This is a genomic window from Saccharothrix sp. CB00851, assembly GCF_001905065.1.
In the GTDB taxonomy this organism is placed as follows: Bacteria; Actinomycetota; Actinomycetes; order Mycobacteriales; family Pseudonocardiaceae; genus Actinosynnema.
In genome coordinates, this window is record NZ_LWLC01000032.1 from 1 (window position 1) to 56,702 (window position 56,702).

Annotated in this window: 54 protein-coding genes and 1 pseudogene (1 of these 55 running past the window's edge); 28 read left to right on the forward strand and 27 right to left on the reverse strand. The window is 71.2% G+C overall.

Features of this window, described 5'->3' with window-relative positions; genetic code table 11:
* Positions 1-416 precede the first annotated feature (416 nt).
* From A6A25_RS27890 to A6A25_RS27905, 4 genes are read right to left on the reverse strand one after another with little or no spacing between them, the layout of a single operon-like run.
* On the reverse strand, positions 417-2,468 hold the full coding sequence (locus A6A25_RS27890; protein WP_073895171.1) for an alpha/beta hydrolase family protein: 2,052 nt from the start codon (positions 2,466-2,468) through the stop codon (positions 417-419).
* On the reverse strand, positions 2,469-3,431 hold the full coding sequence (gene galE / locus A6A25_RS27895; RefSeq protein ID WP_073895173.1) for a UDP-glucose 4-epimerase GalE: 963 nt from the start codon (positions 3,429-3,431) through the stop codon (positions 2,469-2,471).
* A gap of 27 nt (positions 3,432-3,458) precedes the next feature.
* Entirely contained in the window at positions 3,459-4,619 is a 1,161-nt protein-coding gene (gene galK / locus A6A25_RS27900) for a galactokinase (RefSeq protein ID WP_073895175.1), read from the reverse strand.
* Complete coding sequence (locus tag A6A25_RS27905) at positions 4,616-5,308, reverse strand: metal-dependent transcriptional regulator (RefSeq protein WP_073895177.1); 693 nt, start codon at positions 5,306-5,308, stop codon at positions 4,616-4,618. The genes galK and A6A25_RS27905 overlap by 4 nt, the downstream gene beginning before the upstream one ends.
* Before the next feature lie 61 nt (positions 5,309-5,369).
* On the opposite strand from A6A25_RS27905, the gene A6A25_RS27910 reads away from it, so the two are divergent.
* Entirely contained in the window at positions 5,370-6,206 is an 837-nt protein-coding gene (locus tag A6A25_RS27910; protein WP_073895179.1) for a sulfurtransferase, read from the forward strand.
* A 49-nt stretch (positions 6,207-6,255) separates the two neighbouring features.
* Here the strand turns inward: A6A25_RS27910 and A6A25_RS27915 are convergent, their stop codons facing one another.
* Positions 6,256-6,876 (reverse strand): DUF3558 domain-containing protein, encoded by a 621-nt coding sequence (locus A6A25_RS27915; RefSeq protein WP_143193460.1) that lies wholly within the window; start codon positions 6,874-6,876, stop codon positions 6,256-6,258.
* 162 nt (positions 6,877-7,038) lie between these two features.
* Here A6A25_RS27915 and A6A25_RS27920 point away from each other — a divergent pair, with 162 nt between their 5' ends.
* The 5 genes from A6A25_RS27920 to A6A25_RS27940 all read left to right on the forward strand — a co-directional run bounded on the left by A6A25_RS27920 (position 7,039) and on the right by A6A25_RS27940 (position 13,247).
* Positions 7,039-8,214: an acetoin utilization protein AcuC gene (locus A6A25_RS27920; RefSeq protein WP_073895183.1), complete on the forward strand. Its 1,176-nt coding sequence runs from the start codon at positions 7,039-7,041 to the stop codon at positions 8,212-8,214.
* A gap of 4 nt (positions 8,215-8,218) precedes the next feature.
* On the forward strand, positions 8,219-10,882 hold the full coding sequence (locus A6A25_RS27925) for a bifunctional acetate--CoA ligase family protein/GNAT family N-acetyltransferase (protein ID WP_073895185.1): 2,664 nt from the start codon (positions 8,219-8,221) through the stop codon (positions 10,880-10,882).
* Positions 10,883-11,017: 135 nt separating this feature from the next.
* Positions 11,018-11,851 (forward strand): glutamate ABC transporter substrate-binding protein, encoded by an 834-nt coding sequence (locus tag A6A25_RS27930; RefSeq protein WP_073895187.1) that lies wholly within the window; start codon positions 11,018-11,020, stop codon positions 11,849-11,851.
* A 58-nt stretch (positions 11,852-11,909) separates the two neighbouring features.
* A complete protein-coding gene (locus A6A25_RS27935; protein ID WP_073895189.1) occupies positions 11,910-12,683 on the forward strand; it encodes a GntR family transcriptional regulator in 774 nt (257 codons plus the stop codon).
* 237 nt (positions 12,684-12,920) lie between these two features.
* Positions 12,921-13,247 carry a hypothetical protein gene (locus A6A25_RS27940; protein ID WP_073895190.1) on the forward strand — a complete coding sequence of 109 codons (327 nt, stop codon included), beginning with the start codon at positions 12,921-12,923 and terminating at the stop codon, positions 13,245-13,247.
* A 94-nt stretch (positions 13,248-13,341) separates the two neighbouring features.
* Here A6A25_RS27940 and A6A25_RS27945 read toward each other — a convergent pair whose 3' ends face one another.
* From A6A25_RS27945 to A6A25_RS27970, 6 genes are all read right to left on the reverse strand, one after another.
* Positions 13,342-13,722, reverse strand: coding sequence for a hypothetical protein (locus A6A25_RS27945; protein ID WP_143193461.1), 381 nt, complete (start codon positions 13,720-13,722; stop codon positions 13,342-13,344).
* Positions 13,722-14,285, reverse strand: coding sequence for a hypothetical protein (locus tag A6A25_RS27950; protein WP_073895192.1), 564 nt, complete (start codon positions 14,283-14,285; stop codon positions 13,722-13,724). The genes A6A25_RS27945 and A6A25_RS27950 overlap by 1 nt, the downstream gene beginning before the upstream one ends.
* Positions 14,286-14,392: 107 nt before the next feature.
* The gene (locus tag A6A25_RS27955; RefSeq protein ID WP_073895194.1) at positions 14,393-15,196 is read right to left on the reverse strand and encodes an ABC transporter permease; all 804 of its coding nucleotides are present in this window, start codon (positions 15,194-15,196) and stop codon (positions 14,393-14,395) included.
* Positions 15,193-16,185: an ATP-binding cassette domain-containing protein gene (locus A6A25_RS27960; RefSeq protein WP_073895333.1), complete on the reverse strand. Its 993-nt coding sequence runs from the start codon at positions 16,183-16,185 to the stop codon at positions 15,193-15,195. Before A6A25_RS27960 ends, A6A25_RS27955 begins: the two co-directional genes overlap by 4 nt.
* 81 nt (positions 16,186-16,266) lie before the next feature.
* A complete protein-coding gene (locus tag A6A25_RS27965) occupies positions 16,267-17,007 on the reverse strand; it encodes an HNH endonuclease (protein ID WP_073895196.1) in 741 nt (246 codons plus the stop codon).
* A complete protein-coding gene (locus A6A25_RS27970) occupies positions 17,004-18,338 on the reverse strand; it encodes an AAA family ATPase (RefSeq protein WP_073895198.1) in 1,335 nt (444 codons plus the stop codon). Before A6A25_RS27970 ends, A6A25_RS27965 begins: the two co-directional genes overlap by 4 nt.
* Positions 18,339-18,459: 121 nt before the next feature.
* Here A6A25_RS27970 and A6A25_RS27975 point away from each other — a divergent pair, with 121 nt between their 5' ends.
* Together A6A25_RS27975 and A6A25_RS27980 are read left to right on the forward strand one after the other, a co-directional pair.
* Positions 18,460-19,398: a helix-turn-helix domain-containing protein gene (locus A6A25_RS27975; protein WP_241828955.1), complete on the forward strand. Its 939-nt coding sequence runs from the start codon at positions 18,460-18,462 to the stop codon at positions 19,396-19,398.
* A complete protein-coding gene (locus A6A25_RS27980) occupies positions 19,395-19,571 on the forward strand; it encodes a DUF397 domain-containing protein (RefSeq protein ID WP_073895202.1) in 177 nt (58 codons plus the stop codon). Before A6A25_RS27975 ends, A6A25_RS27980 begins: the two co-directional genes overlap by 4 nt.
* On the opposite strand, the gene A6A25_RS42480 is transcribed toward A6A25_RS27980, so the two are convergent.
* The 6 genes from A6A25_RS42480 to A6A25_RS28010 are packed head-to-tail and all read right to left on the reverse strand — an operon-like array spanning position 19,549 to position 26,055.
* Positions 19,549-19,821 (reverse strand): ATP-binding protein, encoded by a 273-nt coding sequence (locus tag A6A25_RS42480; RefSeq protein WP_073895204.1) that lies wholly within the window; start codon positions 19,819-19,821, stop codon positions 19,549-19,551. The two genes, A6A25_RS27980 and A6A25_RS42480, sit on opposite strands and share 23 nt — an antisense overlap.
* An 11-nt stretch (positions 19,822-19,832) precedes the next feature.
* Positions 19,833-20,048: a formate dehydrogenase subunit delta gene (locus tag A6A25_RS43385; RefSeq protein WP_073895207.1), complete on the reverse strand. Its 216-nt coding sequence runs from the start codon at positions 20,046-20,048 to the stop codon at positions 19,833-19,835.
* A 2-nt stretch (positions 20,049-20,050) separates the two neighbouring features.
* Complete coding sequence (gene fdhF / locus A6A25_RS27995; protein WP_073895209.1) at positions 20,051-22,861, reverse strand: formate dehydrogenase subunit alpha; 2,811 nt, start codon at positions 22,859-22,861, stop codon at positions 20,051-20,053.
* Positions 22,858-24,405 (reverse strand): formate dehydrogenase beta subunit, encoded by a 1,548-nt coding sequence (locus A6A25_RS28000; protein ID WP_073895211.1) that lies wholly within the window; start codon positions 24,403-24,405, stop codon positions 22,858-22,860. The genes fdhF and A6A25_RS28000 overlap by 4 nt, the downstream gene beginning before the upstream one ends.
* Positions 24,402-24,860 carry a formate dehydrogenase subunit gamma gene (locus A6A25_RS28005; protein WP_073895213.1) on the reverse strand — a complete coding sequence of 153 codons (459 nt, stop codon included), beginning with the start codon at positions 24,858-24,860 and terminating at the stop codon, positions 24,402-24,404. The genes A6A25_RS28000 and A6A25_RS28005 overlap by 4 nt, the downstream gene beginning before the upstream one ends.
* Before the next feature lie 37 nt (positions 24,861-24,897).
* A complete protein-coding gene (locus A6A25_RS28010; protein WP_073895215.1) occupies positions 24,898-26,055 on the reverse strand; it encodes a molybdopterin molybdotransferase MoeA in 1,158 nt (385 codons plus the stop codon).
* A gap of 89 nt (positions 26,056-26,144) precedes the next feature.
* On the opposite strand from A6A25_RS28010, the gene A6A25_RS28015 reads away from it, so the two are divergent.
* From A6A25_RS28015 to sigJ, 5 genes are all read left to right on the forward strand, one after another.
* On the forward strand, positions 26,145-27,455 hold the full coding sequence (locus tag A6A25_RS28015; protein ID WP_073895217.1) for an MFS transporter: 1,311 nt from the start codon (positions 26,145-26,147) through the stop codon (positions 27,453-27,455).
* On the forward strand, positions 27,452-28,027 hold the full coding sequence (locus tag A6A25_RS45855; protein WP_241828956.1) for a hypothetical protein: 576 nt from the start codon (positions 27,452-27,454) through the stop codon (positions 28,025-28,027). The genes A6A25_RS28015 and A6A25_RS45855 overlap by 4 nt, the downstream gene beginning before the upstream one ends.
* Positions 27,930-28,703 (forward strand): formate dehydrogenase accessory sulfurtransferase FdhD, encoded by a 774-nt coding sequence (gene fdhD, locus A6A25_RS28025; RefSeq protein ID WP_241828960.1) that lies wholly within the window; start codon positions 27,930-27,932, stop codon positions 28,701-28,703. Before A6A25_RS45855 ends, fdhD begins: the two co-directional genes overlap by 98 nt.
* Before the next feature lie 102 nt (positions 28,704-28,805).
* Positions 28,806-29,996: an NAD(P)/FAD-dependent oxidoreductase gene (locus A6A25_RS28030; protein WP_073895223.1), complete on the forward strand. Its 1,191-nt coding sequence runs from the start codon at positions 28,806-28,808 to the stop codon at positions 29,994-29,996.
* A 9-nt stretch (positions 29,997-30,005) separates the two neighbouring features.
* On the forward strand, positions 30,006-30,941 hold the full coding sequence (sigJ, locus tag A6A25_RS28035; protein WP_073895225.1) for an RNA polymerase sigma factor SigJ: 936 nt from the start codon (positions 30,006-30,008) through the stop codon (positions 30,939-30,941).
* 6 nt (positions 30,942-30,947) lie between these two features.
* Here the strand turns inward: sigJ and sucD are convergent, their stop codons facing one another.
* Both sucD and sucC read right to left on the reverse strand, forming a co-directional pair.
* Positions 30,948-31,829, reverse strand: a complete 882-nt coding sequence (sucD, locus tag A6A25_RS28040; RefSeq protein ID WP_073895227.1) for a succinate--CoA ligase subunit alpha — start codon at positions 31,827-31,829, stop codon at positions 30,948-30,950.
* 1 nt (position 31,830) lies between these two features.
* Complete coding sequence (gene sucC, locus A6A25_RS28045; RefSeq protein ID WP_073895229.1) at positions 31,831-32,991, reverse strand: ADP-forming succinate--CoA ligase subunit beta; 1,161 nt, start codon at positions 32,989-32,991, stop codon at positions 31,831-31,833.
* 206 nt (positions 32,992-33,197) lie between these two features.
* Between sucC and A6A25_RS28050 the strand changes: the two genes are divergently transcribed.
* The 5 genes and pseudogenes from A6A25_RS28050 (at position 33,198) to A6A25_RS28070 (ending at position 40,468) form a co-directional block, all read left to right on the forward strand.
* On the forward strand, positions 33,198-34,934 hold the full coding sequence (locus tag A6A25_RS28050) for a thiamine pyrophosphate-binding protein (protein WP_083668750.1): 1,737 nt from the start codon (positions 33,198-33,200) through the stop codon (positions 34,932-34,934).
* Positions 34,935-34,995: 61 nt separating this feature from the next.
* Positions 34,996-36,213, forward strand: a pseudogene (gene frc, locus A6A25_RS28055) (formyl-CoA transferase).
* A gap of 30 nt (positions 36,214-36,243) precedes the next feature.
* Complete coding sequence (locus A6A25_RS28060) at positions 36,244-38,376, forward strand: acetate--CoA ligase family protein (RefSeq protein WP_073895231.1); 2,133 nt, start codon at positions 36,244-36,246, stop codon at positions 38,374-38,376.
* Positions 38,377-38,423: 47 nt separating this feature from the next.
* Positions 38,424-39,929 carry an Nramp family divalent metal transporter gene (locus A6A25_RS28065; protein ID WP_073895233.1) on the forward strand — a complete coding sequence of 502 codons (1,506 nt, stop codon included), beginning with the start codon at positions 38,424-38,426 and terminating at the stop codon, positions 39,927-39,929.
* Positions 39,929-40,468 carry a hypothetical protein gene (locus A6A25_RS28070; RefSeq protein WP_073895235.1) on the forward strand — a complete coding sequence of 180 codons (540 nt, stop codon included), beginning with the start codon at positions 39,929-39,931 and terminating at the stop codon, positions 40,466-40,468. Before A6A25_RS28065 ends, A6A25_RS28070 begins: the two co-directional genes overlap by 1 nt.
* 126 nt (positions 40,469-40,594) lie before the next feature.
* On the opposite strand, the gene A6A25_RS28075 is transcribed toward A6A25_RS28070, so the two are convergent.
* Positions 40,595-40,786 (reverse strand): hypothetical protein, encoded by a 192-nt coding sequence (locus A6A25_RS28075; RefSeq protein ID WP_073895237.1) that lies wholly within the window; start codon positions 40,784-40,786, stop codon positions 40,595-40,597.
* 246 nt (positions 40,787-41,032) lie between these two features.
* Complete coding sequence (locus A6A25_RS28080) at positions 41,033-41,770, reverse strand: GntR family transcriptional regulator (protein ID WP_073895337.1); 738 nt, start codon at positions 41,768-41,770, stop codon at positions 41,033-41,035.
* 226 nt (positions 41,771-41,996) lie between these two features.
* Between A6A25_RS28080 and A6A25_RS28085 the strand changes: the two genes are divergently transcribed.
* Both A6A25_RS28085 and A6A25_RS28090 read left to right on the forward strand, forming a co-directional pair.
* Positions 41,997-42,980, forward strand: a complete 984-nt coding sequence (locus A6A25_RS28085; protein ID WP_073895239.1) for a 2-dehydropantoate 2-reductase — start codon at positions 41,997-41,999, stop codon at positions 42,978-42,980.
* 10 nt (positions 42,981-42,990) lie between these two features.
* Positions 42,991-44,205 (forward strand): aldehyde dehydrogenase family protein, encoded by a 1,215-nt coding sequence (locus A6A25_RS28090; protein WP_073895241.1) that lies wholly within the window; start codon positions 42,991-42,993, stop codon positions 44,203-44,205.
* Between the two features lie 135 nt (positions 44,206-44,340).
* Here A6A25_RS28090 and A6A25_RS28095 read toward each other — a convergent pair whose 3' ends face one another.
* Genes A6A25_RS28095 through A6A25_RS28105 form a run of 3 tightly spaced genes read right to left on the reverse strand, consistent with a single transcriptional unit; the run spans position 44,341 to position 47,463 of the window.
* Positions 44,341-45,837 (reverse strand): aldehyde dehydrogenase (NADP(+)), encoded by a 1,497-nt coding sequence (locus A6A25_RS28095; protein ID WP_073895243.1) that lies wholly within the window; start codon positions 45,835-45,837, stop codon positions 44,341-44,343.
* Positions 45,834-46,655: an NAD-dependent epimerase/dehydratase family protein gene (locus tag A6A25_RS28100; RefSeq protein WP_073895245.1), complete on the reverse strand. Its 822-nt coding sequence runs from the start codon at positions 46,653-46,655 to the stop codon at positions 45,834-45,836. Before A6A25_RS28100 ends, A6A25_RS28095 begins: the two co-directional genes overlap by 4 nt.
* Positions 46,656-46,680: 25 nt before the next feature.
* Positions 46,681-47,463: an IclR family transcriptional regulator gene (locus tag A6A25_RS28105; protein WP_073895339.1), complete on the reverse strand. Its 783-nt coding sequence runs from the start codon at positions 47,461-47,463 to the stop codon at positions 46,681-46,683.
* 735 nt (positions 47,464-48,198) lie between these two features.
* On the opposite strand from A6A25_RS28105, the gene A6A25_RS28110 reads away from it, so the two are divergent.
* The 6 genes from A6A25_RS28110 to A6A25_RS28135 all read left to right on the forward strand — a co-directional run bounded on the left by A6A25_RS28110 (position 48,199) and on the right by A6A25_RS28135 (position 54,194).
* Positions 48,199-49,101 (forward strand): 5-dehydro-4-deoxyglucarate dehydratase, encoded by a 903-nt coding sequence (locus A6A25_RS28110; protein ID WP_073895247.1) that lies wholly within the window; start codon positions 48,199-48,201, stop codon positions 49,099-49,101.
* Positions 49,098-50,354, forward strand: coding sequence for a glucarate dehydratase family protein (locus tag A6A25_RS28115; protein WP_073895249.1), 1,257 nt, complete (start codon positions 49,098-49,100; stop codon positions 50,352-50,354). The genes A6A25_RS28110 and A6A25_RS28115 overlap by 4 nt, the downstream gene beginning before the upstream one ends.
* A gap of 14 nt (positions 50,355-50,368) precedes the next feature.
* Complete coding sequence (locus A6A25_RS28120) at positions 50,369-51,490, forward strand: hypothetical protein (protein ID WP_241828957.1); 1,122 nt, start codon at positions 50,369-50,371, stop codon at positions 51,488-51,490.
* Positions 51,491-51,706: 216 nt separating this feature from the next.
* Positions 51,707-52,183: a hypothetical protein gene (locus A6A25_RS28125; protein WP_073895253.1), complete on the forward strand. Its 477-nt coding sequence runs from the start codon at positions 51,707-51,709 to the stop codon at positions 52,181-52,183.
* A gap of 86 nt (positions 52,184-52,269) precedes the next feature.
* Positions 52,270-52,794: a hypothetical protein gene (locus A6A25_RS28130; protein WP_073895255.1), complete on the forward strand. Its 525-nt coding sequence runs from the start codon at positions 52,270-52,272 to the stop codon at positions 52,792-52,794.
* Between the two features lie 86 nt (positions 52,795-52,880).
* A complete protein-coding gene (locus A6A25_RS28135; protein ID WP_073895257.1) occupies positions 52,881-54,194 on the forward strand; it encodes a jacalin-like lectin in 1,314 nt (437 codons plus the stop codon).
* On the opposite strand, the gene A6A25_RS28140 is transcribed toward A6A25_RS28135, so the two are convergent.
* Both A6A25_RS28140 and A6A25_RS28145 read right to left on the reverse strand, forming a co-directional pair.
* Positions 54,179-54,568 carry a hypothetical protein gene (locus A6A25_RS28140; protein ID WP_073895259.1) on the reverse strand — a complete coding sequence of 130 codons (390 nt, stop codon included), beginning with the start codon at positions 54,566-54,568 and terminating at the stop codon, positions 54,179-54,181. The genes A6A25_RS28135 and A6A25_RS28140 overlap by 16 nt on opposite strands.
* Before the next feature lie 41 nt (positions 54,569-54,609).
* Positions 54,610-54,864: a hypothetical protein gene (locus A6A25_RS28145; protein ID WP_073895261.1), complete on the reverse strand. Its 255-nt coding sequence runs from the start codon at positions 54,862-54,864 to the stop codon at positions 54,610-54,612.
* Between the two features lie 107 nt (positions 54,865-54,971).
* Between A6A25_RS28145 and A6A25_RS28150 the strand changes: the two genes are divergently transcribed.
* Entirely contained in the window at positions 54,972-55,817 is an 846-nt protein-coding gene (locus A6A25_RS28150) for a helix-turn-helix domain-containing protein (RefSeq protein ID WP_073895263.1), read from the forward strand.
* Positions 55,817-56,005: a DUF397 domain-containing protein gene (locus A6A25_RS28155; protein WP_073895265.1), complete on the forward strand. Its 189-nt coding sequence runs from the start codon at positions 55,817-55,819 to the stop codon at positions 56,003-56,005. The genes A6A25_RS28150 and A6A25_RS28155 overlap by 1 nt, the downstream gene beginning before the upstream one ends.
* An 11-nt stretch (positions 56,006-56,016) precedes the next feature.
* Here the strand turns inward: A6A25_RS28155 and A6A25_RS28160 are convergent, their stop codons facing one another.
* Positions 56,017-56,702: the final stretch of a fumarate hydratase gene (locus A6A25_RS28160; protein WP_143193467.1), read on the reverse strand. Its footprint extends 973 nt past the window's final position; 686 of the gene's 1,659 nt are visible here — the last part of the coding sequence; the start codon falls outside the window, past its right edge — the gene reads right to left on this strand; it ends in the stop codon at positions 56,017-56,019.

A 56,702-nucleotide genomic window follows, 5' to 3' on the forward strand; every position in this document is an offset into this window, starting at 1 on the left:
TGGACCTCGAACCGGAACCACCGTAATGCTGGCCTTTCAAGATCTGTATGAGGGAGAAGGGCGCCGCCAGTGGCACGTGCAGGGGGTCGCCGACGAGCGCGGGGACGAACGGGCCCGGGGCGGGTGCGGCCGCTTTGCAGAAGTAGGGGTTCGTGTCATCCCGCCGACCTGGCGTAGCCCTACCGCACGGGTCAAGAGGGCGTCGTGCAAGCGCTGCCTGATACTCCAACTTCGGGCGCCCTCTTGACGCGTGTGGTAGCCCGGAGGGAGGTCGGTGGGATGACACGCACCCCGGGACCACGCTGGGTCAGCAGTTCCCAACGGAACAAGACGGACACGGAACCGGGGGATGTCATCCTGCTGATCTGCCCGTCCGGCGAGGACGCTTTTGATCTTTTGACTTATTACTCACTCGCCTACACAAGACCCGGCCGTTGCCAAGGCTCACCGAGCACGTGCTCCGCCAAGAAAGCGAACACGGTCTCGTACCAGACCTTGGCGTTACCGGGAGTCAGGATCCAGTGATTCTCGCTCGGGAAGTACAGGAACTTCGCCGGCACACCGTGCCGCACGAGGTCGAAGTAGAGCCGTTGCCCCTCACCGATCGGAACCCGGTAGTCCTTGTCACCGTGGATCACCAGCATGGGCGTCTTGATGTCCGCCACGCGCAGGTGCGGGGAGTTGGCCCGCACGGTGTCCTCCTGCCGCAGTGGGTCGCCCATCTCCCGGATCCAGTAGTACGAGTCGTCAGTGGTCCCGGTGAACGCGTCCAAGTGCCACAACGACGCGTGCGTCACGATCGCCTTGAACCGGTCGGTCTGCGTGGCGATCCAGTTCGCCATGTACCCGCCGAACGACCCGCCCATGGCGGCCGTCCGGGAGTCGTCGATGTCGTCCCGCCGCACCGCGACATCCGTGATCGCCATCAGGTCCGTGTACGGCTTCGCACCCCAAGAAGCCCATCCGGCCCGCACGAAGTCGTACCCGTACCCCGTCGACAGCGCGGGATCGGGCAGCAGCACCGCGTAGCCCCGCGCCGCCATCAGCCACGGGTTCCAGCGCCAGCTCCACCCACTCCAGCTCATCACCGGCCCGCCGTGCACCCACAGCAACAACGGCGCCGGCTGCTCCGCCGACGCACCCGACGGCAGCACCAGCCACGCCCGGACGGTCCGGCCGTCCTCGACCACCGTCTCGACCTCGGTCAGCGTCCCCGGCACCGACTCGACCGCACCGGGCGCGGGCAGCGGCACGGCCTGCTGGTCCACGCCGGACGCCGACAGCCGCACCGGCTGCGGCGGGTGGTCCCAGGCGTTGCGCAACGCGTACACCGACGCGCCGTCGGGGCTGACCCGCACGTCGGTGTACGCACCGGACGCGGTCAGCTTCACCACCGAACCGGACGCCAGGTCGAGCTTCCAGATCGGCTGGTGACCCCGGTGGCTGCTGGTGAAGTACACCGCGTCACCGGCCGGGCTCACCACCGGGTGGTCGGGTTCCTCGGCGAAGTCCGCCACCAGTTCCGCGACCGCGCCCGACTCCAGGTCGATGCGCACCAACGTGTTCGTCCACGGCAGGTCCGGCGTGGAGTCGAACGCGCGCACCGCTATCACGCCCGACGAGTCCGGCAGGAACACCGGCTGCAGGAACGAGTGCCCGTCCACGTCGGCCAGCACGCGGTCCGCGGCACCGTCGATCGAGGTCAGCCGCAGCCGGACCCGCTTGCCGTACGACGCGCTCACCGACACGCCCTCGGTGTGCACGACCCACCGCCCGTCCGGGCTGATCGCGGGCGAGTCGTCCAGCCGGGACGCGGCGTTGGGGGTCAGGTCCACCAGGTCCGACGACTGGTCGATGGGCGCGCGCTCCACGTCGACCGGTGCCGTGGTCGCCAGCAGCCGCGGGAAGCTGGGCCCGAGGTCGGCGTCCCAGTACCGCACCGGGTACGACTCGTGCAGGATCGCGGTCACCCCGGCGTCCTCGCGGGCCTTGCGGTGCTCCTCGTCCTGCTCGCCGAACTCCGCGGTCGGGTGCGCGCCCGCCGCGAGCAGCACCGTGCCCGCGTCCCGGGCCACCGCAAACTCCGACACCCCGCCGGCGGGCCGGTACAGCTCACGCGCCTCGCCGACGGGCGGCAGCAGCCACAGCGCGGTCTTGTCCTTCTTGTCCCGGTCGGCGGGCTTCGCCTCCTGGTCGGGCCGTGCCGAGAGGAACAGCAGCGCGCCGTCCGGCGTGAACGCGGGCGCCGACTCGCCCTTGGCACCCCGGGTCAACCGCCGCGCGGGACGCTCACCGGCCGGGTCGACCTCCCACAGCGCGCCCTGCCACGCCTTGCCGTCCGGCGAGAGCGTCGCCACCACGGTGACCAGCCGCGTCCCGTCCGGCGACAGCGCCAGCCCGGACAGCCTCGGCATCTCGGCGAACGAGGTCAGGTCCCCGAACGCGGCCTCGGTGATCTTGCCTGCCATTCACGCCCCCTGTTGTGACCGGGTGAAGTCCCACGCGTCGCGCACGATGCCGGCGAGGTCCACCCGCTCGGGCTTCCACCCCAGCTCGGTGCGGGCCTTCTCGCTGGAGGCCACGAGCACCGCCGGGTCACCGGCCCGGCGCGGCGCCACGTCGGCGGGGATCGGGTGGCCGGTCACCTCGCGGCACGCGTCGATGACCTGCTTGACCGAGAAGCCGAGCCCGTTGCCCAGGTTGTAGATGCGGTGCTCGCCCGCCGCGGCGTGCTCCAGCGCCCGCAGGTGGGCGTCGGCCAGGTCGACCACGTGGATGTAGTCGCGGACGCACGTGCCGTCCTCGGTGGGCCAGTCGTCGCCGTAGACCTGCACCCGCTCACGCCGGCCGGACGCGACCTGCAGCACGATCGGGATCAGGTGCGTCTCCACGCCGTGCCGCTCGCCGAACCGCCCGTACGCGCCCGCCACGTTGAAGTAGCGCAGCGACACCGCGGCCAAGCCGTGCGCGGCGGCGTAGGACGTGATGGCGTGGTCGATCGCGAGCTTGGTCGCGCCGTAGGTGTTGGTGGGCCGGGTCGGTGCGGTCTCCGCGATCGGCACCTGCTCCGGCTCGCCGTAGGTCGCGGCCGTGGACGAGAACACCAGCCGGGGCGTGCCGTGCTCGCGCATCGCGTCCAGCAGCCGCAACGACGTCACCACGTTGCCGTGCCAGTACTTCGCCGGGTCCTGCATGGACTCGCCGACCAGCGACTTGGCCGCGAAGTGCAGCACGCCGTCGTAGCCGTCCGCGAGCACGTCGCCGATCGCCTCGTCGATGCCCGCCTCGACCAGCCGCACGCCGTCGGGCACCGCGTCCGCGTGCCCGGTGGACAGGTCGTCCAGCACGACCACCTCGTGCCCGGACTCCACCAGCCTGGCCGCGCAGACGCTGCCCACGTACCCGGCACCGCCCGTGACGAGCAACTTCACCCTGCATCCCCGCTTTCGACTAGACCGTCATCGATCCTGGCCGGCACCCGCGGAGGGCACCGCCGTGAACGTCCTGGGCGTGGCCCAGCCGCGCTCCGCGAACGCGCCCAGCACCCGCCGCACCACCTCGTCGTGCCGCTGCACCGGCACGAGCGCGATCGCCGAGCCGCCGAACCCGCCACCCACCATCCGGGCACCCAACGCCCCGGCCGCCTTCGCCGCGTCCACCGCCACGTCCAACTCCGGCGCGGAGACCCTGTAGTCGTCGCGCAACGACGCGTGCGAGGCGTCCAACAACGGCCCCAGCTCCGCCAGCCGACCGTCGCGCAGCAGCTCCACCGCCGCCAGCACCCGCTCGTTCTCCGTCACCACGTGCCGCACCAGTGGCCGCAACTCCTCCGGCACCCGGTCCAGCGCCGCATCCAGCCCGGTCACGTCCACGTCCCGCAACGCGGGAACCCCCAGGACCGACGCCGCCTCCTCACAGCCCGCACGCCGCGCGCCATAGCCGCCATCGGTGTGCGAATGACTGGCCCGCGTGTCGATGACCAGCACTTCCAGCCCGTGCGCGGCGGCGTCGAACGGCACCTGCTCCGACTCGAACGACCGCACGTCCAAGAACAGCACGTGCGCCTCGGTGCAGCACAACGACGCCGTCTGGTCCAACAGACCCGTCGGCGCACCCACGAAGTCGTTCTCCGCCCGCTGCACCCACCGCGCCACCTGCGGCAGGTCGTCCACCGGACGCCCCGCCAGCCCCAACAACGCCAACGCCACCGCGCACTCCAACGCGTGCGACGACGACAACCCGGCGCCCGCCGGCACGTCACCGGCGATCACGAGGTTCGCGCCACCGGTGACACCCTGATCCCGCAGCACCCATGCGACCCCAGCCGGGTAGGCGGCCCAACCACCGACCGCACCCGGTTCCAGCTCGGCCACGGCCACGGGCGGGGCCTGCTGCACCGCGCCGTCGTCACCGAGCGTGGCCACGTGCAACCGGCCGTCGTCCCGCGGTGACGCGGCCACCGCGGTCCGGTACGGCAACGCGAACGGCAGCACGAAACCGTCGTTGTAGTCCGTGTGCTCCCCGATCAGGTTCACCCGACCGGGCGCGGACCACACACCGCTCGGCGCCGCGCCGTGCAGCCGGGTGAACGCGGCGACCGCGCGCCGCGCCGGACTCACCGGGCCTGCACCAGGACGGCGTGCGCGACCGCCGGGTCCAGCTCGGCGACCGTGCCGTTGCCGCGCACCTGGATGACCTTCGCACCACCCAGCGAGTCGATCTCGACCGTGCCGCCCGGCACCACGCCGGCCGCCTTCAGCTCGGCCATCAGGTCCGGGTCCAGCTGCACGTGCTCGGCGATCCGGCGCACCTCGACGCGACCGCCGCCGCGCCGGGCCACCTCGTCCACGCGCACGAGGTCCGACTCGGCCGCCGGCGCGGGCTCGCCGTCACCCAGCTTGTCCAAACCCGGGATCGGGTTCCCGTAGGGCGAGGTGGTCGGGTTGCCCAGGAGCTTGACCAGCTTGCGCTCGACGGCCTCGCTCATGACGTGCTCCCAGCGGCACGCCTCGCTGTGCACGTGCTCCCACTCCAGGCCGATGATGTCGACCAGGAGGCGCTCGGCGAGCCGGTGCTTGCGCATGACCGCGATGGCCAGGTTGCGACCCTGCTCGGTCAGTTCCAGGTGGCGGTCGTCGGCCACGACGACGAGGCCGTCGCGTTCCATCCGCCCGACCGTCTGGCTGACCGTCGGACCGCTCTGCGCCAGCCGCTCGGCGATCCGCGCACGCAGCGGCACTACGCCCTCTTCTTCGAGCTCGTAGATCGTGCGGAGGTACATCTCGGTAGTGTCGATGAGCTCGTTCACACCCGCTCCCCTTCGTATGGCGTCAATGCTAGTCGGCCGGTCACGGGTGCAGGATGGTGCCGTGCATCCACTGATCAGCACCGAAGCCCTGGCCTCCGCGCTGAACGGGGCCGAACCACCCGTCGTGCTCGACGTCCGCTGGCGACTGGGCGGACCACCGGGACGTCAAGACTACGAGGTCGCGCACGTTCCCGGTGCGGTCTACGTCGATCTCGACACCGAGCTGTCCTCGCCGCCCGGCGCCGGTGGCCGCCACCCGCTGCCCGACCCGGTCACCCTGCGGGCCGTGCTGCGGGCCGCCGGTGTCCGCCGCGGTCACCCGGTCGTGGCGTACGACGGTGGTGACGGTTCCGTCGCCGCCCGCGCGTGGTGGCTGTTGCGGTGGGCCGGCCACCCGGAGGTGGCGGTCCTGGACGGCGGCTTCGCCGCGTGGACCGCCGAGGGCCGTCCCGTCAACGCCGACACGCCGACGCCCGTTCCCGGTGACATCGTCGTGCGGCCCGGCGCCATGCCCATGCTGGACGCCGACGAGGCCGCCGCGTTCACCGCGTCCGGCGTCCTGCTCGACGCCCGCGCCCCCGAGCGGTACCGGGGCGAGACCGAACCGGTGGACCCGCGGGCCGGGCACATCCCGGGCGCGCTCAACGCGCCGACCTCGGGTCACACCTCCGAGGGCCGCTGGCTGCCCGCCGCGGCGCTCGCCGAGCGCTTCGAGGCCCTCGGCGTCACGTCCGACCGCCCGGTCGCCGCCTACTGCGGGTCGGGCGTCACGGCGTCCTCCGTGGTCCTGGCCCTGGAAGTGGCCGGCGTCACCACCCCGGACCGGCCCGCGCCGCTCTACGCGGGCTCGTGGTCGCAGTGGTCCTCGGACCCCGCCCGGCCCGTCGAGACCGGTTGAAACGCGGAACGGCCGGTCGGAGCACCCGACCGGCCGTTCCGGTGACCACTCAGGCGTTGGGGATCTTCTCGAAGGCCTTCGTGGCGAGCTTGAGCGCGATCTCGCACGGCTCGATCTCGTCGATCGGCGTCACGGTGGCCTGGAACGCGGGCGTGATCTCGTCCGGGTCGTCGGTCAGCATGACCAGCACCGTGCAGTCGCCGCCCTTCTCCTTCACCTCGTACGCGGTGTTGCCGCCGATCTCGATGATCCGCGCCTCACCCTCGTACTCGGCGAACGTGACCATGAACAGCACCACCGAGAACGGGTTCTCCGTGCTCTGCACGCAGCCCTTCTCGCCGCCCTTGGCCGCGCCGACGGCCGCCGCCACCTCCTCGGGCGTGAGGATGTCGCAGTCCTCGAAGCCCTCGGTCTTCTTCTTGGTGGTGATCTTGACGTCGCCGGACGGCTTCTCGGCCTCGGTCGTCTTCGGCGCGCTCACCTTCCCGGACGACGCCCTGGGGGAGGAGGCCTTGGTCGACGACGGCTTGCCGGAGGTGGTCTTCTCACCGGTCGACCCGCCCGCCGCGGCGACCGGGCTGCCGACGACCTTGGTGGCGCAGGCCGACAGGCCGAGCGTGAGCGCCAAGGCCAGCACAGTGGTCAGGGCGGGGACTCGTCGCAGGTGCATGTGTTCTCTGACCCCGTTCCGACGTGCGGGGTTCCATCCTCGATGGCCGCAATCTGGCCCGCCTCGTCACGGCAGACTCTAAGTCCACGCGGGAGGTCCGCACGCCGGGGTCGACCAAGCTGTGATCACGCCACCGCCCGCCGGTTGGGTTAGGTTGCGGACATGGGAAAGCCGGCCGCCGTCGTCTGGGACGAGTCCTTCCTCGGCTACGACCTGGGCGGGGACCACCCGCTCAACCCCGTCCGGCTGGACCTGACCGTCCGGCTGGCCGGCGCGCTCGGCGTGCTGGACGGCGTGGAGCTCATCGCCCCCGACCCGGCGACGGACGACGAGATCGAACGCGTGCACGAGCCGTCCTACCTCAACGCCGTGCGGGCCGCGCCGATGGCGGGCTGGGACGTCGGCCACGGCCTCGGCACCGCGGACAACCCGGTGTTCGCCCGCATGCACGAGGCGTCCGCGCTGGTCGTGGGCGGTTCGCTGGCCGCGGCGCGCAAGATCGCCTCCGGCGAGGCGGACCGGGCGGTGAGCATCGCGGGCGGGCTGCACCACGCCATGCGCGACCACGCGGCCGGGTTCTGCGTCTACAACGACTGCGCCGTGGCCATCTCGTGGCTGCTGGACCACGGCTTCGACCGGATCGCCTACCTCGACACCGACGTGCACCACGGCGACGGCGTGCAGGCCGCGTTCTACGACGACCCCCGCGTGCTCACCGTCTCGGTCCACCAGAACCCGCTCAGCCTCTGGCCGGGCACGGGCCGGTCCGCCGAGCTGGGTGGCGAGGGCGCGGAGGGCACGAGCGTGAACCTGGCCCTGCCGCCCGGCACCGGCGACCGGGACTGGCTGCGCGCGTTCGAGGCCACCGTGCCGTCCCTGCTGCGGGCGTTCGGGCCGCAAGTGCTGGTCACCCAGTGCGGCGTGGACACGCACCGCGAGGACCCGCTGGCCGACCTGGCGCTCACCGTGGACGGGCACCGCGCGATCTACCGCCGGCTGCGCGGACTGGCCGAGGAGACCGCGAACGGCCGGTGGCTGGCGCTGGGCGGCGGCGGGTACGAGCTGCTGCGGGTCGTGCCGCGCAGCTGGACGCACCTGCTGGCCACCGTGCTGGACCGCGACGTCGACCCGAACACCCCGCTGCCCGCCGACTGGGTCGCCCACGCCTCCACCATCGCGCCGAACTGGCCGCTGCCGACGTCGATGTCCGACGACGCGGACACCGCGTTCGAGCCGTGGGGCGGCCAGCTCGACACCCCCGTGGACGTGGCGGTCATGCAGACGCGGCGCGCGGTGTTCCCGCTGCACGGCCTGGACCCCGACGACCCGAGGGACTGACGGCGTGGACCCGTTCGACTACCCGAGGCACTGGGAGGCCGACGTCGTGCTCAGCGACGGCGGCACGGTCCACCTGCGCCCGATCACGCCCGACGACGCCGAGAAGCTGCTCGCGTTCCACGGCAGGCTGTCCGAGCGGACCCGCTACTACCGCTACTTCGGCCCCTACCCGCGGATGCCCAAGCGCGACCTCGAACGCTTCAGCACCGTCGACCACGTCGACCGGGTGGCGTTCACCGCGCTGCTCGGCGACGACATCGTGGCCGTCGGCCGCTACGACCGCCTCGGCGACGGAGGTTCGGCCGAGGTCGCGTTCGTGGTCGAGGACGCCCACCAGGGCCGCGGCCTCGGCTCGATCCTGCTCGAACACCTCGCCGCCGCCGCGCGCGAACGCGGGCTGAGCCGGTTCACCGCCGAGGTGCTCGCGGAGAACGGGCAGATGGTGCGCATCTTCCGGGACGCGGGCTACGGCGTGAGCCGCGCGTTCGAGGAGGGCGTGGTGCACCTGGAGTTCGACATCGACCCGACCGAGGAGTCGGTGGAGGTGGCGCGGGCCCGCGAGCAGGCCGCCGAGGCGCGCAGCGTGCACAACCTGCTGCACCCGAAGTCGGTCGCGGTGATCGGCGCGTCCACCGACCTGACCAAGATCGGGCACGCGGTGCTGACGAACCTGCTCGCCGCCGACTTCGCCGGGCCGGTGTACCCGGTGAACGCCGAGCACCGGTCCGTGCGGGGGGTGCGTGCCTACCCGTCGGTGCTGGAGATCCCGGACGACGTGGACCTCGCCGTGGTCGCGGTGCCCGCCGCGGGCGTGGACGAGGTGATGGACGCCTGCCTGGCCAAGGGTGTGAAAGCGCTGGTCGTGGTCACGTCCGGGTTCGGCGAGACCGGGCCGGGCGGGTTGAGCGCGGAGCGCAGGCTCGCCGCCGAGGCGCGGGCGCACGGCATGCGGGTGGTCGGCCCGAACGCGCTGGGCGTGCTGAACACCGACGCGGGCGTTCGCCTCAACGCCACCCTGGCGCCGCAGCTCCCGGCCCGCGGCCGCACCGGCTTCTTCTGCCAGTCCGGCGCGCTGGGCACGGCGATCCTGGCCACCGCCGCCGAACGCGGCCTCGGCCTGTCCACGTTCGTCTCCGCGGGCAACCGCTCGGACGTCTCCGGCAACGACCTGCTCCAGTACTGGGAGACCGACCCGGCGACCGACGTGGTGCTGCTGTACCTGGAGTCGTTCGGCAACCCGCGCAAGTTCGCCCGGCTGGCCCGGCGGCTCGGCCGCACCAAGCCGATCGTGGCGGTGAAGTCCGGTCGGCACGCCGTGACGCCCGCACTGGCGGCGACGTCGGTGCCGGTGGACGAGTCGAGCGTGCAGGCGCTGTTCGAGCAGGCCGGTGTGATCCGCGTGGAGTCGCTGGCGCAGCTGTTCGACACCGCGCTGCTGTTGGCGCACCAGCCGTTGCCGGCCGGGCCGCGGGTCGCCGTGGTGGGCAACTCGACCGCGATCGGGCTGCTGGCCGCGGACACCGCGCTGGCCCAGGGGCTGGAGCTGGCCGGCGAGCCCGTCGACGTGGGTGCGCAGGCCGGGCCGGAAGCGTTCGCGGCGGCGGTGAAGGAGGCGTTGGAGAACCCGGACGCGGACGCGCTCGTGGTCGTGTTCGTGCCGCCGCTGGCCGTGCCGGGCACGTCGTTCGCCCGCGCGTTGCGCGAGGTCGTGGAGCAGGGCGGGCGGACCAAGCCGATCGCGTCGACGTTCCTGGCCGTCGAGGGCGTGCCCGCCGAGCTGGCGGTGCCCGGTCCCGGTGGCGCGCCCGGCCGGGGTTCCGTGCCGTCGTACCCGAGTCCGGAGCGCGCTGTGCTGGCGTTGGCCCGTGCGACCCGGTATGCGCGCTGGCGGTCCGCGCCGCAGGGCACGTTCGTCCGGCCGGAGGGCATCGACCCCGTGGCCGCGCACGCCATCGTGGCGTCCATGGAGCTGGACGGCGAGCGGACGCTCGACGACGAGACCACCGTGCGGCTGCTGGCGTGCTACGGCGTGGAGGTCGTGCCGTTCCGCGTGGTGACGTCTGCGGACGACGCGGTGCGCGCGGCGGGGGAGTTGGGCTACCCGGTGGCGATGAAGTCCACCGACGACCGGCTGCGGCACCGCACCGACCTGGTCGGCGTGCGGCTGGACCTGTCCGGCGACGAGGCCGTGCGCACGGCGTACGCGATGCTCGCCGGGATGGCCGACCGGCCGGACGTGTACGTGCAGCGCATGGCGCCCAAGGGCATCTCGTGCGTGCTCGGCCTCCAGGACGACCCGTCGTTCGGCACGCTGGTGTCGTTCGGGCTGTCGGGACTGGTCAGCGACCTGCTGGGGGACCGGGCCTACCGCGCGGTCCCGCTGACCGACGCGGACGCGGCGGCGCTGGTGCGCGCGCCCAAGGCCGCGCCGCTGCTGGCCGGGTACCGGGGTGACGAGCCGGCGGACCTGCCCGCGTTGCAGGAACTGGTGCTGCGGCTGGCCGCGCTCGCCGAGGACCTGCCCGAGGTGCGGGAGCTGTCGCTGGAACCCGTGCTGGCCAGTGCCGCCGGCGCGTACGTCAGCAGCGCCCGGGTCACGCTGGGACCGCCACCGTCCCGACATGACACCGGTCCCAGGCGGCTGCGGTCACCCGGCGGTGTGCGTTAGCGCGATCACGGTCTCGATGCACAACCGTCACCCTTGACCGATCAGGTGTCCCCTATCTTCCCGCTGACCCTGGACCAGATCCGTTGAGCCGCTTAGGTTTCCGGCATCCCGAGGAAGCTCCCGAAAAGGGGAAGAATGGCTCTGGCACCGCTGCGCGCCCTTGTGGTCGCGTGTTCCGCCGCGCTTGTCCTCGCGTCGTGCTCCACCGGTGACGACACGACCGTCGCCGGCAAGGCGGACAGCTCCAACGAGTTGACCATCGCCGTGGCGTACGACCAACCGGGGCTCGGTGTGCGCCGATTGGACGGCACGTACCGCGGCTTCGACGTCGACGTGGCCCGTTATGTTGCGAAAGAACTGGGTGTCGAGGAATCCGGCATCAAATTCACCGAGGCGACGCCGTCGGAACGCGAGAAGCTGCTCACCAGCGGCGCCGCGGACCTCGTCGTGTCCAGCTACTCCATCACCGACAAGCGCAAGGAGGTCATCGACTTCGTCGGCCCGTACTTCGTGGCCGGGCAGGACCTGCTGGTCCGGTTGAGCGATGAGCGGATCACCGGGCCCGAATCGCTCAACTCCGGCAACCTGAAGCTGTGCTCGGTGGCCAACACCACGTCCGCGCAGTACGTGAAAGACCAGTTCGCGCAGTCCGTGCAGCTCGTGGAATATCCCAATTTCAGCGACTGCGTCACCGCGCTGCTGGCCGAGCAGGTGGACGCCATGACGACCGACGACGTGATCCTCGCCGGCTACGCCGCGCAGAACCCCGAGCTGCTGCGCGTGGTCAACCGGCCGTTCAGCAAGGAGGAGTACGGCATCGGGATGCGCAAGGGCGACCCGACCAGCAAGGCGGCGGTCACCGCCGCCGTCCGGAAGATGATCGACACCGGCGAATGGCGCAAGTCGCTGGAGGCCAACGTGGGTGCGTCCGGTTACGCCATCCCGGACCCGCCGGAGCTCGCGTCGTGACGTGGGACCCACCCCGTTAGCGGTCTGACCGGCCCGGACCGCCCCGTACGCTCGTCGCGTGCATGCCTCGCATTACGTGCCCCAGTACCGCGCGGACGGGCCGGTCCGCGCCGGTATCCCCGAACACGGCCGCATCCCCCGCTACTACGCGGTGAAGACCGAACTGCTGTGGCTCGTCGACGCCCTCGGCGAGGGCACGGCGCTGCCGTCGGAACGGGAACTGGCCGAGCGGTTCGCGGTGTCGCGGGTGACGCTGCGGCAGGCCGTCGGGGAACTGGTGCTCGAAGGCAAGCTGCAACGCCGCCAGGGCAGCGGCACCTACGTCGCGCCGCCGAAGCTGGTGCAGCCGCTGTCGCTGCTCAGCTACACCGAGGGCATGCGACGGCAGGGCGTCGACCCGGCACGCGGCGTGATCACGGTCGAGCACCTGCCCGCGGACGACGTGCTGGCGCGGGACCTGCGGATCCGGCGGGGCGACCCGGTCGTCCACCTGGAACGCGTGCTGCTGGCCGACGGCGAGCGGATCGGGCTGGAGTCGACCTACCTGTCCGAGGCGCGGTTCCCGACGCTGCTGGAGGTGTTCGACCCGACCACGTCGCTGTACGCGTGCCTCGCCGACCGGTTGGGCGTGGTGTTCGCCGAGGCCGAGGAACGGGTGGAGACGGTGCTGGCGACGCCGCGCGAGGCGTTGCTGATCGGCACGAACCCGGCGCTGCCGATGTTGCTGCTGCACCGCGTGTCCCATGGCAACGTTGGCGAGCCGATCGAGCGGGTCCGCTCGCTCTACCGGGGCGACCGGTTCAGCTTCATGGCGCGGCTGCGCGCGGAGTGAAGGTCACGTCACGGTAACCGTCGCGCGCGCCGGGCGACCGTCCACTGAGGACTGTCCGGGTCATCCGACGTCGGGCGGGTGTCCCGGTCACGGCGCGACCGCCCGACCGTTAGCGAATCTTTCCCTGGAACCGCCCATTGGCAGCAAGTTCTCCGCGCCCCGGCGGATGTACCGTTGGTGCCCTGGGACGTGAGTCCTCCTCACCCGCGACGCAGCGGGGGAAGCGGGGGTGGCGCCATGACGTTCAAAGAGGAGTTCCTGACGGAGCTCGAGGACTGCCTGCGCGGGTACGGCGCGGTACCGGTGATCGACCCGGACGCGCTCGCCAGGTTCATCGACTACGTCCGCCGACTGCCGGACGACGATTCGCGGCTGCGCTGCCTCGAAGGCGTCGACCAGGGTTCCGGTTCGTTCTGGAACAACCCGGCGGTGTGGTGGGAGCGGGTGCCCCGGTTCGGCCTCGGGTCGTCGGACTGCTCCGAGCTGCTCGACCGGATGCTGGACGAGGCGATCAGCGACGAGATCGACGTGCTGGAGATGGAGATCCGGGAACTGCCGGGCTGACCGGCTGCCGCGTCGACCGCCGGCGAGACGCGAATCACCCGTTGTGCACCTGGGTCGCCAGACGCACAACGGGGAGTCTTCGCCTCGCCGGCGGTCACACGGACAGCAGCCGGTCGAAGAACGCGCGGTACCGCTTGAGCGCCTGCCGCAGTTCCTCGGTCTGCACCTCGTCGCCGCGCCGCCACTGCTCTTCGAGCGCGTGCTTGTGCTCCGCGAACGTGTCCGTGAGCACCTGCATGACCTGGGTGACCAGTTCGTCGACCCGCTGCACGGCCTCGCGCGGGTCGTCCACGAACTCGGCCTGCAACGCGCGCCACTCGACCTGGAAGTTCTCCGCGTCGCCGGTGGCGAACAGCGGCGGGTCGCCCGGTGTCGTGGAGACCGGGTACAGCTCGACCGGCTCCCGGTACTCGACCGCGTCCTCGGTGGTTGTGTGCCCGACGGCGTCCTGGGTGGTGTCCTGGTGGAGGGCCATCACCGTGCTCCTTCCCGGCGTTGCCCGTCGCGCGGGTCGCCCAGCAGGTCCTCGAACAGGGTCCGGTAGTGGACCATCGCGACGCGGAGGTCCTCGGTCGTGGCCTCGCCGCGGTCCTGGCGTTCGGTGATCGCGTGCGCCTCGCGGTAGTGGTCGAGCGCGCGGGCGTGCTCGACCGACAGCATCGACGCCCGCCGCTCGTACCCCTCGGTGGGGTAGCCGCGTTCGGCCATGAGGTCGGTGACCAGGCGGTCCGCCTGGCCCACCGCCGTGGTCGGCGCGTCGACGAACTGCTCCTGCACCCGCGTCCAGTTCCGCGCGTAGCTCTCCCGCGAAGCGGGGCTCAGCGGGCGCAGTTCCAGCTTGGCGTGCTCGCGCTCGCGTTCCACGAGTTCCCGTTCGGCCGCCATCCTGCTGTCACTGCCCCGCACCACCCGCTCGTACTCGGGCCCGAACTTCGCGCGCAACCTCTTGCGCTGCACGGCGACCTTCAGCAACACCACGAGCGCGGCCAGTACGACCAGCGCGGTGACGATCACGCCGATGGTGGTCCCGGTGGACATCTCGGCCTCCCTGGCTCGGCTCCGTGCCTTCGGCTGGGATGCCACCGGACTACCCGTTCGGGTGACGGTCCGAAACCTGAAACCCTTGACACACCGGCGTCCGCCGGTTAGCGGGCCACCGCCTTGCGGTACTGCCGGATCGCCAGCGGCACGAAGACCATCAGGAACACGGCCACCCAGATCAACGTCATCAGCACCGGGTGCTGCAACGACCACACGTCCGCCGGCGGCGCCATCGGGTTGGTGTTGCCGAACAGTTCGCGGGCCGCGGCGGTCACCGCCGAGACGGGGTTCCACTCGGCGAACGTCTTCAGCGGTCCGGGCAGGTTGCTCTCCTGCACGAACGTGTTCGCGATGAACGTCAACGGGAAGATCACGATGAACGAGGCGTTGTTGAACACCTCTGGGCTGCGCACCATCAACCCGACGATCGCCATGCCCCACGACACCGCGTAGGCGAACAGCAGCAGCAGGGCGAACCCGGCCAGCGCCTCCAGCGGCGAGGAGTGGATCCGCCAGCCCACGATCAGGCCCGTCACCGACATCACCACGATGACGATCACGTTGTTCACCAGGTCGCTCGTGGTGCGCCCGATCAGCACCGCGGACCGCGCCATCGGCAGCGACCGGAACCGGTCGATCACGCCCTTCTTGATGTCGTCGGCCAGCCCGCTGCCGGTGATCGACGCGCCGAACACCACGGTCTGCGCGAAGATCCCCGCCATCAGGAACTCGCGGTAGTCCAGGCCGGGGATGGTGATCGAGCCGCCGAACACGTACGCGAACAACAGCACGAACATGATCGGCGCCAACGTGGAGCCCACGATCAGGTCCGGGACCCGCTTGACCTTGATGAGGTTGCGCTTGGCGACCACCGCGCCGTCGCTCAACGCCTCGGTGAACGCGCTCATTCGCCCTTCTCCCCCTGCTTGGTGTCGGCGTTGTCGTCGGTGCCGTCGTTCTCGGCCGCGTGCCCGGTCAGCGAGAGGAACACGTCGTCCAGCGTCGGCCGGCGCAGGCCGATGTCGAGCACCTTGACCGACTCGGCGTCCAGCCTGCGGATGCCGTCCACCAGCACCTCGGCGCCACCCGCCACCGGCACGGTCAGCCGGTGCCCGCGCTCGTCCCGGCTGATCCCGGCGATCGCCAGCGGCGTCAGCGCCGCCTTCGCCGTCTCCGCGTCCCGCGCGGAGCCCAGCGTCAGCTCCAGCCGTTCACCACCGACCTGGTCCTTCAGCTCGTTCGAGGTGCCCAGCGCGATGACCTTGCCGTGGTCGATGACCGCGATCTTGTCCGCGAGCCGGTCGGCCTCCTCCAGGTACTGCGTGGTGAGCAGCAGGGTCGTGCCGCCGGCCACGAGTTCGGAGATCACGTCCCACATGCCGAGCCGGCTGCGCGGGTCCAGGCCCGTGGTCGGCTCGTCGAGGAACAGCACCCTCGGCTTGGCCACCAGCGCGCCCGCCAGGTCCAGCCTGCGGCGCATGCCGCCCGAGTAACCCTTGACCTCCCGGTCACCCGCCTCCACCAGGTCGAACCGCTCCAGCAGCTCGCGCGCCCGCTCCCGGCTGCGCTTCTTGCCCAGGTGGTAGAGCCTGCCGACCATGTCCAGGTTCTCGAACCCGGTCAGGTTCTCGTCCACGGCCGCGTACTGGCCGGATAACCCGATCCGGCGGCGCAGCTCCTTGGCGTCGGCGACGACGTCCAGCCCGGTGACGGTGGCGGTGCCCTCGTCGTGCTCCAACAGCGTGGTGAGCACGCGAACCGTCGTGGTCTTGCCCGCGCCGTTCGGTCCGAGCAGGCCCATGACGGTCCCTTCGGGCACCACGAGGTCGAGGCCGTCGAGGGCGACCACCGACTTGTAGCGCTTGACCAGTCCCTCGGCCACGATTGCGTCTGCCATGCGCGCCATGATGTACCGGAGGCCCGACAAATTCCGGCGGATTTCCACACCGGCGCTGGAACTTTCCAGGTGGCGCGGCCTTCACGCCAGCAGCTGCGTCCGCAGTTCCTCGTCCCTCAGCACGGCCAAGGCCCAGGGCGTCTCCTCGAACACCAGGTCCGCGCCCGGTGACCGCGCCAGGCGCAGCATCGCCTGGCAGACGTCCGCGAACGGTTGCCCCCGCACGGTCAGCACGGCCTCGCGCATCTCGTCCGCCGCGTCCCGCGCCCGCCCGGCCGTCCACCGCGACAGGCACATCAGCACGACCCGCCTCGCGTGCACCCGCCCCTGGGTCAGCACCGGCCGGTTGAGGCCGCACACGTCGATCGTCGCCTCGCCCTTCTCCGTGCGCGCCACGTACACGCCCAGCGACAGCGTGAGCAGCAGGTGGTCGAACGGGTCCTCGGTGGTGGGGTCCACCAGCAGCGGCGTGCCGTCCTCGGCCACCGGGAACCGGTCCCGCTTGAGGTTGCTGTTGCACGTCGAGCAGGCCAGCAGGTGGTTGAGCCAGTCGAACGTGCGCAGCGGGTTGAGCGACAGCGGCTCGAAGTGGTCGATGTCGGTGCCCTGGCTGTCACCGCAGTACATGCACCGCTGGTAGCCCGGTGCCATGTCCTCCAACAACCGCCGCAACGGCGCGTGCACGTTCCGCCGCACCACGGCGCGTTTCCACAGCGCACGCGCGGTCCGGGTGCGGTGCGTGGCGTTGCCGATCTCCTCGGTCAGCTCGGGCAGCCGGGCGGCCAGTTCGGCGGGCAGCGCGGGCCGGACGAGCCGGATCACGTCCCGTCGCGTTCCAGCCGTGCGGTGACCTCGCGCGTGCGGGCCACCGGTGAGCTGGTCAGCAGCGCCCGCAGCTCCTCGTAGCGGCGCACAGCGCGGGCGTCGGCCGTGCCGCCGATCACCGCGACCTCCAGGTCCACCAGTTCGGCCCGCAGTTCCTGCGCGCGTTCGGAGTAGGGCGTGTCCAGGCCGAAGAGCTCCGAGAGCACCGCGTCGTCACCGCTGCCGTACACGATCCGCTCGTAGAGCTCCCGGTCGACCACCCGCGGCGGTTCCTGCTGGTCCGGTCCCGGCAGCCGGATCAGGCCGCCGGGGTCGGCGGCCTGGCACAGGTACGGGCTGTGCGTGGTGACGATGAACTGGATGTTCGGGAAGTGCTCCTTGAGCCAGCCGCCGATCCGCTTCTGCCACGACACGTGCAGGTGCGCGTCCACCTCGTCGATGATCACCACGCCGGGCGCGGTCAGGGCCAGGCCGTGCGCGGTGGGCGTGGTCTTCAGGTCGCCGTACGACTCGTGGATCTGCTTGATCAGGTCGACCACGAGCGCGGCGACGGTGCGGTAGCCGTCGCTCATCTCCCGCAGCGGGAACCGGTGCCCGCCGCTGACCACCCACAGGCCGTCGGAGTCGACGCCCTCGATCCGGTAGTCGTCGGGCAGCAGGCCGTCCGACAGCACGCCGAGCGCGACCGTCTTCAGCTCCTCCGCGCCCGGCCTGCGCTCCAGCGACCTCAGGTGCTGCTCGATGAGCCAGCCGACGCCCTCGGCCAGCGACGCGTCCTCGTGGAAGAGGCTCGCCAGCCGGGACACCGGGCCGTGGCTGAGCATCAGCCGCTGCGCGTCGCCCGCGCCGCCGACGAGCCGCCGGAACGGGCCGTAGGCCGCGCAGAACCACCCGGTCGGGTTGTCCTGCCACGGTCCGCGCGGGGCGGCGGTCTTGCTGCCCTCCAGCTTCTCCTTCAGCGACGGCTGCAGGCCCCGGTGCGCGGGGCGGCTCTCCTCGTCCGGCATCGTCCAGCCCAGGCCGGCCCACAGCCTGCCCTCCGGCGGGCGGCCCTTGCCGAACTTCTCCACCCGCCGGTCGTGGGTGAACTGGACCTGGACCACGCCCTCCCGCTGGCCCGCGGTGACCCAGTTCTCGAAGTCGGGTACCAGGTTGCGGGCCACCGCCGGGCCGCTGACGGCCAGCGCGATCGCCCTGAGCAGCGAGGTCTTGCCCGACCCGTTGCGGCCCGCGATCACCGTCCAGCCGGGTGCGGTGAGCTTGAGATCCACTTCGCGGGCGCCGTGGAACCCCTTGACGTTCCGCAGCCGGACCTGCGAGATGTACATGTGGCCAGACTTTAGTCGGCGCTGATCACTCGTCCAGCTCGTCGCACGTCCCGCGGGCGCCCGCCCCCGCCCGCGGGGCTGCCGACGGGGGGCGACGAGTGAGGAGGGCGAATATGCACCTTTGGCGCTCGATCGAGTGAATGAGAGCGGGCTGCGGAACCTCACTAGGGTGTTCGCAGTTCTTTTCCAGCGAGGAGCGATCCGCATGGCAGCCGTCCAAACCCGACGCAAGCGCAAGCTGGGGCAGTTCCTCAACGCTTTGCGCAAGCGAGCGGGCAAGACCGAGATCGACTACCACGCGCTGACGCGGAAGACGCAGTCGACGCTGTCGCGGATGGAGAACGGGTACATCAGTCCGAGTTGGACCGAACTGGGCGCGCTGCTCGGGCTCTACGGCGCGACCGATGCCGAACGGCGGGAGGCGGAAGCGTTGTGGGAGGACGCGAAGCAGGACGGCACCCGCCTGGTGTACGCGGCCGCGTTCACCCCGGAGGCGCGGACCTACGCGCGGCAGGAGGCGGATGCCACGGAGGTGCGCACCATCGAGATGATCGTCATCCCGGGACTGCTCCAGACACCCGCCTACGCGGCGGCGATCCGGCTCGCGGGTCAGCGTTTCATGGACTCGTCGGTCTCGGTGGAGCAGGTGGCCGCGGCACTGGCGAGCCGGCAGCGCAGGCTGCCCGGGTTACGGCTGCACGCGGTGATCGACGAGGCCGCGCTGCACCGAATCGTCGGCGGTCCCGCCGTCATGCGCGAGCAGTTGTCGCATTTGCTTGAGAAGGGCAAGCAGGACAACATCACCATCCAAGTGGTTCCGTTCGGCGCTGGTGCCCACGGAACCATGTCCGGTGGTGGCGCGACCGCACTCCGCTTCGAGGACAGTGATCCTTCGGCCGTGTACCTGGAGTACGCGGGCGGTGGCAAGTGGGTGGACAATCGCGCCGACGTGCAGAAGTACCTGTTGCACTTCGAGGAAATGGTGAGCGAGGTCGCCCTGTCGCCCAAGGAGTCGGCTTCGCTGATCAGAAAACTGGCAACCGCACTGAAGGACACATGAACAACGACAAAGCGTGGCGCAAGAGCACCTACTCCGGCGCGGGGAACAACTGCGTCGAGCTGGCCGTGGGACGGAGCACGACCAGCGTCAGGGACAGCAAACGGCCAGGACCCAGATTGACCTTTGGGGAGCGCCCGTTCCGGGCGTTCCTCACGGCACTTCGGCAAACCTGACCGTCACCGCCAACCCGCCGTCCGCCCCCGGTGTCGCGCTCACGGACGCACCGTGGGCGGCGGCGATGGCACGAACGATCGACAGTCCCGGGCCCAGGCCCCGTTCACCCGTCGTGGTGGTGTCCCGGTCCAGCCTGCGGAACGGCCGGAACAGCCCTTCCACCTCGTACCGCTCGACCTTCGGACCGGTGTTCGCCACGGCCAGGACACCCGGTCGGTTGATCAACACCTCGATGAGCGCCCGTTTCACCGCCAACGGGGTCAGGAGCCGATCAGCCGGGCCGCCGCCAGCGCCACCGGGTCCAGGGATTCCGGTGACGTGGCGACGTGGTGTCGCAGGTCGGTGCGCATCCGGGGGTCCCAGAAGCGCTCGATGTGGTGGGCGATGGCGGTGGCCGCCTGGTCCGGCGGTTGGTGGTGGAACTGGCGGGCGATCTCGTTCGCCAGGCGGACCGCGGGTGGGGTTGCGCCGCTCATGGTCAGTCGACCACCGCGCGGTCGCGCGCCACCGCGATCTCCGCCGACCCCGCACCCTCGGTGCGCAGGGCCACCTGGACCGCGGTCACCTTGTACTCCGGGCAGTTGGTCGCCCAGTCGGAGTTCTCCGTCGTCACCACGTTCGCACCGGTCACCGGGTGGTGGAACGTCGTGTACACGACACCGACCGGCATGCGGTCGGAGATGACCGCGTGCAGTGACGTCGCGCCGACCCGGCTCGCCAGCGTGACCGAATCGCCGTCACCGATCCCGCGCACCTCGGCGTCGTGCGGGTGGATCTCCAGCACGTCCTCCGGGTGCCAGGCGATGTTCGCCGTGCGCCTGGTCTGCGCGCCCACGTTGTACTGGCTCAGGATCCGCCCGGTCGTCAGGATCAACGGGAACTTGCGCGTCGTGCGCTCACTGGTCGGCACGAACGACGTGGTCACGAACTTGCCCTTGCCGCGGGTGAACGATTCGACGTGCATGGTCGGCGTGCCGGTCGGGGCCTCGTCGTCGCACGGCCACTGGATGCTGCCCAGCCGGTCGAGCTTGGCGAACGACACCCCGGCGAACGTCGGCGTCAGCGCCGCGATCTCGTCCATGATCTCGCGCGGGTGCGTGTACGGCATCTCGTAGCCCAGCGCCGCTGCCAGCTCGCACACGATCTGCCACTCGTGCTTGCCGGTCTTCGGCGCCATCACCGGGCGGACGCGGTTGATGCGGCGCTCGGCGTTGGTGAACGTGCCGTCCTTCTCCAGGAACGACGTGCCGGGCAGGAACACGTGCGCGAACTTCGACGTCTCGTTCAGGAACAGGTCCTGCACGACGACCAGGTCCATCGCGGTCAACGCCGCCGTCACGTGCGCGGTGTTCGGGTCGGACTGGGCGATGTCCTCGCCCTGCACGAACAGCCCGCGGAACGTGCCCGCGATCGCCGAGTCGAACATGTTCGGGATGCGCAGCCCGGGCGTCGGCAGGATGCTGCGGCCCCACACCCCCTCGAACACCGTGCGCACCGCGTCGTCGGACACGTGCCGGTAGCCGGGCAGTTCGTGCGGGAACGAGCCCATGTCGCACGACCCCTGCACGTTGTTCTGCCCGCGCAACGGGTTCACGCCCACGCCGTCACGGCCGACGTTGCCGGTCGCCATGGCCAGGTTCGCCATGCCCATCACCATGGTCGACCCCTGGCTGTGCTCGGTGACGCCCAGCCCGTAGTAGATCGCCGCGTTCCCGCCCGTCGCGTACAGCCGGGCCGCCGCACGGATCTCCACCGCGGGCACCCCGGTGATCGACTCGACCACCTCGGGGCTGTTCTCCGGCCGCGCGATGAACTCCGCCCACTCCTCGTACCCCTCGCAGCGCGCCGCCACGAAGTCCGCGTCCACCAGTCCTTCGGTGACGACGACGTGCGCGAACGCGTTCACCACGGCCACGTTCGTGCCGGGCCGCAGCTGCAGGTGGTGGGTGGCCTCGACGTGCGGCGAGCGCACCAGGTCGATCCGCCGCGGGTCGATCACGACGAGCTTCGCGCCCTCCCTCAGCCGCCGCTTCATCCGGGACGCGAACACCGGGTGCCCGTCGGTCGGGTTGGCGCCGATCACCACGATCACGTCCGCCGCCGCCACCGACCGGAAGTCCTGGGTGCCCGCGGACTCGCCGAACGTCTGCTTCAACCCGTACCCGGTGGGGGAGTGGCACACCCGCGCGCACGTGTCGACGTTGTTGTTCCCGAACGCCGCCCGCACGAGCTTCTGCACCACGTACACCTCTTCGTTGGTGCACCGCGACGACGTGATGCCGCCGATCGCGCCGACCCCGTGCGAGGCCTGGATCTCCCGCATCCGCGACGCCGTGTAGGAGATCGCCTCCTCCCACGACACCTCGCGCCACGGATCGGTGATCTTCTCCCGCACCATCGGCGAGAGAACCCGGTCCGGGTGCGTGGCGTAGCCGAACGCGAACCGCCCCTTCACGCACGAGTGACCCTCGTTCGCGCCACCGTCCTTGTACGGCACCATCCGCACCAGCTCGTCACCGCGCAGCTCGGCCTTGAACGAGCACCCGACACCGCAGTAAGCGCACGTGGTCAGCACCGTCCGGCTGGGCATCCCCAGCTGCACCACGGACTTCTCCTGCAACGTCGCCGTCGGGCACGCCTGCACGCACGCGCCGCACGACACGCAGTCGGACTCCATGAACGGCACACCGGCCGCGGACACCTGCGAGGAGAACCCGCGCCCCTCGATGGTCAACGCGAACGTGCCCTGCACCTCGCCGCACGCCCGCACGCACCGCGAGCACGAGATGCACTTGGACGGCTCGAAGTCGAAGTACGGGTTGCTGGTGTCCTTCTCCAGCGACAGGTGGTTCTCGCCCTCGTACCCGTACCGCACCTGCCGCAGCCCGACCGCGCCGGACATGTCCTGCAGCTCGCAGTCGCCGTTGGCCGAGCAGGTCAGGCAGTCCAGCGGGTGGTCGGAGATGTAGAGCTCCATCACGCCCTGCCGCAGCTTCGCCAGCTTCGGCGTCTGGGTGCGCACCTTCATCCCGTCGGCGACCGGCGTGGTGCACGACGCGGGCGTGCCGCGCCTGCCGTCGATCTCCACCAGGCACAGCCGGCACGACCCGAACGGCTCCAGGCTGTCGGTCGCGCACAGCTTGGGGATGTCGATGCCGCTGGTCGCGGCGGCGCGCATGACCGACGTGCCCTCGGGCACCGTCACCGGGATGCCGTCGACCTCCACCGTCACCGAGGTCGAGGACGTCGAGGCCGGTGTGCCGAAGTCCGGTTCCTTCAAGATCGTCACGGGGTGACCCTCCTTGGGGTGAAGTCGTCGGCGAAGTGCTGGAGCGCGCTCCGCACCGGGTTGGGCGTGAGGCCGCCCATCGCGCACAACGACCCGTCGGTCATCAGCTCGCAGAGATCGCCCAGCAGGGCGAGGTTGTCGTCGACGTCCTCGCCGCCGACGATCCGGTCGATCACCTCGACCCCGCGCACCGCGCCGACCCGGCACGGCGTGCACTTGCCACAGGACTCCTCCGCGCAGAACGCGAACGCGAACCGCGCCATCGACGCCATGTTCACCGTGTCGTCGAACACCACGATCCCGCCGTGGCCGAGCATCGCGCCCGCCTCGGCGAACGCCTCGTAGTCCATCGCCAGGTCCAGCCCGGACGCCGGCAGGTACGCCCCGAGCGGCCCGCCGACCTGCACCGCGCGCACCGGCCGGCCGGACAGCGTGCCGCCGCCGTGCACCTCGACCAGGTCCCGCAGCGAGATGCCGAACGCCGTCTCGAACACGCCGCCGCGCGCGATGTTCCCGGCGAGCTGGAACACCTGCGTGCCACGCGACCGCTGCACGCCCAGCGCCTGGTAGGTCGCGCCGCCGTCGGCCAGGATCGCGGGCACGGACGCCAGCGTGAGCACGTTGTTCACCACGGTCGGCTTGCCGAACAGGCCGGTGATCGCGGGGATCGGCGGTTTCGCCCGCACCACGCCCCGCTTGCCCTCCAGGCTCTCCAGCATGGAGGTCTCCTCGCCGCAGATGTACGCGCCCGCGCCGACCCGCACCATCAGGTCGAACTTCAGCCCGGACCCGAGCACGTCGTCCCCGAGCCAGCCCTGCGCGTACGCGATGTCGATCGCCCGGCGGAACGTCCGCACCGCTTCCGGGTACTCCGACCGCAGGTAGATGTAGCCCTCGGTGGCGCCGACCGCGAAAGCGGCGATGGCCATTCCCTCGATCAGGCAGAACGGGTCGCCCTCGATGAGCATCCGGTCGGCGAACGTGCCGCTGTCGCCCTCGTCGGCGTTGCAGCACACGAACTTCAGCTCTCCGGGCGTGTCCGCGACGGTCTTCCACTTGATGCCCGCCGGGAACCCCGCGCCGCCGCGCCCGCGCAACCCGGAATCGGTCACCTCGGCGACCGTGGCCGCGGGCCCGATCTCCAGCGCCCGCCGCAGGCCCGTCAGGCCGCCGTGCGCGAGGTAGTCGTCAGGCGACAGCGGGTCGGTGACGCCGACGCGCGCGAAGCACAGCCGGTGCTGCGCGCGGAACCACGGCAGCTGTTCGACCACGCCGACGCGCAGCTCGTGGTCGGCACCGTCCAGCATCCCGGCTGCCACCAGGCCCGGCACGGCGTCGGCGGTCACCGGCCCGTACCCGATCCGGCCCGCGTCGGTGACCACCTCGACCAGCGTTTCCAGCCACAGCATGCCGCGCGAGCCGTTGCGCACGACCCGGACGGCCCGGCCGGCGAGCGCGGCTTCCCGGGTGATCGCGGCGGCGACCGCGTCCGCGCCCACGGAGAGGGCGGCGGCGTCGCGCGGGACGTACACGGTGGTCGTCATCGCAGCTCCCTGTTGATCACGCCGTCCAGGCGGGCCGGGTCCAGCCGTCCGTGCAGCCGCCCGATGACCTGGGCGGCGGGTCCGAGGGCGCAGTTGCCCAGGCAGAACACCTGGTCGAGGGTGACCGCGCCGTCCGCGCCGGTCTGGCCGACCTTCACGCCGTACGCGGCCTCGGCGTGCTCGACCAGGCGCTCGGACCCGACCGCCTGGCACGCCTCGGCACGGCACAGGCGCACGGTGACGCGGCCCGCGGGCTCGCTGCGGAAGTCGCTGTAGAAGGTGACGACGCCGTGCACGTCCGCTCGCGACAGGTTCAGCTCCTTGGCGACCAGCGGGATGACGGACTGGTCGACGTAGCCGAACTCGGCCTGGATGCCGTGCAGGATCGGGAGCAGCGCGCCCCGGTCGCCGCGGTGCGCCTCGATCACGGCGAGCACCCGTTCCACCACGGTCATGTGGCCTCCACTGTCGCTCGCAGACTGTATACCGTATTCAAAACTGTACGCCTCCGCTCCCGCCCGCGACAGGCAGCACTTCCACCTCGCCACCGCCGAACCCCGGCGGCACCACCGCCAGCGCGTCCGCCAGCGCCGCACCCCACAACGTCCCGGGCTGGTCGTGCCCCACCGCGACCCCGACCGATCCGGACACCACCACCGGCACCAATCGCGTGTCGTGCCCGTGCGACCGCACTGCCGCCAACCCGACCGTCCACGGCCGACCCGGCTCGCGCCCGGACAACGTCTCCAGCAGCGGCGCCAGCAACGTCACCCCGGCGGCCAGCGCGGCGAACGGGTTGCCGGGCAACCCGACCACGCACCGCCCGTCCGGCAGCACGGCCAACACCTGCGGGTGACCCGGTCGGCACGCGACACCGTCCACCCGCACGTCCGCGTGCAGCACCCGCAACGCCTCGCGCAAGTGGTCGGCCGGGCCGACGGACGTCGCGCCACCGACCACGACCACGTCCGCGTCGACCTCCCACAACGCCTCGACCAGCGCGCCGGGGTGGTCGACGAGGTAGGTGACGCCCGCGAGCTCACCGCCCGCCGCACCCACCAGCCCCGGCAGCACGGGCCCGATCGCGTCGCGCACCCGACCCGGTCCCGGCACGCCCGCGGTCACCACCTGGTCACCGGTCAGCACCGCCGCCACGCGGGGACGTCGGTGCACGGCGAGGGCGTCGTGGCCGACGCTCGCCGCCAGCCCGAGCACGGCCGGCGTCACCACCGCGCCCGCCGGGAGCAGCGGCACGCCCGCCGGGCAGCTCTCGCCGACCCGGCGGATGTGCCGACCCAACTCCACATCGCCACTCACCAGTGCGCCGACGGCTTCCGCGTGTTCCACCGGCAGCACGGCGTCCGCACCGCTCGGCACGGGCGCGCCGGTCGCGATCTCGACCGCCTGGCCGGCGTGCAGCGACCCCGCCACGCCGCCCGCGCGCACCCGCCCGACCACGGTCCACGGTCCGCGCCCGGCCACGGCGTAGCCGTCCATCGCCGAGTTGTCGAACGACGGCACGGCGGCCAGCGCGGGCAAAGGTGCCGCCAGGACCGCGCCCGACGCCCGCGCCAACGGCAGTTCCACCACGTCCAGCGGCTTGCCCGCGTGCCGGGCCGCCTGCCTCGCCTCGGTCCAGGGGATGCGCATGGGGTCCGCCCGCCTGAGGGGTGTTCAGGAATGCATACAGACGGTAGGCTACTCAATACTGTATACAATCTGCAAGGAGGGTGAGCCTCATGCAGGTGCGTGAAGTCCTCGACGTCTACGGCCGCCGGTACCGCATCGGCGAGTCCGACCGCGAACTCCTGGGCCGCCCGCGAAGCCGGATCGCCTGGCTGAGCGGCATCGCCATGCTCGTCACCGGCACCGCCCAGTACGGGTTCGGCGCCCTGGTGCCCGCCCTGGGACAACGGTGGGGTCTGGTGGAGCTGTGCTGGGCGTTCGCGCTCTGGACGGCGTTCCAGGCGGGCATCGCGTTCCCCGCCGCGTGGCTGCGCGAACGGGGCCTGCTGCCACCGCGCCACGCCGTCGTCCTCGGCGCCGTGCTCAGCGCGATCGGCCTGCTCACCCTCGGCTCCGCCGACCACCTGCTCGTCGTCTACCTCGGCTACTCACTGGTCGGCGGCATCGGCACCGGCCTGGTCTACGCGACGTGCGTGGGCACGGTGATCCGCTGGTTCCCCGACCGGGTCACGGGTCGGATCGCCCTGGTCACGGGTGCGTTCGCGCTCGGCGGCGTGCCGTTCGCGCTGGCCGCCGGGCTCTGGTTCGACCCGGGCGAGCGGGCCGGGTTCCTGTCCGTCGCGGCCTTGGTGGTGCTGGTGGTCGTGACCGCGTGCGGCCTGCCGCTGCGCGATCCGCCGCGCAACTGGTGGCCGGTCGACGTCGACCCGCGCCACCGGGAACGGCGCACGCACCGCAGCAACCGGCCCGCCATCCGCCACTTCGGGCCGGGGGAGGCGCTGCGCAGCGGTGTCCTCGTGCCGATGTACGTGACGGTGGTGTTCGCGGCGGCGGTGTCGTTGTTCGACCTGGTGTTCCTGGCAGTGTTCGCGGACGGCACGGTGTTCGCGGCGGTGGCGCTGGCGGTGCTGGCCGCGTCGGCGGGTGCGGGGCGGATCCTGGCGGGCCGGATCTCGGAGGCCATCGGGCGACGGCTGACGCTGCGGCTGGCGATGGCGACCGGCGGCCTGGCCCAGCTGGTGCTGCTGTTCGGCGGTCAGCGGCAGGACGCGGTGGCCCTGCTGGTCGGCGCGGGCGTGGCCGGACTGGGCACGAGCTGCTGCTACTCGCTGCTGGTCGGGCTCGTGCGCGAGTACTTCGGCGAGGACACCGCGCCGCTCAACTTCGCCGTCATCTACAGCGCCAAGGCGCTCGGCGGCGTCCTCGGCGTCGGCCTCGCGTCGCTGGTCGTCGTGTCGCACGGCTACCCCGGCCCGTTCCTCGCCGCCGCGGTGCTCGGCGTGGCGGGAGCGGCGCTGGGTGGGCGGTTCAGCCGGCCGGGACGCCCGCACCACCTGCTGCCGCGACCGCGTGAGGCGTCGTGACGACGCGGCTGCCCCGGTTGACGCCGGGGCGGCACGTCACCCCCGCGCACGGCTGCTGCCTGCTGGAGCTGGTGTCCACGTTGGCGGACGAGGAGTGGACCGACCGGCCGGCGACCGTGCACCCGGTGCTGGCGGCGGTGGCCCGGTGCGTCAACGACTACAGCACGCAGAACGGGCGGCGCGCGCTGCTGGTGTTCGCGGTGCCGTTGGTGGGCACCGCCCGAGCGCGCTGCACGAAAGCGTTGGTCGAGCACTGCCTCAGAGCCGTGGGCCGACCGGCGGCGAAGTGGATGACGTGGTGGCCGACGCTCGCCGTGCACCGGGCGACGAGGGCCGTGGCGATCGCGGCGGGGGAGCGGCGGGACGAAGCGTTGCGCCGCCTGCTGGCCGAGTGCACCGCGCTGTGCCGAGACGAGGGGTGTCCACATGGGACGGGTGACGAGCAGGCGGCGGGTCGTGCGGGTGGTGGACGGCGTGGCGGACGCCCGCGCGGACACGCTCACCGTGGAGGAGCCGCTGGAGATCCGGGTCGACGGCAAGGCGCTGTCGGTGACCATGCGCACGCCGGGTGACGATTTCGACCTGGCCGCCGGGTTCCTGGTGAGCGAGGGCGTGGTGCGCGGCGCCGACCACGTGAGCACGATCCGGTACTGCGCGGGCGCGACCGCGGATGGCTCCAACACGTTCAACGTGCTGGACGTGGGCTTGGCGGAAGGCGTGCCGCGGCCGGATCCGTCGATCGAGCGCAACTTCTACATGACGTCGTCGTGCGGCCTGTGCGGCAAGGCGAGCCTCGACGCCGTGCGCACCAGCGCGACCTGGCCCGTGGCCGACGACCCGCTCACCCTCGACGCCGACACGCTGGCCGCCCTGCCCGATGAACTCCGTGCCGCGCAACGGGTCTTCGACCGCACGGGCGGCCTGCACGCGGCGGGTCTGTTCGACGCTGACGGCGGGCTGCTGTGCCTGCGGGAGGACGTCGGCAGGCACAACGCGGTCGACAAGGTCGTGGGTTGGGCGTTGAAGAACCGCGGCCTGCCGTTGGGCGGCACGGTGCTGGTGGTGAGCGGCCGGGCGTCGTTCGAGCTGGTGCAGAAGGCGGCGATGGCGGGGATCCCGGTGCTGGCCGCCGTGTCCGCACCGTCGTCGCTCGCGGTCGACCTGGCCGCGGAGGTCGGGATGACCTTGGTCGGCTTCCTGCGCGGCACCTCGATGAACGTCTACGCGGGCCGCCACCGCCTGCGCTGACCGCGACCAGCCGAGCGGGGTGACCCACGTCACGGTCGAAGCCTGTCAGGGATCGGCTCGCTGTCCCGTTCAGGGGGCGAGCAACCAGACAGGAGCACGAACATGCCGCACCGCATCGTCGTCCTCGGCGCCGGGTACGCCGGGGCCTTCGCCGCTGGAAACCTCGCCCGCCGCCTGCACCCCGACGACGTCGAGGTCACCGTCGTCAACGCCGAACCCGACTTCGTCGAGCGGCTGCGCCTGCACCAGGTCGCCGCCGGCCAGGACCTGCGCCGTTACGAGCTGGCCGAGGTGTTCTCGGGCACCGGTATCCGCCTGCGCCTGGCACGCGTCACCGCGGTGGACGCCGAGCACCGGACCGTCACGGTGATCGACGGGAAGGGCACCGACTCGCTGCCCTACGACACCCTCCTCTACACGCTCGGCAGCACGGTCGCCGACCACGGCGTCCCCGGTGTGGCCGAGCACGCCTTCCACGTCGCCGCACGGCCGGCGGCGCTGCGCCTGCGCCGTCGCCTGGACGAGCTGGACGGCGACGGGAGGGTGCTGGTCGTGGGCGGCAACCTGACCGCGATCGAGGCCGCCACCGAGTTCGCCGAGTCCCGGCCCGGGCTCCGGGTCACCCTGGCCACCCGCGGTGAGCTGGGCGGGTGGCTGGGTCCGAAGGCCCGTCGCCACCTGCTGGCGGCGTTCGACCGGTTCGGCATCGAGGTCCACGAGCACAGCACCGTCGTCCGCGTCGACGAGACGGGTGCGGTGGCCGCCGACGGCCGGGTCTTCACCGCCGACGCGACCGTCTGGGCGGCGGGTTTCGCCGTCCACCCGATCGCCAAGGCCAGTGGGCTCGCGGCCGCCGACAACGGCCAGCTCCTGGTCGACCGCCGGATGCGGTCGGTCTCGCACCCCGACGTCTACGCGGCCGGCGACGCCGTCCACATCATCGGGGACAACGGCCTGCCGCTGCCGATGTCGTGCGCTTCGGCGGGGTACACCGTCGGGCAGGCGATGGCCTCGATCATCGGTGACCTGACCGGCAAGGAGCCGCCGATGAAGTCCCTGCCGTACGTCGGCAACCACATCAGCCTCGGCCGCAAGGACGCGATCTTCCAGGCGGTGGACGGCGCCGCGCGGTCGAAGTCCTGGGCGCTGCGCGGTCGTCCGGCGGCACGGTTCAAGTCGGCCATCCTCCGGACCGCGGCCTTCGGCGTGGCCCACCCGACCTTCGGGATGCCCACCCGCAGGCACCGCCTGTCGACCGCCGCCGACCGCCGCACCGAGGCGATCACCGCCTAACCTGCGTTCGTGGACACCGCGACCGTGGAGCGCTTCGAGGCCAGCCGCGACCGGCTGGCCTCGTTGGCGTACCGCCTGCTCGGTTCGGCCGCCGACGCGGAGGACGCGGTGCAGGACGCGTTCCTGCGCTGGCAGGCCGCCGACCACGACCACATCGAGGTGCCCGAGGCGTGGCTGACCAAGGTGGTCACCAACCTGTCCCTCGACCGGCTCCGCTCGGCGAAGGCGCGGCGGGAGCGCGCGGTCGGCGCCTGGTTGCCCGAGCCGCTCCTGGACGGAGACCCGATGTTGGGCCCGGCGGACACCGTCGAGCAGCGCGAGTCGGTGACCCTGGCGGTGCTGATGCTCCTGGAACGCCTGTCGCCGGTCGAGCGGGCCGTCTACGTCCTGCGCGAGGCGTTCTCCTACAGCCACGCCGAGATCGCCGGGATCCTCGACATCACCGAGTCCGCGAGCCAGCAGCACGCACACCGGGCCCGGCGGCACGTCGCCGCCGGGCGCAACTCCGGTGAGGTGGACCGCGCCGCCGCGCGCCGGATCGTCGAGGCGTTCCTCGCCGCCGCGTCCTCCGGCCACACCGAACGGCTGGTGGCGTTGCTGACCGACGACGCGACCGCGATCTCCGACGGCGCCGGGTTGACCGAGAAGCTGCTGCGGTACGCGGACCCCGAGCGGGTCGCCTCCGTCGCACGAGCGCTGTTCAAGCCGTCCGCGGCGAAGCGGCGGCTGGTCGGCGGTTCCCTGGTGGTCCACGCCGGTGTGGTGAACGGTGCACCCGCCCTGATCGCCGTGGTGGACGAACGGGTCGTGGGCGTGGTCGCGCTGGAGGTCCGGGACGGCCGGATCGCGACCCTGCGCGGCATGGCCGCTCCGTCCCGGCTCGGCCGGATCACCGAGCAGTGGCGGCGGCACGGTCACCACGACCCGCTCCTCGACTCGTGGTGACCGGGGTCAGGTGAGCAGCTCCCGCAGCAAGCGGGCCGTTTCGCCGGGGGTCCTGCCGACCCGCACGCCCGCCGCTTCCAGGGCTGCCTTCTTGGCCTGCGCCGTGCCCGCCGACCCGGACACGATCGCGCCCGCGTGGCCTATGGTCCTGCCTTCGGGCGCGGTGAAACCGGCCACGTAGGCCACGACCGGTTTGGTGACGTGGTCGCGGATGTGGTCGGCGGCACGTTCTTCCGCGTCGCCGCCGATCTCGCCGATCATCACGATCGCCGACGTCTCCGGGTCCTGCTCGAACGCGGCCAGCGCGTCGATGTGCGTCGTCCCGATGACGGGGTCGCCGCCGATGCCGACCGCCGTGGTGAAACCGATGTCCCGCAGCTCGTACATCAGCTGGTACGTCAGCGTGCCCGATTTCGACACCAGCCCGATGGGGCCGGGTCCGCAGATGTCGTCCGGGATGATGCCCGCGTTCGACTTGCCGGGGCTGATCACGCCGGGGCAGTTGGGCCCGATGATCCTGGTCCGCCCGCCCGACGCCACCGCGTGCGCCCAGAACGCGGCCGTGTCGTGCACGGGCACGCCTTCCGTGATCACGACCGCCAGCCCGATACCGGCGTCGATCGCCTCCACCACGGCGTCCTTGGTGAACGCGGGCGGCACGAAGACGACCGTCACGTCGGCGCCGGTCGCGGCCATCGCGTCGGACACGTTCCCGAACACCGGCAGCACGTGACCGTCGAAGTCGACGACCTCACCGGCCTTGCGCGGGTTCACCCCGCCGACGATCCGGGTGCCCGCCTTCAGCATCCGCTTGGTGTGCTTCGCGCCCTCCGCCCCGGTCATGCCCTGGACGATCACGCGACTCCCCGACGTGATGAAGACGGCCATTTCAAACCCCCACGGCTGCGAGTGCGGCGGCTCGGTCGGCCGCGTCGTCCATCGTGTCCACCACGGTCACCAACGGGTGCGCGGCCTCGGCGAGGATCCGCCTGCCCTCGGCCACGTTGTTGCCGTCCAACCGCACCACCAGCGGCTTGGTGGCCGCGTCGCCGAGCAGGTCCAGCGCCGTCACGATCCCGTCGGCCACCGCGTCGCACGCCGTGATGCCGCCGAAGACGTTGACGAGCACCGACCGCACGTCCGGGTCGTTCAGGACGACGTCCAGCCCGTCGGCCATCACCCGGGCGGACGCGCCGCCGCCGATGTCGAGGAAGTTCGCGGGCCGCACGCCGCCGTGCCGCTCGCCCGCGTGGGCGACGACGTCCAAGGTGGACATGACCAGCCCGGCGCCGTTGCCGATCACGCCGACCTGGCCGTCCAGCTTCACGTAGTTGAGGCCGCGCGCACGGGCCGCCGCTTCCCGCGGGTCCTCGGCCGCCACGTCCTGCAGCGCCGCGTGCGCCGGGTGCCGGAACGCCGCGTTCGCGTCGAGCGTGATCTTGCCGTCCACCGCGAGGACGTCGCCGGAACGGGTGCGCACCAACGGGTTCACCTCGACCAGCGTGGCGTCCTCCGCGACGAGCGCCACCCACAGCTTCACGATGACGTCCGCGACCCGGTCCGCGACGGACGGCGGGAACTTGGCCGCCGTCACGATCTCGTGCGCGACGGCCAGGTCCACGTGGGTGACCGGCACGCGGGCCAGCGCGTGGGGTCGGGTGGCCGCCACCTCCTCGATGTCCATGCCGCCCTCGACCGAGGCCAGGGCGAGGAAAGTCCGGTTTGTCCGGTCCAGCAGGAACGAGAAGTAGTACTCCTCGGCGATGTCGCTCGCCTCGACCACGAGCACCTCGCGCACCACGTGTCCCTTGATGTCCGTCCCGAGGATGTCGGCCGCGGCCTCCCGTGCCTGTTCCGGTGTGCGGGCGAGGCGGACACCGCCCGCCTTGCCCCGGCCGCCGGTCTTCACCTGCGCCTTCACCACGACGGTCCCGCCGAGCGACGTCGCCGCGGCGTGCGCCTCGTCCGGTGTCACGGCCAGCAGGCCGTGCGGCACCGGTATGGCGTGCGCCGCGAACAGGTCCCTGGCTTGGTGTTCGTGCAGATCCACGGCAGAAAGTCCTTCCCGCGCGGTGGGGTGCCGACGGCGAGCGGTGGGGGTTGGGGTGTTCCGGGCTCTGGACATCGGCGCGAACAAGGCGTAACTATATGGGCTACCCCATACGGTATGCAATCTACAACCGGGCCGGTTCCAGGGCCGGGACCACGCCTCTGAGAGGGGCGGACCCGACCGCGATCGAAGGAGTTGACCAGCACATGGCGCGGACAGCGACCGAGGCCGTCACCGGCGACAGCGCGGGGCAGGCGGACGGCACCGACACGGGCTCGGAACTGATCTCCGGCGGGCACCTGGTGGCCAAGGCACTCAAGGCCGAGGGCATCGACACGATCTTCACCCTGTGCGGCGGCCACATCATCGACATCTACGACGGCTGCGTCGACGAGGGCATCGCGGTGATCGACGTGCGGCACGAGCAGGTGGCCGCGCACGCCGCGGACGCCTACGCCCGGGTCACCGGCAAGCCGGGTTGTGCCGTGGTGACCGCCGGCCCGGGCACCACCGACGCGGTGACCGGCGTGGCCAACGCGTTCCGGGCGGAGAGCCCGATGCTGCTGATCGGCGGCCAAGGCGCGCTGAGCCAGCACAAGATGGGCTCACTGCAGGACCTGCCGCACGTCGACATGATGACCCCGATCACGAAGTTCGCCGCGACCGTGCCGTCCACCGCGCGCATCGCCGACCTGGTGTCGATGGCGTTCCGCGAGGCGTTCCACGGCGCGCCCGGACCGTCGTTCCTGGAGATCCCGCGCGACGTGCTGGACGCGAAGGTGCGGCTGGACCAGGCGCGCATCCCGGCGGCGGGCCGCTACCGCGCGTCCACTCGCAACGCGGGCGACCCGGCGGCGGTGGAGCGGCTGGCCGACCTGCTGGTGCACGCGAAGAAGCCGGTGGTGCTGTTCGGCAGCCAGGTGTGGACCACGCGGGCCACCGACTCGGCGATCGAGCTGGTGCGCGCGTTGAACATCCCCGCGTACATGAACGGCGCGGGCCGCGGCACGTTGCCGCCCGGCGACCCGCACCACTTCCAGCTCTCGCGCCGGTACGCGTTCGACAACGCCGACGTGATCGTCATCGTCGGCACGCCGTTCGACTTCCGGATGGGCTACGGCCGCCGGCTCTCGGCCAAGGCGACCGTCGTGCAGGTCGACCTCGACTACCGCACCGTGGGCAAGAACCGCGACGTGGACCTGGGCATCGTCGGTGACGCGAACCTGGTGCTGAGCGCGGTCACGCAGGCCGCGTCCGGTCGCGCGGACACCGGTGCCGTGGCGCGCAAGCCGTGGCTGGAGGAACTGCAGGCGGTGGAGGAGAAGGCGCGCGAGAAGCGGTTGCCGCAGCTGCGCTCCGACGCCACGCCGATCCACCCGTACCGGCTGGTGCACGAGATCAACGAGTTCCTGACCGAGGACTCGATCTACATCGGCGACGGCGGCGACATCGTCACGTTCTCCGGCCAGGTGGTGCAGCCGAAGTCGCCCGGCCACTGGATGGACCCCGGACCGCTGGGCACGCTCGGCGTCGGCGTGCCGTTCGTGCTGGCGACCAAGCTGGCCAGGCCGGACAAGGAAGTGGTGGCGCTGTTCGGCGACGGCGCGTTCAGCCTCACCGGCTGGGACTTCGAGACGCTGGTGCGCTACAACCTGCCGTTCGTCGGCATCGTCGGCAACAACTCGTCGATGAACCAGATCCGCTACGGCCAGGCGCAGAAGTACGGCGTGGCACGGGAACGCGTCGGCAACACGCTCGGCGACGTCCGCTACGACGAGTTCGCGCGGATGCTCGGTGGCTACGGCGAAGAGGTCCGCGACCCCAAGGACATCGCAGCCGCCCTGCGGCGTGCCCGCGAGTCGGGCCTGCCGTCGTTGATCAACGTCTGGGTCGACCCCGACGCGTACGCGCCGGGAACCATGAACCAGACCATGTACAAGTAGCGCTCCGGTTATGTGCCAAGGAGTTCCCTCGATCCCAGACGAACAAGAAGGAGGACGTGCCATGGGCAAGGCTCTCGACGGCGTCCGGGTCCTGGACCTGACGCATGTCCAATCCGGACCGTCGGCCACCCAGATCCTCGCGTGGCTGGGTGCCGACGTGATCAAGGTGGAGGCGCCCGGCCGGGGCGACATCACCCGCGGGCAGCCCGGCGCCAGGTCTGACACCGGAAGAAGACTTGACCGAAAAGCCGCCGAGGACGGTCAGCGCCCGACGTAGGCGCGGAGGTAGGCCGTGTTCGGGCAGCTCGTCACCACCGCGGACGTGCTGGTGGAGAACTTCGGCCCCGGTGTGGTCGACCGGTTCGGGTTCACCTGGGAGCGGCTCCAGGAGCTCAACCCGGGCCTGGTGTACGCGTCGATCAAGGGCTTCGGCGCCGGCCGGTACGCGCACTTCAAGGCGTACGAGGTCATCGCGCAGGCCATGGGCGGCTCGATGAGCACCACCGGGTTCGAGGACGGACCGCCGCTGGCCACCGGCGCCCAGATCGGCGACTCGGGCACCGGCATCCACCTGGTCGCCGGCATCCTCGCGGCCCTCTACCAGCGCACGTCCACCGGCCGCGGCCAGCGCGTGCAGGTGGCCATGCAGGACGCGGTGCTCAACCTGTGCCGGGTGAAGCTGCGCGACCAGCAGCGGCTGGCGCACGGCCCGCTCGGCGAGTACCCGAACGAGTCGTTCGGCGACGAGGTGCCGCGCTCGGGCAACGCCTCCGGCGGCGGGCAGCCGGGCTGGGCGGTGCGCTGCGCGCCCGGCGGTCCCAACGACTACCTCTACGTGATCATCCAGCCGGTCGGCTGGCGGCCGATCACCGAGCTGATCGGCAGGCCGGAGCTGGCCGACGACCCGGCGTGGGCCACCCCGGAGGCCCGGCTGGACAAGCTGGACAAGGCGTTCGCGCTGATCGAGGAGTGGACCGAGCGGCACACCAAGTGGGAGGTCATGGACGCGCTCAACGCCCACGACATCCCGTGCGGCCCGATCCTGTCCACCCGGGAGCTGATCGAGGACGAGACGCTGGCCGAGCTCGGCACCGTGGTCGAGGTCGAGCACCCCGAGCGCGGCGCCTACAAGACCGTGGGCAGCCCGTTGAAGCTGTCCGACTCGCCGGTCGAGGTCCGCCGGTCGCCGTTGCTGGGCGAGCACAACGACGAGGTGCTGGCCGAGCTCGGCTACCTGCCCGAGCAGCTGCGCGCGCTGCGGGCCGGCGGCGCTATCTGATCACCGCGAACCACTTCTCAAGGAGACGTCATGCCGGACTACGACCGGGCAGCGGTCGAACGGATCATCGCGGCGGTCACCGCCGAGGGGCGCACTTCGCTGACCGCGCCCGAAGGGCGGCTGGTGTGCGAGGCCTACGGGATCGCGACCCCGGCCGAGGGCCTGGCCGCGTCACGGGACGAGGCGGTCGCGCTGGCGGCGGACATCGGCCTGCCGGTGGTGCTCAAGATCGTCTCACCGGACATCCTGCACAAGACCGAGGCGGGCGGCGTGCTGGTCGGCCTGGCCACCCCCGAGGAGGTGGCCGCGGGTTTCGACACGATCATCGCCAACGCCGTGGCCTACCGGGCCGACGCGGACATCGTCGGCGTGCAGGTGCAGCGGCTGATGACCTCCGGCCAGGAGGTGATCGTCGGCGCGACCACGGACGACACGTTCGGCAAGATCGTCGCGTTCGGCCTGGGCGGCGTGCTGGTGGAGGTGCTCAAGGACGTCACGTTCCGCCTCGCCCCGACCACCGCGGCCGAGGCCAGGTCCATGGTGGACGGCATCGCCGCCGCCGAGATCCTGCGCGGCGTGCGGGGCGCGCCGCCCGCCGACACCGACGCGCTGGCCGACCTGATCCGCCGCGTCGGCGACCTGGTCACGGACTTCCCGCAGCTGGCCGAGGTCGACCTCAACCCGGTGCTGGCCACCCCGGAGGGCGCGACCGCGGTCGACGTGCGGATCCTGGTCGACCCGGCCGCGGCGCGCGAGCCCGTCCGGTTCAGCCAGGAGGCCATCCTGGCGTCGATGAACCGGATCATGAAACCGGCGGCGGTGGCGGTGATCGGGGCGTCCAACGAGACCGGCAAGATCGGCAACTCGGTGATGCGCAACCTGGTCGACGGCGGCTACCGGGGCGAGATCCACCCGATCAACCCCAAAGCGGACGAGATCATGGACCGCAAGGCCTACCGCAGCATCGCCGACGTGCCCGGCGACGTGGACGTGGCGGTGTTCGCGATCCCGGCGAAGTTCGTGCCCGCCGCGCTGGAGGAGGTCGGCGCGAAGGGCGTGGCGGGCGCGATCCTCATCCCGTCGGGCTTCGGCGAGACCGGGAACCAGGAGTTGCAGGACGAGGTCGTGGCGGTCGCGCGCAAGCACGGCGTGCGCATCCTCGGCCCGAACATCTACGGCTACTACTACACACCTGAAAATCTTTCGGCTACGTTTTGCACCCCGTACGACGTGAAGGGCGGGGTCGCCCTGTCCTCGCAGAGCGGGGGCATCGGCATGGCGATCCTCGGGTTCAGCCGCTCCGCCCGGATGGGCGTGTCCTCCATCGTCGGCGTCGGCAACAAGGCCGACATCGACGAGGACGACCTGCTCACGTTCTTCGAGCAGGACGAGAACACCCAGCTCATCGCGATGCACCTGGAAGACCTCAAGGACGGCCGCGCGTTCGCCGAGACCGCCAAGCGGGTGTCCGCCAAAAAACCGGTCGTGGTCCTCAAGGCGGGCCGCACCGCCCAGGGCGCGAAAGCCGCCAGTTCGCACACCGGCGCACTGGCCGGCAACGACAAGGTCTACGACGACATCCTGCGGCAGAGCGGCGTCATCCGCGCACCCGGCCTCAACGACATGCTGGAGTACGCGCGCGGCGTGCCCCTGCTGCCCACTCCGAAGGGCGAGAACGTCGTCATCATCACCGGCGCGGGCGGCTCCGGCGTGCTGCTGTCCGACGCGTGCGTCGACAACGGACTCGCCCTCATGGAGATCCCGCCCGACCTGGACGAGGCGTTCCGGAAGTTCATCCCGCCGTTCGGCGCGGCGGGCAACCCCGTCGACATCACCGGCGGCGAACCACCCTCCACCTACCGCAACACGATCGCGCTCGGCCTGGAGGACGAGCGCGTGCACGCCCTGATCCTCGGCTACTGGCACACCATCGTCACCCCGCCCACGGTGTTCGCCGAACTCGTCGTCGAAGTCGTCTCGCACTACCGGGACCAGGGCATCCACAAGCCCGTCGTCGCCTCGCTGTCCGGCGACGTGGAAGTCGAACAAGCCAGTGAACACCTCTACCGGCACGGGATCGTCGCCTACCCGTACACCACGGAGAAGCCGGTCGCCGTGCTCGGCGCCAAGTACCGCTGGGCCCGCTCCGCCGGGCTGCTGTGAAGGGGGAGCCCCGACTCAGGAAGCAGTAACTCACCGGGAGGTCCGTTGTGGATACACCCAACTCACCCGCCGATCCGCGGTCGGGCGCGGACGTCACCACACCTCCACCGGAGGAACGCGTGTGGCGGGCGGGGCGGCTGGAAGCGATGCCCATCAGGAAACTGCCCGACGCCCCGCCGTCCATCCACATCCTGGGCCCGACGGTCTTCCTCGTCGCGCTCGGCGTGGGCATGGGCGAGTCCTACATGTGGCCGCGGCTCGTGCTGCTGTTCGGCCCGGAGATCCGATGGCTCTTCCTCATCGGCGTGACGCTCCAGGCCGTCGTCATGCTGGAGATGGCCCGCTACGCGATGGCCACCGATGAGAGCATCTTCTTCGGCGCGGCCCGCGTGTTCAAACCGATCATGTGGTTCTTCTTCACCGTCGCGATCCTGGTCTACATCTGGCCGGGCCACCTGTCCGCCGGCGCCGCCGCCCTGGAAGAGCTCACCGGCATACCGTGGACGGTGTCGGCGTGCGTCGGCCTCATCCTGGTCGGCGTCCTGTTCAGCCTGGCCAAGGTGATCTACAACCTGCTGGAGAACGTGCTGTCCCTGCTGATCGGGCTGCTCGTCGTCGGCACGGCCGTGGTAGCCGCGATGGTGGGCACGTGGTCGGACGTGGTGTCCACCATCACCGGCATGTTCCACTTCGGCTTCCTGCCACCCGAAGCGCTCAGCGCGGCCTGGTTCCCGATCATCGTCGGCTCCATCGCGTTCGCCGGACCGTCCGGCATGCAGCAGATGTGGTACACGCTGCACCTGCGCGACAGCGGCGCCGGCATGGGTGCCCACATCCCGAAAGTGCGCGGCCTGCGGCACGCCGGCGAGGAAGAGGCCATGCCGTCGCGCGGGTTCATGTTCGACACCGACGACCCGGCCGAGATGGCGAAGTGGCGCGGCTGGCGGCGGTGGGTCACGTTCGACGCGCTGCTGCTGTTCTGGGGCATCACGATGCTCGTCACCGTGTCGTTCACCGTGCTGGCCCAGGCCGCCAGCCGGACCAGCCCCGACGTGAAGGAGCTGCTGCACGCCGGGGAACGCGAAGCCGCGCTCAACGCCATGTCCGACTCGTTCGCCGCGGCGGGCGGTCCCGTGCTCGGCGGGGTGTTCCTCGGCTTCATCGCGCTCATCGGCCTCAACGCCACCCTCGGCCTGTTCGACTCGTTCTCCCGCGGCCAGGCCGACATGACCTATCACTTCGTGCCCGGCGCGAAGCGGTTCCGCATGTCCCACCTGTACGCCGGGTTCCTCTGGGGCGTCATCGCGTTCGGCATCGTCATCCTGCTGTTCGGGCCCGCCGACGGACCCGGCGCGATCCTCGACATCCTCGCCTTCCTGTCCACGTTCGCCATGGGCGCCTACTGCGTCGTCCTGCTGCTGGTGAACAACCGGATGCTGCCCAAACCCATCCGGCCCAGGCTCGTCACCAACCTGATCATCGGCTTCGGCGCGGTGTTCTACCTCGGCATGCTGATCTACAGCCTGCTGCGGTTCGGCGTGGTGGTGGGCTGATGAGGGACCGGCTGGAGTTGGCGGTACCCGGCGCGGTGGTCGGCGCGGTCGGCGGCCTGATCGCGGGCGCGCTGTCGGCGTTCGTCGGGCACCCGGCCGGGTGGGCGGCGGCCACCGCGGTCGCCATGGCCGTGCCGCTCGGGCTGCTCGGCGGCGGTTTCGGCCTGCTCGTCGGCAGCGGGCGGTTCCGGCTCGGCGTGTTCGCACCGGCCGCCCTGTACTGGCTCGTGGGCTTCCCGGCGGCCAGGCTCGTCGCGGAGACCTCGACGGGGTTCCTCCTCGGCGGCGGGTTCACCCCGCCCGACGACGTGCTCGGTTTCCTGGCCTACCAGGGGATCGTCAGCTTCGGCTGGGCCATCGGCTTCCTGTGGCTGCACGAGCGGATCGCGCCGCACTGGCTCGACAAGGTGCGTGCGCGCAACGCGTTGGCGCAGCAGTGGTACGAGCGCTACGTGACGCACGCCCGCGTGCTGCGGGAAGCGTCGGCACGCGCCCGACGCAGGCGTGCCACCCACCCGACGACCGCGCGGACGAAGTGACCGGCTAGCGAAGGGGCCGGTCGGCCCGGCTCTGGCCGGTTGTGGCAGGTCCGGCGTACCCGGTCCGGTCCTGTCGGGATCGTTCCGGATGGGCCGCCGGGACCGTGTCGACCGGGTAGGTCGGGATCAGGCGACCGTGGTGCTCTCTTCGCCCTTGCTGCGCTTGTTCGCGTACTGCTCGATGTCCGCGACCGCGTCGTCGGTCTCCCGGCGCTGGGCGTCCATCGCGGCGTCCAGGCCGAGGCCGAGGCGGCGTCCGTCGGCGGAGAACCCGGCGGGCCGGGTCAGGGCGTGCTTGAGCTGCTGCCATCCAGGCATGGTCGTACCTCTCCTGCTCATTCTCGGGTGTGAGCGTTCCTCGGAGCCTGCCCGCGCCATCGGGGGCGGCTCCACGATCCAGTAGACCGCAGTCGCACCAGGTGTACCGGCCGGAGGTGCTACATCCAGGATACAGGCTATCGTATACAAAACGCCGCAAGCGCGAGACCCGTCACCTGTACACGATTCAGGTGCCCTGAGCTGGACCTCGTCAGGGGTGGCGCGGACCGGGGCGGGTGGTCCCGATCACTTCGACTGCGTGGAGTCCCGGTGCTCGCGGTAGGCGGTGCGGGTGCGCTCCGTGTGGTGGCTCATCAACCTGGCCGCCTCTTCGGGCTCGCCCATGGTGATCGCGTCGATGATGTCGGCGTGCTCGGTCCACGCGTCCTTGCCGCGGGTCAGCGCGAGCGGTGCGTAGTACCAGCGGACCCGGCGGTCGACGGTGGCGATCATCTCGGCCAGCACGGTGTTGCCGGACAGCTGCGTGATGAACGCGTGCAGTGCGGCGTTCGCGGCGACGACCCGCTCCACGTCCTTGGCCTTGAGGGCGGCGACGCCTTCGTTCTGCAGCTTCCGGAGCTGCTTGACGTCCTCCGGCGTGGCGCGCTCGGCGGCGAGCCGGGCGGAGTAGGTCTCCAGGACGTTGCGCACGGAGAGGAGCTGGTCGGCCTCTTCGTCGGTCGGCGTGTGTACGAACGCACCCTGCGCCGGGCGCAGGTCGACCCAGCCCTCGGTCTGCAGGCGCTGCAACGCCTCGCGCACCGGCTGGCGGCTCACGCCCAAATGCTCGGCGAGCTCGATCTCGACGAGGTGCTGCCCGGGCTTGAGGGTACGGTTGACGATCAGGTCGAGCAGGGCCTCGTAGACGGCCTGGCGCAACGGGGCGGGCCGTTCGACCTTCCGGGCGGCGGCGCTGCTCAGCGAATCGCGGGCCGCGCGGCGGGTGTTTCCCGCGCCGATCAGCGGCGCGTTGGGCTGGCTCACGGTCGCCTCCTCGGGCAGGTGTCGGAAATGCCCGGACTTCAGCATACAGATTTTCGTATGCACAAAACAATCTGCCTCACCCGGCCGAGCTACCGGTTCACGGGACGCGTCCGCGTCCTGGGAGCGGACCCATCTTCTCCGTGAGCCCACATGTCCCCGGTTGGGCTATCGCTCGCGCAGGTCATACAGCATACTGTATGCAATTACTGCGAAGGCGAGGGACGACATGAAAGTCGCAGTTCTCGGAGCCGGAGCCATCGGCGCCTACGTCGGAGCGGCACTGCACCGCGCCGGCGTGGAGGTGCACCTCGTCGCACGGGGAGCGCACCTGGAAGCCATGCGCCGCCACGGCGTCCGGGTCCACAGCCCCCGCGGCGACTTCACCGCCGCACCGCACGCCACCGACGACCCGGCCGACATCGGCACCGTCGACTACGTGTTCCTCGGGCTCAAGGCACACCAGTACGCCGCCTGCGGCCCGCTCATCACACCCCTGCTCGGCCCGGACACCGCCGTCGTCGCCGCGCAGAACGGCATCCCCTGGTGGTACTTCCACGGGCTCACCGGCCACCCCCTCGAAGGCACCCGCATCGAGGCCGTCGACCCGGGCGGCAGCGTCAGCGCCGTCCTCGACACCCGCCGCGCGATCGGCTGCGTCGTCTACTGCTCCACCGAGATCGAGGCGCCCGGCGTCATCCGCCACGTCGAAGGCACCCGCTTCTCCCTCGGCGAACCCGACCGCAGCACCTCCGCCCGCTGCGAGCACCGCAGCGAGGCCATGGTCGCGGGCGGCCTCAAAGCGCCCATCGAACCCGACCTGCGCGACGACATCTGGGTCAAGCTGATGGGCAACGTCGCGTTCAACCCGCTCAGCGCGCTCACCCGCGCCACCATGGCCGAGATGTGCGAGCACCGCGACACCCGCGAGCTCGTCGCGCTCATGATGGCCGAGACCATCGCGGTCGCCCACGCCGTCGGCTGCCGGCCCCGCGTCTCCATCGAGAAGCGCATCGACGGCGCCCAGCGCGTCGGCCACCACAAGACGTCGATGCTCCAGGACCTCGAAGCGGGCAAGGCCCTGGAGACCGACGCGATCATCGGCGCGGTCGTCGAGATCGCCCGCCTCACCGGTGTCGCCGCGCCGACCCTGCGCAGCGTGTACGCCGCGATCGACCTGTTGGGGCGCAAGGCTTTCACCGCCGCTAGCTGAGAGGACCGACATGCCCCCGATCCTCAAGCCGGGCACCTCGTGGCCCGAGCTGTACGACCGGTGCGCGCGCGTCGCGCCCGAGGCGTTCCACCCCGACCGGCTGCTCAACCACGTGGCCGGGAAGTGGCAGCGCGTCGGCGCGCCCGGCGACGCCACCTCACCCGTGGACGGCTCCACCATCGCCGGACCGCCCCGCCTCGACGCCGCCCAGGCCTCGCACGCCGTCGCGTCCGCCGTCGAGCAGCACCGCGCGTGGGCCACCGTGCCGCTGAAGGAACGCAAAGCCCGCACGCTCGCCGCGGTGGCCGACCTGCGCGCGCACCGCGACCTGCTCGCGTTGCTGCTGGTGTGGGAAATCGGCAAGCCGTGGCGCCTGGCGACCGCGGACGTCGACCGGTGCGTCGAAGGCGTCGAGTGGTACGTCGAGCAGATCGACCCCATGCTCCACGGCCGCACGCCGCTGCACGGCCCGGTCAGCAACATCGCGAGCTGGAACTACCCGATGAGCGTGCTGATGCACGCGATGCTCGTCCAGGCGCTGGCGGGCAACGCGGTCATCGCCAAGGCGCCCACCGACGGCGGCGTCAGCTGCCTGACCCTCGCCACCGCCCTCGCCGTCCGCCACGGCCTGCCGCTCACCCTGGTCAGCGGCGGCGGGCGCGAGCTGTCACCGGTGCTGGTCGGCTCGCCGGACATCGGCTGCCTGTCGTTCGTCGGCGGGCGCGGCGTCGGCGGCGAGATCGTCACCGGGCTCGACGCCACCAAGCGGCACGTCCTGGAACAGGAAGGGCTGAACTGCTGGGGCGTCTGGGAGTTCGGCGACTGGGAGTCGCTACGCCCGCAACTGCGCAAGTCGTTCGACTACGCCAAGCAGCGCTGCACCGCCTACCCGCGGTACGTGGTGCAGCGGTCGTTGTTCGACTCCTTCCTCTCGGCCGAACTGCTGGCCGCGATGAACGCGAGCAACGGCGCGTTGGTGGCTTCCCTGTCGTGCGACGACGAGGCGACCGCCCGACGGCTGGCCGGTGAGGTGAACGCGTTCAAGTTCGGCCACAGCAAGGCCCGCTCGCGCGGTGACCGCGAGGAGGTGTTCGGCGGGCGGGGCGCGTCGTGGCGCGGTGCGTTCGTCGGCGGGTCGTTGCTGGTGCACGCGGTCACCGAGGGCCCGCCCGGCGAACGGCTCTACGGCAACTTCCCGTCCTACTCCCTGTACCCACCCACCTGAGTCGGAGGCTCGGATGTCCGCCGGCCTGGCCGGCACCCCGGCGCCGGCCCCGTGCAACGACCTGGCCGGTCCCGACCAACGAGTGGACGGGACCGGCCAGGGAGTGGATGGGGGCAGCCGACGGTCGGTGCGTGGTCAGTGGACCCCGAGTACGCCGTCGACCCGGCGCGGGATGCCCAGCGGGTTGTTGTCGCGCAGTTCGGCGGGCAGCAGGGCGTCCGGCCAGGACTGGTAGGTCACCGGGGCGACCCAGCGGCGGATCGAGGTGGCCCCGACGGACGTGTGCAGCGGGTTGGTGGTGGCCGGCCAGGGGCCGCCGTGGTGCATGCCCCAGGCCACCGCGACGCCGGTCGGCCAGCCGTTGAAGATCAGCCGCCCCACGACCGGCCGCAGGGCCTCGGCGACGCGCCCCGCGGGCTCGTGCTCGGACTCGGCGGCGTGCAGGGTGCCGGTGAGCGTTCCCGGGAGGCGCGGCAGGACGGTCGCCAGCTCGGCGGGATCGGTGTAGGTCACCACGATCGCGGCCGGGCCGAAGTGCTCCTCGGTGAGCTTCTCCAGGTTCTCCGCGAACGTCGCCAGCGGCACCTCGAAGAGGCGCGGTGGGACGCTCCACCCCTCGGTCGGCGCGCTGCCCTCGGCGACGAGCGAGGCCAGCCCCGAGGAGGCCAAGCCGTCAGTGCCCGACCGGTAGGCGTCGCACATCCGCTCGTTCAGCATCGGGCCGCCCACCGCGGATGACACGGCGTCGGCCAACGCGGGCACGAGGGAGTCCGGCGCGAAGACCAGGCCGGGGTTGGTGCAGAACTGGCCGACCCCGAGGGTCAGCGAGCCGACGAACTCGGCCGCGAAGCCGTCCGGCCTGGCCGCGGCGGCCTCGGGCAGCACCACGGTCGGGTTGACGCTGCCCAGCTCGCCGTAGAACGGGATCGGGTCGGGGCGCGAGCTCGCCAGGTCGAACAGCGCCCGACCGCCCACCGTGGAACCGGTGAAGCCGACCGCCTTGATCGCCGGGTGCTTGACCAGCGTCACCCCGGCCTGCTGCCCGTGCACGATGCCGAAAACACCCGCCGGCACGACGGACGCCACGATCCGCGCCGTCTCCTGCGACGTCCCCGGGTGCGACGGGTGCGCCTTCACGATCACCGGGCACCCCGCGGCCAGTGCGGACGCCGTGTCGCCACCAGCCACCGAGAACGCGAACGGGAAGTTCGACGCCGCGAACACCCCGACCGTCCCGAGTGGACGGAGCATGCGCCGCAGCACTGGCCGCGGCGGGATGATGTCGGGGTTCGCCGAGTCCAGCGTCGCCTCGACGTAGCTGCCCTCGCGCAACACGCCACCGAACAGCCGCAACTGGTTCGTGGTCCGCTTCAGCTCCGTCGTCAACCGCGGCACGCCCAGCGCCGTCTCGGCCTCCGCGAGCTCGATCAACGCGTCCGACGAAGCGTCCAGCGCATCCGCCACGGCGTCCAGCACCGAAGCCCGCTCCACCGCCGGCAACGACGACCACGACGGGAACGCGGCCTCGGCCGCACGAGCCAGCGAGTCCACGGAGACATCCGATGTCTCCGGCACGGGCGCGCCTACCGGCTCACCGGTCCGCGGGTTGTACCCCTGCACGCCGCCGCTCATCGACCGGCCTCCTTCACCGCGGTGTCGAACTCGGGCGTGCACCACACGCCACCGAGGTACGTGAGAGCGGGCGACGAAGGATCCGGCGAGCCGCCCGCCAGCACCTCCGCCGCGAACACCTCGGAGTCATCGGATGACTTGTACCCCAACGCCTCCGCTTCACGAAGCGAGAACCACCGCCGCGTGTTGTCCGAAACACCCCACACCACCCGGAACCCGGGCGACGGCGCCGACAGGCACGCCTCGAACAGCCGCGCGCCGTCGTCCGGCGACAGCCACGTCGACAGCATCCGCGCGTCCCGCGGCTTCTCGAAGCACGACCCGATCCGGATCGCGATCACGTCCATCCCGTACCGCGACGCGTACAGGCTGCCCAACGCCTCCAGCGCCACCTTGCTCACGCCGTAGTACGTGTCCGGCTTCGGGAACAGGTAGTCAGCCGCCTCACCGGCGGAACGCTCGTAGTACCCGACCGCGTGGTTGGAGCTGGCCAGCACCACCCGGGACACCCCGGCCCGCCGCGCCGCCTCCAGCACCACGTGCGTGCCGTTGATGTTGACGTCCAGGATCTCCGCCCACGGCCGCTCCAGGCTGTGCCCGCCGAGGTGGATCACCGCGTCGACGCCCTCGCACGCCTCGTCCATCGCCGCCTGGTCGGTCACCGACGCCGTCACCAACTCGACCCGTTCACCGTCTTCGGCGGCGGGCAGCGGCGCGATGTCGAGCAGGCGCAGGGTCCGGTCCGGCGCGGCCAGTCGGGTGCGCATGAGCGTGCCGACTATGCCGGCGGCGCCGGTGATCAGGATTCGTGCGGTCACGTCGAGCCCTTTCGCGATAACGGAATCAGCGGCCGAACTGGCGCAGCAGTTCGGTGATCGTGCGTGCGGCGTGCAGCAGCGCTTCGACGACCTGGCGCTCGTGGTCGGGGTCGAGCCGGCCCAGCGGCACGGAGCAGCTCATCGCGTCGAGCACCGGGTTGCGGTAGGGCAGCGCGACGGCGAAGCAGCCCAGGCCGGGCGTGTTCTCCTCGCGTTCGTGCGCGTACCCGACCGCGCGGAACCCGGCGAGCTGCGCGTGCAGCGCCGGGCGTTCGATGATGGTGTTCGGCGTCAACGGCGTCAGCCGGGCGGGCAGGATCGCGTCGACCTCGGCGGGCGTGCGCGCGGCGAGCAGCGCCTTGCCCAGCGACGTGGAGTGCGCGGGCAGCCGCCGTCCGACGCGGGACACCACGCGCAGGTGGTGCTCGGACTCGCGGCTGGCCAGGTAGACCACGTCCGCGCCGTCCAACCGCGCCAGGTGGACCGTCTCGTTGATCTCCCGGCGCACCTGCTCCATCACCCGGATGGCGACCTGCACCACCGGGTCGTGGTCGAGGTACGACGTGCCGACGAGCAGTGCGCGCACGCCGATGCCGTACGTGCCTCGGGTGGGGTCGAGCTCCACCCAGCCCCGGGCGACGAGCGTCTGCAAGAGCATGTAGAGGCTCGACTTCGGGTAGCTCAGCTCGCGGTGCAGTTCGGTCAGCGTCAGCGGGCGGTCGGACGCCGACAGCACTTCGAGCAGTTCCACAGTCCGATCGGCCGACTTGACCGCGTTCGGCCGAGCGGGTGACGCGGGTCCAGTCACCAAGTCCTCCACGGGAAACGTTCCGGCAACACGCACTTGACACGTCGCTGCGCCGATTCTTACAGTCCGGCCAACACGTTCACAAGTACGACCGCAATTCATATATATGAACATTGCAGCCGTGAACAGGAGTCGCCGTCCATGACACTCTCCCGCCGGTGCGCCACGGCCGTCGCTGTAGCGACCGTTGCGGGTCCCATCACGCACTCGACCTGCGGGTACCGGGTGTCGAGCGGAGCGGTGCACCGCCACGTGCCGCCCCCGGCCCGGACGCACCGCGCCGCGAGGCCGCCCGAGTTACGCGTCAAGTCTCCCGGCGCGTGGCTCCGCGCCGACGCCGACCCCGCCGGCAGCGCGCCTCCGGTGGCCTGCGCCGAACCGGTGAACCCCCGCGAACGCCCGGGGTTGCGCAAAACCTGGACTTGGACCGTCCATTCACCCAGGGTGGCCCGGTGACCCCGGTCGACACCCTCCGAGACGTGGGGGCGACGGCTAGTGGCGGCGGTGCCGTCGCAGCCCACCCCGTGGGGCGGCACCGACGTCGGTGCCGCCCCACGGAACCGCTCCCGAACCACTGCCACGTCGGCGGGGACTCGCTCATCAGCGCCGATGGTGCCCCTGCTGCTCCACCTCGTCGTCAGCGCGCTCGCCGCCTGTGCGCTGCCGCGCGAGGAAACGCAAAGTCCGTCCTGCGTGGGATCACCACCGGAGCGATCAAGGGATGAAGGTCTGGGTATGCAACTGGATGGGGTGCTGTTCTTCCCGGTGACGCCGTTCGACGCGGACGGCGCGCTCGCGGAGGACGTGCTGGCCGAGCACGTAGGACGAGGGGTGGCGGCGGGCGCGGGCGGCGTGTTCGTCGCCTGCGGCACCGGCGAGTTCCACGCGCTGGAGCCGTCGGAGGTCGAACGGGCGGTGGCCGTCGCGGTCGAGGCGACGGCCGGGCGGGTGCCGGTGTTCGCGGGCGTCGGCGGCCCGGTGCCGACGGCCAAGGGGATCGCCCGGGCCGCGGCGCGGGTCGGTGCGGACGGCTTGCTGCTGCTGCCGCCGTACCTGGTGACCAACCCGGCCAAGGGGCTGGTGCGGTACGTGACGGAGGTGGCGGGCGCGTCGGACCTGCCGCTGATCGTCTACCAGCGCAACAACGCGATCTTCACGCCGGAGACGGCGGTCGAGGTCGCGTCGCTGCCGACCGTGGTCGGGTTCAAGGACGGGCTCGGCGACATCGACCTGCTGCACCGCATCGTGCTCGCGGTGCGCTCGGCGGTCGAGAAGCCGTTCCAGTTCTTCAACGGCCTGCCGACCGCGGAGCTGACCGTGCCCGCGTACCGGGGCATCGGCGTGGACCTGTACTCGTCGGCGGTGTTCTGCTTCGCGCCGGAGATCTCGCTCGGCTTCTACCACGCCGTGCGCAACGGTGACGCGGCGTTGGTCAACCGGTACCTGTTGGAGTTCTACAAGCCGCTGGTCGAGTTGCGCGACAAGGTGCCCGGCTACGCCGTGTCACTGGTGAAGGCGGCGGTCCGGGCCACCGGGCTCGACGTCGGCGGCGTCCGCGCACCACTGCTCGACCCGACGCCCGAGCACGTGGCGGAACTGGAGAAGGTCGTCGCCGCCGGCCGGAGCCTGGCCGCATGAAGATCACCGACATCACCATCACCCCGGTCGCCTTCCGCGACCCGCCGCTGCTGAACTCGGTGGGCGTGCACGAACCGTGGGCGCTGCGCACCATCGTGGAAGTGCACACCGACGAGGGGATCTCGGGGCTCGGCGAGAGCTACGGCGACATCGGCCACCTGACCCGGATGCGCACCGCCGCGCCCGCGCTGGTGGGCCTGGACGTGCACGCCCTGAACGAGCTGCACTCCCGGATCGCGACCGCGCTGGGCGGCGAGGCCGGGTCCGACCGGCACGGGCTGACCGGGCCGCTGACCGTCGAGTCCACTGTGGACCGCGTGTTCTCGACGTTCGAGGTGGCGTGCTGGGACATCCGGGGCAAGGCGCTCGGCCGCCCGGTGAGCGACCTGCTCGGCGGCGCGGTGCGCGACGCCGTGCCGTACAGCGCGTACCTGTTCTACAAGTGGGCCGGTCACCCCGGCGCGGAACCCGACGAGTTCGGCGAGGCGCTGGACCCGGCGGGCATCGTGGCGCAGGCCCGGATGCTCGTCGAGCGGCACGGGTTCGGCTCGATCAAGCTCAAGGGCGGCGTGTACCCGCCCGAGCAGGAGATCGAGGCGATCCGCGCGCTGCGCGAGGCGTTCCCGGACCACCCGCTGCGGCTGGACCCCAACGCGGCGTGGACGCCCGAGACGTCGCTGAAGGTGGCCGAGGAGCTCGACGGCGTGGTCGAGTACCTGGAGGACCCGGCGCCCGAGATCGACGGGATGGCGCAGGTCGCGGCACGTGCGCCGATGCCGTTGGCGACGAACATGTGCGTGATCGCGTTCGAGCACATCGCCCGGTCGGTGGAGGTGGGCGCGGTGCAGGTGATCCTGTCCGACCACCACTACTGGGGCGGGCTGTCGCGGTCCAAGGAGCTGGCCGGGATCTGCCGGACGTTCGGCATCGGCCTGTCCATGCACTCGAACTCGCACCTGGGCATCAGCCTGGCCGCGATGACGCACCTCGCCGCGTCCACGCCGAACCTGAACTACGCGTGCGACACGCACTACCCGTGGAACGTCGCCGACGACGTGATCACGACACCGTTCACGTTCGTGGACGGTGCGGTGCCGGTGCCGACCGCACCCGGGCTGGGCGTCGAGCTGGACCGCGACGCGTTGGCCCGGCTGGCGGAGAACTACCGGACGTGCGGCCTCGTGCAGCGCGACGACACCGGTTACATGCAGAAGCACGACCCGTCTTACGAGAGGAAGCGCCCCCGGTGGTGACCACCGTTGCGCACTTGTACCCCTGGGATGTCGTGGGCGACCCGGCCGCTGTCGAACGGGTCGTCTCGCTCGGTGTGGATGCCGTGGCGCTCGCCGCGTCGTACCACACCGTCCGCGCCGCGACGCCGTTCCACCCCTCGCACCGGATGGTGGACGCGCGGCACGCGGCGTTCTACCTGCCCGTGCGGGAGGAGGCGTGGCGGGGCAAGCGGTTGGTGCCCGCTTTGCCGTCCTGGATGGACGGTGTGGACTCCTACGGCGAGGCTTCCGACGCGCTGCGGGCGGCCGGGCTGCCGGTGTACGCGTGGACCGTGCTGACGCACAGCAGTCGACTGGGTGACGCTCACCCGGACGTGGCGGTGCGCAACGCGTTCGGCGACCTGTACCCGTACGCGCTGTGCCCGTCGAACGACGACGTGGTCGAGTACGCGCGGACGTTGGTGTCCGAGGTGCTGGAGCTGGGGCGGCCGGACGGGATCGTGCTGGAGGCGTGCGGGCCGCTGGGGTTCTTCCACGGCGGGCACCACGAGAAGACCGACGGCGCGGACTGGTCGGCCGTGCAGCAGAAGCTGCTGTCGCTGTGCTTCTGCGCGGGTTGCGTGCGGCGTTACGACGACGCCGAGGGGTTGCGGGCGCTGGTGCGTGCGGGGGTCGACAACGCCGCTACCAGCGTCGAGGAGGCTCTGGGCGCCCAGGCCGACAGCGTGCGCTCGGTGCGCACCGACCTGTCCCGGTTGCTCCGGCGTGAGCTGGTGGGGCTGATCAGGTCGACGTCGCCGGGCACGCGGATCGCCGTGCACGCGACGGCCGACCCGTGGGGCACCGGGCCGTTCGCCACGGTGGCCGGGGGCGTGGACGCCGACGTGGACGTCCTCACCCTGACGTGCTGGCCGGGCGTGGACGCGTCGTTGCCCGCGATCCGCGCCCTGCGTGCCGAGGCCGACGTGCGCACTGCCGCGTACGTGCTGGCCCTGCCGCCGAAGCCGGCGGACGGCGATGAGCTGCTCAAGGAGTGGCTGGCCTACGCGGAGGCCGGCGTCCAGGAGTTCCACCTGTACCACGCGGGCCTGGCCTCCGAATCCCGCCTCGCCGCCCTCCGCCACGCCATCACCGGCCTGACCAACTCCCTCCCCTAACACCCGCGTGTCCTACGTTCAGAACGCGCGTGTCCTACGTTCAGGCACCCCATGTTGAACATTCGGAACAGCTGGACCGTGTTCTGAACGCTCAACATGGGTGTTCTGAACGTGGGACACGCGCGACGCGAACGTAGGACACGCGCGGTTCACTGGGTTGGGTAACTGTGAAGAACGGGGGGCAACCCGGGGCGTGGGTTGGTCCGTCCTGGGTGCATGAGAAGCCTTGGAACCGCAATCGGCGCGGGTGTGCTGCTGGTCGTGCTCGCCGCCTGCGCAACGTCCACGCCCGTCGGTCCGGGCGCAGGGCCGACGCTGACCACGTCGGCCGAACCGACCTCACCCGCGAGTGAGGAGCCGGAGTTCGAGAGCCCTGTGCCGCCGGGCGGCAAGGAAGTGCCCAAGACCAAGGTCGACGCGAGCGCCGTCCCCGAGGGCAACCCCACCACCACGTGGACCGAGGGTGACGGCAGCGTGCTCGGCGTCATCGCGCAGGAAGCGGGCTGCGGCAAGGCCAGCGTCGAGATCGCCGAGCAGAACGCCCAGGTGGTGAAGGTGGTGCTGGTCGAGACCACGCCGCTCGACCAGCAGGTCTGCACGATGGACATCCGCTACCCGCCGCTCACCGCGAAGCTCGACGCGCCGCTCGGTGACCGCACGGTCGTCCTCAGCACCCGACAGGACCAGAAGTAATCCACCCTGGTGCCCGGTCGGCCATGCCCCGGTCGGCCGGGCACCGCCCTTTGCAACCTCACGGCCCCGAGTACCGTCCTCCAGCTATGAGGAACGTCAAGGCCGCCGTCGCCCTCGCCGTGCTCGCGCTCGCGGGGTGCACCAGCACGAGCACCGACAACCCACCGCTGGGCCAGTCGTCCGTCACCACGACCACCACGACGGGTTCGACGTCTGCTCCGACAACGTTGTCATCCACTGGCGAGCCCCAGCCGACCGCCCCGCCCCCGCAGACCACCCCCGCGCCGCTGGAAGGCGGTCCGACGGAGGTCCCGGCTGCCCAGATCGACGGAAGCACGCTCCCGGACATCTACGAGAAGAAGGCATCGACCTCGGCGGACGGCCGCACGGTGCAGGTGCTGGGCCTCGCGGGCGGCTGCAAGACGGCGAGCGCCGAGGTCACCGCCCAGTCCGGCGACCAGGTGCTGATCACCCTGGTCACGACCTACTACCCGCCGCCCACCGGCGTCCTGTGCACCCAGGAGCTGCGCTCCGTCCCGCTGAACGTCACCCTCGACGCACCCCTCGGCTCGCGCCGCATCGTCCTGGAGGCACGGGAAGAAGCAGCGTGACGGGGGCGGGCTGACCGGGTGAACACCTGAAAAAGATTCGCGTCAACGGTTCCCCGGTCGAGCCCCGAACGCCACACTCCGGTAACGTGAGACGACTCCTCCGACTCCTCGGCACCGTCCTCGCGGCAGCGGGCGCCACCACGCTGGTGACCCCGACCGCGTCCGCCGACGTCAGCGGCCGGATCTCCGTGCTGACCTACAACGTCGCCGGCCTCCCCGAACCGCTGTCGGGCTCGAACCCGGCGGAGAACACCCCGCTCATCGGCGCCCGCATCCGCGACTACGACGTGGTGAACGTCCAGGAGGACTTCAACTACCACGCCGCCCTCTACGCCGCCGACAACCACCCTCACCGCACGCCGACCAGCGGGGGAGTGCCGTTCGGTGACGGCCTCAACACCCTCTCCGCCTACCCGTACAGCGACTTCACCCGGATCAAGTGGAACCGCTGCAACGGCACGGACTGCCTGACCCCCAAGGGCTTCACGTTCTCCCGCCTCCGCCTCGCCGAGGGCGTGTACGTCGACCTCTACAACGTCCACGCCAACGCCGGCAGCACGGACGCCGACCTGGCCGCCCGCCGCGCGAACATCACCCAGTTGTCGGAGTACGTCACCCGGAACTCGGCGGGCAACGCCGTGATCATCATGGGTGACACCAACACCCGCTACACCCGCACGGGCGACAACATCCGCGACCTCGTCCACCCGAACGGCCTCACCGACGCCTGGGTCGAGCTGATCAGGGGCGGCGTCGAACCCGCGGCCGGCGCACCCGCGCTGGTGTGCGACCCGCAGAACGTCACCAGTTCGTGTGAAGTCGTGGACAAGGTCCTCTACCGCGACAACGCCGCCATCGACCTCACCGCCACCACCTACCGCAACGACCACGCCGCCTTCCTCGACGCCGACGGCGAACCGCTGTCCGACCACTACCCGCACGCCGTCGACTTCACCTGGCGGCTCACCGACCACCTCCGGCTCAGCGACCAGTTCGGCGGCCCGCACGGCACCCCGTTCACCGACGTCGACGCCGTGAACCCCGGCACGACGGTGCGCCAGGTGACCCTGAGCGGCGGAGCCCGCCTCGACCGGGTCGGGCTCACGCTCGCCGACGGCACCACGCGAACCCACGGCGGCACCGGCGGCACGCCGACCACGCTGACCCTCCAGCCGGGCGAGCACCTGACCCAGGCCACGCTCACCCGAGGTCAACGCGACGGCCGCACCCGGATCTTCTCCGTCCGCATCACCACCACCCTCGGCCGCACGATCTCCGCCGGCACGCCCACCGCCGACGCGGTCACCCTCACCGCACCCACCGGCTGGCACATCGCGGGTTTCGCCGGCCGGTCCGGGACCGAGATCGACAAGCTGGGCCTGATCTACACCCCGAGCTGACCCTCCTTGCGCGCCTCGACCAGGTAACGCTCCGAACTCGCCACGAACGACCCCTCACGCTCGATGTGCTCGTGCATAGCCCAGAGCCGGTCCCGGTACGCCGAAACGGTGAACCCGGGCACCGTCCACAGCACCTTGCGCAGGAAGTGCACGACCGCGCCGACGTCGAAGAACTCCACCCGCAACGACTCCGACCGCAGGTCCACGACGGTCAGCCCGGCCGCCTCCAACCCGGCCACGGCGCGCTCGGTGCTGCGCGCGTCGCTGACCGGCTGCGGACCCATCATGAAGTCCGTCAGCTCCCGCAACGTGGAGAAGTCCCACCCCTCGACGGGCACGGCCGCGCCCTCGGCCACCAGTTCCTCGAACGTCATGCCCCACAACCTGCTACAGCGGCGCCGAGCACGACACCGGATTATTCGGTCGTCGCGAAGGCCGCCACCCCGTCCCACGCCAGCCACAGGTCGGCGTCCACCTGGTCCTCGTCCGCCACGATCGTGCCCGTCTCGCCGACGTAGAGCCCCAGGTTGCACTCGTGGTCCAGCAGCTTCCGCACCATCCACGCGTGCAGGCTCTCGCTCCCGTCCACCGGCTCACGCGTGATCTGCCGGAAGTAGACCCCGCTCCCGGACGTCTCGATCAAGCTCACCTGGTAGAAACGCGACCCCATTGGACATCACTCCCCGGTCATGGTTGTATACTCTCCGAATTCGAGATGACTATCTCGTACGTACACGATGGACACAAGTCCCGATCGGGTGATGATCGAGGAGAGCGATGACCAGCCCACACCGCAGTGCCGCCCGCATCCAGATCGGCACCACCCTGCGCCGCATGCGCGAAGAGGCAGGCGTGCCCCGGGAACGCGTGGGCGAGGTGCTGCACTGCACGATGACCAAGATCAGCAACATCGAGAACGCGATCAGCGGCGTCAAGCAGGCCGAGCTGGAGAAGCTGCTCGACCTCTACCAAGCCGACGACGCGACGCGCGAGGACCTGCTGGCCCTCAACTCCGAAGCGCACCGGCGCAGGCCGAAGAGCAAGATCGGCGGCACCATCCAGCCCTGGCTGCGCCGCATCCTCGACGTCGAGGCCATCGCCACCGAAGCCCTCTACTCGTCGTTCGAGCTCCTCCCGGCCGTGCTCCAGACCGAGCAGTACGCCCGCGCGCTCATGACCGGCATCGGCCTCAGCGGCGAGCCCTTGGAGAAGAACCTGCAACTGCGCCTTGAACGCCGTGCGCTGCTGACCGACCGCGAGCCGCCGCTGAAGCTGTGGGCGGTGGTCTCCGAGCCCGCGTTCAGGGCCAACATCGGTGGCCCGGAGGTCATGCGGGACCAGCTCAAGCACGTGCTCGCGATGACCGAGCTGGAGAACGTCGTGGTGCAGGTGATGCCGCAAGGAGCGGGAGCGCACGCGTTGTCCGGTACTACGCTGACCTTGTTCCGGCTGCCCGACAAGCTGCCGTCGCTGGTCAGCGTCGACACCCCGTTCGGCGACCACTTCGAGGACGGTGTCAACCACGTGGAGAAGACGAGCCGCTGGTTCGACCACACCCGTGCGAAGGCGTTGGGAGTTGAGGAAAGCCGCGAACTCCTGACCCGGATCACGGAGGAGACCTGATGACCCTGAAGCACGGCGTGTGGACGAAGTTCAGCGGCGGCGGCTCGAATTGCGTCGAGGTCATGCGCACGGCCGACGAGGTGCTCGTCCGCAACAGCAACCGGCCTGAAGAAGTCCCACAGCGCTTCACCTACAGCGAGTGGGACTTCTTCACGCGCGGCGCCAAGCTCGGCGTGTTCGACCTGTAAGCCGGGAAGAGCTACTTCCGGAACGAGATCTGGAGGGTCGGGGCGGAGGTCTCGGCGAAGAAGTCGTTGCCCTTGTCGTCCACCACGACGAACGCCGGGAAGTCCTCCACCTCGATCTTCCAGACCGCTTCCATGCCCAGTTCGGGGTACTCCAGCACCTCGACCTTGCGGATGCAGTCCTGGGCCAGCCGCGCGGCCGGTCCGCCGATCGAGCCCAGGTAGAACCCGCCGTGCGTCTGGCAGGCGTTCGTCACCTGCTTGGACCGATTGCCCTTGGCCAGCATCACCAGCGACCCGCCGGCGGCCTGGAACTGCTCGACGTAGGAGTCCATCCGGCCCGCCGTCGTCGGCCCGAACGACCCGGACGCGTACCCCTCGGGCGTCTTGGCCGGTCCGGCGTAGTACACCGGGTGGTCCTTGAGGTACTGCGGCATCGGCTCGCCCGCGTCCAGCCGTTCCTTGATCTTGGCGTGCGCGATGTCCCGCGCCACCACCAGCGGCCCGGTCAGCGACACGCGCGTCTTCACCGGCAACGCCGACAGCGTCGCGCGGATCTCCGCCATGGGCCGGGTCAGGTCGATCTTCACGACCTCGTCGGACAGGTCCTCGCCGGTCACGTCGGGCAGGAAGTGCGCCGGGTCGCGTTCCAGCTGCTCCAGGAAGATGCCCTCGGGGGTGATCTTCGCCTTGGCCTGCC

Excerpts from the sequence above, each read along its gene's own strand:
- A6A25_RS28015 (WP_073895217.1), top strand. The coding sequence starts at position 26,145 with ATGCAGGTGCGTGAAGTCCTCGACGTCTACGGCCGCCGGTACCGCATC.
- A6A25_RS28000 (WP_073895211.1), bottom strand. The coding sequence starts at position 24,405 with ATGACGACCACCGTGTACGTCCCGCGCGACGCCGCCGCCCTCTCCGTG.
- A6A25_RS27945 (WP_143193461.1), bottom strand. The coding sequence starts at position 13,722 with ATGGCCCTCCACCAGGACACCACCCAGGACGCCGTCGGGCACACAACC.
- A6A25_RS28110 (WP_073895247.1), top strand. The coding sequence starts at position 48,199 with ATGCAACTGGATGGGGTGCTGTTCTTCCCGGTGACGCCGTTCGACGCG.
- A6A25_RS28145 (WP_073895261.1), bottom strand. The coding sequence starts at position 54,864 with ATGGGGTCGCGTTTCTACCAGGTGAGCTTGATCGAGACGTCCGGGAGC.
- A6A25_RS28075 (WP_073895237.1), bottom strand. The coding sequence starts at position 40,786 with ATGCCTGGATGGCAGCAGCTCAAGCACGCCCTGACCCGGCCCGCCGGG.
- A6A25_RS27950 (WP_073895192.1), bottom strand. The coding sequence starts at position 14,285 with ATGTCCACCGGGACCACCATCGGCGTGATCGTCACCGCGCTGGTCGTA.
- A6A25_RS28115 (WP_073895249.1), top strand. The coding sequence starts at position 49,098 with ATGAAGATCACCGACATCACCATCACCCCGGTCGCCTTCCGCGACCCG.
- A6A25_RS28155 (WP_073895265.1), top strand. The coding sequence starts at position 55,817 with ATGACCCTGAAGCACGGCGTGTGGACGAAGTTCAGCGGCGGCGGCTCG.
- A6A25_RS27915 (WP_143193460.1), bottom strand. The coding sequence starts at position 6,876 with ATGCACCTGCGACGAGTCCCCGCCCTGACCACTGTGCTGGCCTTGGCG.
- A6A25_RS28140 (WP_073895259.1), bottom strand. The coding sequence starts at position 54,568 with ATGACGTTCGAGGAACTGGTGGCCGAGGGCGCGGCCGTGCCCGTCGAG.
- A6A25_RS28125 (WP_073895253.1), top strand. The coding sequence starts at position 51,707 with ATGAGAAGCCTTGGAACCGCAATCGGCGCGGGTGTGCTGCTGGTCGTG.
- A6A25_RS28010 (WP_073895215.1), bottom strand. The coding sequence starts at position 26,055 with ATGCGCATCCCCTGGACCGAGGCGAGGCAGGCGGCCCGGCACGCGGGC.
- A6A25_RS27955 (WP_073895194.1), bottom strand. The coding sequence starts at position 15,196 with ATGAGCGCGTTCACCGAGGCGTTGAGCGACGGCGCGGTGGTCGCCAAG.
- A6A25_RS27970 (WP_073895198.1), bottom strand. The coding sequence starts at position 18,338 with ATGTACATCTCGCAGGTCCGGCTGCGGAACGTCAAGGGGTTCCACGGC.
- A6A25_RS27920 (WP_073895183.1), top strand. The coding sequence starts at position 7,039 with ATGGGAAAGCCGGCCGCCGTCGTCTGGGACGAGTCCTTCCTCGGCTAC.
- A6A25_RS28005 (WP_073895213.1), bottom strand. The coding sequence starts at position 24,860 with ATGACCGTGGTGGAACGGGTGCTCGCCGTGATCGAGGCGCACCGCGGC.
- A6A25_RS28070 (WP_073895235.1), top strand. The coding sequence starts at position 39,929 with ATGAGGGACCGGCTGGAGTTGGCGGTACCCGGCGCGGTGGTCGGCGCG.
- A6A25_RS28030 (WP_073895223.1), top strand. The coding sequence starts at position 28,806 with ATGCCGCACCGCATCGTCGTCCTCGGCGCCGGGTACGCCGGGGCCTTC.
- A6A25_RS27930 (WP_073895187.1), top strand. The coding sequence starts at position 11,018 with ATGGCTCTGGCACCGCTGCGCGCCCTTGTGGTCGCGTGTTCCGCCGCG.
- A6A25_RS27980 (WP_073895202.1), top strand. The coding sequence starts at position 19,395 with ATGAACAACGACAAAGCGTGGCGCAAGAGCACCTACTCCGGCGCGGGG.
- A6A25_RS43385 (WP_073895207.1), bottom strand. The coding sequence starts at position 20,048 with ATGAGCGGCGCAACCCCACCCGCGGTCCGCCTGGCGAACGAGATCGCC.
- A6A25_RS28150 (WP_073895263.1), top strand. The coding sequence starts at position 54,972 with ATGACCAGCCCACACCGCAGTGCCGCCCGCATCCAGATCGGCACCACC.
- sucD (WP_073895227.1), bottom strand. The coding sequence starts at position 31,829 with ATGGCCGTCTTCATCACGTCGGGGAGTCGCGTGATCGTCCAGGGCATG.
- A6A25_RS28130 (WP_073895255.1), top strand. The coding sequence starts at position 52,270 with ATGAGGAACGTCAAGGCCGCCGTCGCCCTCGCCGTGCTCGCGCTCGCG.
- A6A25_RS28050 (WP_083668750.1), top strand. The coding sequence starts at position 33,198 with ATGGCGCGGACAGCGACCGAGGCCGTCACCGGCGACAGCGCGGGGCAG.
- A6A25_RS28060 (WP_073895231.1), top strand. The coding sequence starts at position 36,244 with ATGCCGGACTACGACCGGGCAGCGGTCGAACGGATCATCGCGGCGGTC.
- A6A25_RS27940 (WP_073895190.1), top strand. The coding sequence starts at position 12,921 with ATGACGTTCAAAGAGGAGTTCCTGACGGAGCTCGAGGACTGCCTGCGC.
- A6A25_RS28085 (WP_073895239.1), top strand. The coding sequence starts at position 41,997 with ATGAAAGTCGCAGTTCTCGGAGCCGGAGCCATCGGCGCCTACGTCGGA.
- A6A25_RS28095 (WP_073895243.1), bottom strand. The coding sequence starts at position 45,837 with ATGAGCGGCGGCGTGCAGGGGTACAACCCGCGGACCGGTGAGCCGGTA.
- A6A25_RS28090 (WP_073895241.1), top strand. The coding sequence starts at position 42,991 with ATGCCCCCGATCCTCAAGCCGGGCACCTCGTGGCCCGAGCTGTACGAC.
- A6A25_RS27960 (WP_073895333.1), bottom strand. The coding sequence starts at position 16,185 with ATGGCAGACGCAATCGTGGCCGAGGGACTGGTCAAGCGCTACAAGTCG.
- A6A25_RS27890 (WP_073895171.1), bottom strand. The coding sequence starts at position 2,468 with ATGGCAGGCAAGATCACCGAGGCCGCGTTCGGGGACCTGACCTCGTTC.